Genomic DNA, 57671 nt, shown 5'->3' on the forward strand with positions numbered 1-57671 from the left:
CAAGTTCCACGAGACTCGGGACATGCTCGCGCGCGACACCGATCCCGTTTCGTATTGCCCCGCTACCAATTCGGTCGGCATTGACATGCCCGGGCTGGCCGAGCGCGGAGCGAAAGCCGACGAAGTGTACAACCCAACTGTGACCGGCGATTTCAGTGCGTATGTTCTTGTTGGCTCCCGGTTTGCGCTCGCGGCGCAAAAGCAAAAGGGTGAATCGCTAAGAGGCGCCAACGCTGCACTGCGTAGTGCATGCTACGCCGGCGCCTGGGCGACTGGACTGGCGAGCGGCGCGGCGGGTGATGTGTCGTTGTCCCCAGGCGATCTGGATGAGGCGCTATCGGGACTGCTGACGGACGGAGTGGTCGCCAGCGACGTCGACGGAGTCACCGTTCCCAGCGGATTCGAACGAGTCGACGCGTTCAAATCCGGTGTCCTCGACGGACTCGCTGAGTGCCGTGCACGCTACGCGGAATGACAGAGAAGCGTCAGAAAGGTTGAAACGATGCCGTATCCGAACAGGAAGGCGATCGCGCCCGTTGCGGCCGTGATGCTGGCGATCGGCGGGGCAGCGGCTTACTTCCTACTGCGGCCCGACAACTCGTCGCGTGCCGACAGCGAAATCACGGCGGTGATCGAGAGCCATCACCGCGACGGGCAGAACGGCGACCTGCAGAAGTTCAAGGCGACGCTGTGTACACCATTGTCGGAGTTCGAATTCGCGACCATGACCGATGCGCAGTTCAAGGCCGTCGCGAAGCGGTCCGTCGAGGTCGACGGCAGATTCGTCCTCGATCGGGTTGAGGACATCAAGATTTCCGGCGACCGGGCGACGGCGATCGAGATCGGTCATAACGAGGGCGGACGGCTGGCGGAGATCGGCGAGGAGCGGAGGACAGTCGGACTGAACAAGATCGAAGGAACCTGGAAGATCTGCAATCTCCCCACGGATGACCCGGCTACTACGGAGAAGAAGAAACTCGTCGAGACCAAAGCAGAGGTGCACGACGCGGTTGAAAACTACTTCGAGCTGCAAAGCGAAGGCGATCTGGTCGCAATGATCCGGGCATCATGTGGCGAGTTGCGGGAGTTGTTCGCCGGCATGGAGCCGGAAGCGTTCGCCGATGCCATGGCACGTACACCCGAGAGGATCAAGTCGATCGACGAAGTGACGGTCACAGGTGATGCCGCGAAAGTCACTGCCACAGTTGACTCTGAAGCCGTCCCCGAACCCGTCGTCGCTGTAGTCTCGCTGACCAACGAGGCCTATCAGTGGAAGCCGTGCAAGGTCGAGATCATCGCATCATAACAAGCACACACCCGAAGGAAGGCTCGCTCCGATGACCAAGTTTTTGTTGTCGCTGGTGTGCGCGCCATTGGTTGCCCTGTCACACCCGACCGGCACCGGTGCGGGCGGCGACTGCGATGCGGTTGCGATCTCGCACGCTCTCGGTAACGCAGTCACCGTGACGCATTGCTACGGCGACTGGGCCTATGTAGCGGCCCCGGGGCGGGTGACACAAGTTCGCTGGTGCGGCGGGCCGCCGGCGCCTGGACCCGCTACACGGCTTTCCCGAGCCCAATCTGCCAGGCGCAAGCGCAATCCGACGGTGTTCCCGAACCCGAACTGGTGCGCTTCACCACGTGCTGACAGGCAGGAGGACCTGTGAACTGGTGACGACGGACATTTGGTGTCAACCTCGACCCGGTGGTGTGCGCGAAGTGCGGCAATCAGATGCCGACCATCCGGGTGCCCCTCTCATTGCGGGAGGTGTTTCCGGCGGATGGACCTGTACCAATTGCGGCACCGAGATGAACCGGTGAGGTGAGCGGCGAAACCAGCCGAGTTAATCACTGCGCCTTGCTCTTTCGGCAGCTCGGAGTTTGGCCTCGGCGATACGGTACACGCCGTCCAGGGCATTCTGGTCGACGCCCAGGTACTCTGAAATGACGTCCCGAGCGACACCTGCGTCGCGAAGCCGCAACGCCAGTGAGTACACCAACGGTAGTTTGCGCAATGCCCGTTCGCGTGTGCTGACGTCCTTGCCCACCCGATCAGCATCGATTAATCGCCGGTGGCGGGCTTGAGTAGTTACCACTCGAAATCTGTTCATCTGCGGCGTCGGCGCCTGGGCAGCAGCGCAGCAAGTTCGGCCCGGCTCGCGGTGTTTGTCTTGGCCATGGCCCGGTAGATGTGGCCTTCCACAGTCCGCACGGAAACGTTAAGCCGTTCGGCCGCTGCACGATTTGTCAATCCCTCGCCGATCAGTCTGACGATCTCTTGTTCTCGAGAGGTCAGCGGGGGCGGATCTCGAAGCACCGGGATGCACGCACCCCCAGCCTGTTTCGCCAACGCATCCGCGCGCGTCACGCACGCGTTCGCCGATCCACGCATGCCCCGCCGGCGGAAGACCGTTGCCGCATGCGATGCCGCGGCGGCGGCGGCGATGAGATCTCCCATGCGCTCGAACTCCTCCGACACCGCACGCAGCTCTGCGGCATCATCGCCCTCCAGGGCAGCGGCGAAGCGAGCGGCAGCGCCGGCGCGGGGCCCTTCGACCACCGCGGAGAGCTCACGCAGGCGCGGGACCCACGTGTGGTCACCGAACTGAGTAGCGGTTTGCAAGCAGACGACCTCCGCGGCACATTGCCCTCTGCCTCTGGCGATTTCAGCAGCCGACGCAGCAATCTCGATCGCCTCGCTGACGAATCCTTCGGCAGCGCAGACCCATGCTCTGGCCAACGCGTATTCGTAGTCCAGGCACCGCCAACTGTCGTGGCGCTGAGTTTCGGCGGTAGCGAGTGCATCGGCGGCTTCGTCGACCTCACTGCGCAAGGCGAGTGCGATCGCGAGCGGCAGCTGATATCGATACGTCCATCCGACGGCGTCGCCCATATCGGACAACGCGTCGACCGCCGGCGAAAGCAGTTCGCAGGCGGTGTCGAGCCTGCCGGCGCCAAGGGCAGCTCGGCCTGCCAGCGCCTCCGCGTACGGCTGCACGGCTATCGGCAGCTCGGCGGCGCGTTGCTGATGTTGTTCCGCAACGTCGCACGCCTCTTTGACCCGACCCGATTCCAGCAACGCAGAAATATGCGCGTCGGCGATGACCAATCGAAAGTGGGGGGCGTCGAAGGTGTCTTGCAGGATCGCGTAGCCGGCCTCCGCGGCGGCGACAGCGTCCTCCGTGCGGCCCGCATTGCCGCACGCGATGGCAACCGCCCGGGCCGCTACGTGGTCCACAAACTCAGGAAGCTTCTGGAGAGCAAGGTTTTTCGCGTAGCTTAGCGCCTGGTTCGGCTCACCCAGCGCCGCCCAGTAGACGGTGAGAAAGGCCTCAACAATGTCTTGTCCTTCCGGTGCTATGGTCTGCGCGACATCATCGATGAATTTCTTTGCCCCCGTGGCGTCTTGAAGGGTGAAGAGCCTGATGGTGGCCCGCATGAATGCGTGCGTGGCACGTTCCTTGTCGGTGAGGCTGCCGGCTGGGACCGCTTCGAGCACCGCACAGGCCTCCTCGCCGCGGCTGAGCCTTGACAGTGCGAATGCGCGCACAAAGTTGGCCTGGTGTCCCGCCCCGGCGCGACTAGCTGCCGCGGCCAGTCGCTCGGCGAGAGGCAGGTCCGCCAGGCACAATGCCGCCTGCGCAGCCGTCAAGAGCAATTCCGGGTCTGCCCGGACGTCGGATTCCAGACTCAACGCTGCGCGCCGCACCACCGTCCGCATGTCGCTGGGATCTGAATTGGCCAGTTCGGCGGCGAGGCGACCTCGCAGCCGCCGCAGCGTCGTGGCGGGCGCACGTTTCCGCCGGACCTCTCCGTAGAGTGGGTGCGCAAGCCGTACTTCCGCGCGACCGTCGGCTCGGCCGATGGTGATGAGCCCTCGCTGGTCGGCCTCCTCGATCGCTGCCGGTTCGGTGATGCGGCGCAGCGACTCCAGCTCGATCGGCTCGCCGACGGCAAGAGCGTCGACCACGTCGCGGACTGCCGTCGTCAGCGACGCGGTGCGCGCTTCGATCATGGCGACCAGGTTGGGCGGCACCACCGGATCACCGGTCCATGCCCAGCGGCCGCGCCGCAGCGCAAGTCGACCGTCGGCGACTATCTGGTCGACAATATTGCGCAGGTACAGAACGTTGCCACGGGTGAGCGCCCATAGGCGTTGTGCGGCACGCTGATCCACCGGTCCGCCAAGTGCCGCAGACAGCAATGTTGTGCACTCGTCGCGAGAGAGCGCCTGCAGATCCAGACGCTCGAATTCGCTGTCGGCCCAGATATTCTGTGTCGCAGGGGGAATGGGGTCACCGTCGCGAACGGTGAGCACCATCTTGGCGGCGCGCCGCCGCACGATCTGTTGCAACACCATCGTTGATAGGTCGTCGAGCAGGTGCGCGTCGTCCACACCGAGTACCACTTCGGCACCTGGAGGTGCCGATAGCATCGAATCGATTGTGCTGCGGACGTATTGCGATCTATCGGCGACGGCCGATCCCGCCCACTGGGCGAACGCGCCCATGGGAAGCGTCCGAGCGGCCGAGGTACCCACCGCCCAGCGCGTTTCGAAGCCCTGCGATGCGGCGAGTTGCAACGCTTCACGCGCAAGGCGGCTCTTCCCGACACCTGCCGCGCCATGAATGACAATCCCCGACAGCTCGGGCTCCGAGATCGCGGCCCGGATGACGCCCAGTTCCTCGCGGCGCCCCGTCAACGGCCAGGTCGAGCGCACAATCACAGGGTAGGAGCACCCGTTGCGCGGTGCGCGGCGAATCTGGCTACTACACGGCGGCGCGTCCGGTGATCGGCGGCAGGTCCTTCAGCGTCACGATGCCCGGCGGCGCGGCCACCACGGCGGGCACCGCATTCGTCACCGGCAGGGCGGTGTAGATCATGCCCAGCCCCATGAACCCGGGCTCGGTCCAGTCCTTCGGCGGCAGACAGTGCAGCACGGTGCGCATGTTGGGCAATCCGAACACCTGAATAACGTGCCCGTGCTCCAACGGCTTCGGTGGTGTGACGTGGTCGCCCATAATCCAGTTGAAACCCACGCTGACGACGTTGCGTTCGCCGACCCAGCCGCGGTGATAGCCGTACACCCCGGCCACCGTGCCCTTGGGAATCTGCATGAAACCCAAGTCGGAGTCGCCGGTAGCGGGCGTGAACGTGACGTCGAACGTCATCCGGTCCAGCTTGGCGCCGATGGCGTCGGCCATCATCGCCGCCGACTCGGCGAACACCTCGCTTTCCCGTCGCACGCTTTCGGCCAGGCCTGGCGTGTCGGGGTCCTGCGAAAAGCCCATCGCAGTCTGCGTGCCCGCCGATTCGTAGGTCGAGCAGTCCACCGACTCGGTGATGCGGATCTCGTCGACCCGTTCGCAGGCACCGGACAGCACCATGCCGACCATGTTCGTCATGCCGGGATGCGCGCCGCTGCCGAAGATCGTGGAATTGCCTTTCTCGCAAGCCTTTCGGATGCGGTCAAGATCCTCCGGCGACTGTTTGCCGCCGGTGATCCAGGCTGCGCTGGAGCACACGTTGACGCCCGCTTCCAGTAGCCGGACCAGCTCGTCGATGTTGGGCCACAACGGGTTGTAACAGCAGGCGTCGGGTTTCAGCGCGATCAGCGCGTCGATGTCGTTGGTGGCCGCCACCCCGGTCGGCTCCGGCCACGCGGCCAGTTCGGCGGCGTCCACGCCGACCTTGTCGGCGCCGTGTGCGTAGACGCCTACCAGCTCCATATCGTCGCGCCCGATGATCGCGTGCAGGGACCGTCGTCCGATGTTCCCGGTTGTCCACTGAATTACTCGCAGGGTCATGCCCTAGACACTATTCGGTTCGTGTTCACCGCTGGCATGATCGTTCAATGCTTCGGGCGTTCACCTTCACCCCGGACGACGGCGTGCCGCCGGCGGTGGCGCCGTTCGCCCACGCCACCGCCGCCGGCCCGACGCTGTACGTGACGGGCCAGATGCCCACCGATGTCACCGGCGCACTGGTCGGCGCCGATATCGCCGGCCAGACCGATCAGGCGCTGCGCAACCTGCTGCGGGTCACCGAACTGTGCGGCGGGGGGCTGGCCGATGTCGTCGCGGTCCGGGCCTATTTGGTCGATTGGCAGGACTATGCGGAGTTCAACGACGCCTATGCCGCCTGGTTTCCCGAGCGGCTGCCGTCGCGCACCTGCGTCGGGGTTAGCGGTCTGGCGGTCGGGGCGCTGGTGGAGATCGACTGGGTGTGCTGGCGCGGTGATGGCTGGGGAGTGACAATCGGGTCATGAGGCCTAAACGGGCCGTAAGTCGAGGTGGCGCGATGAGCATCCTCTACACACTCACACTGGCCGGCGTCGCCGGCATCGGAGTCATCTGGCTGGCCGCGCAGAACATCCGCGTCGTCAGGCAGTTCGAACGAGGCGTCGTCTATCGGTTCGGACGGGTGCAAAGCCGGGTCCGGGGGCCGGGTTTGACCATGCTGATTCCCGTCGCGGACCGGCTGCAGAAGGTCAACATGCAGATCATCACGCTACCCGTGCCCGCCCAGGACGGCATCACCCGCGACAACGTCACCGTGCGGGTCGACGCCGTCATCTACTTCAAGGTGGAGGATCCGGTGCGCGCCGCGGTGGACGTGCAGGACTACATGTCCGCGATCGGGCAGGTCGCGCAGACCTCGCTGCGTTCGATCATCGGCAAGAGCAATCTCGACGACCTGCTGTCCAACCGTGAACGGCTCAACCAGGGCCTCGAGTTGATGATCGACAGCCCGGCGTTGGGCTGGGGCATCCACATCGACCGCGTCGAGATCAAGGACGTGGTGCTGCCGGATTCCATGAAGCGATCGATCGCCCGGCAGGCCGAGGCGGAGCGGGAGCGACGGGCCCGGGTCATCACCGCCGACGGTGAACTGCAGGCGTCGGAGAAACTCGCGCAGGCGGCCCGGGTGATGTCCGAACAGCCCGCGGCCCTGCAACTTCGGCTGCTGCAGACCGTCGTCGAGGTCGCGGCGGAGAAGAACTCCACCGTGGTGTTGCCCTTCCCGGTGGAGTTGCTGCGCTTCCTCGAGAAGGCGACAGAAGCCCAGCGGCCGAGCACCGATAGCCCGGCGACGGCCAACGGTGAGACGCCGGAACTGGCTGCGCACGCACAGTAGAATGTCAGCCGTCGGCGGCGGTGACCAGCCCGCGGTCGTAGGCGTAGACGATCGCCGCTGCTCGGTCGCGCAGATTCAGCTTGGCGAAAATCCGGCCGATGTGGCTTTTCACCGTGACGTTCGAAATGCCCAGCCGCTCAGCGATTTCGGCGTTGGTGTGCCCTCGTGCGATCAACTTGAGCACAACGAGCTCACGGGCGGTCAGCTCGTCGGGAATCTCCGGCGCGACGACGGCGGGCGCCTGCCGGTAAATGTCGAGCACCCGCGCTGTGACCGTCGGGTCGAGATACGACTGCCCGCCCGCGACCACCCGAACGGCCCGGATAAGCTCCTCGGCCGGCGCATCCTTGAGCACGAATCCACTTGCGCCGGCCCGCAATGCGCGGGACACGAGTTCGTCGTCGTCGAAGGTGGTCAGCACCAGCACGGGTGGCCCGCCGCCGGCCACCACACATCGGGTGGCCTCGATGCCGTCCACGTGTTTCATCCGCAGGTCCATGACGACCACGTCGGGCCGGTGCGTCGCCACCGCGGCGGGCACGCCGCTGCCGTCGTCACATTCGGCGACGATGACGAATCCGTCCTTGCGGCGCAACACACGACGCAACCCGGACCGCACCAGCTGCTGGTCGTCGACCAGCAGCACCGCGATGTTGTTACCAGTGGATGGCATAGTCCGCCAAGGGAATTCGCGCCCTCACCGTCCACATGGAGTCCGACGGTTCAGCGCTCAGCTGGCCGCCCAGCAGCTCGGCGCGCTCACGCATACCGCGCACGCCCGCTCCGCCGTACCGGTCAACCGAGCCTGAGTGCTGCTCGCGTGACAGTTCGTTGGTGATGGTCAGCTCTGCGTGCGTACGCGAAACATTGAGTGTCATCCGGGCTTTCGCGGTGGGAGCGTGCTTGACGGTATTGGCCAAGGATTCCTGGGTGATCCGATACAGGGCCAGGCCCACGCTCGCCGAGACCGCGTCGTCCCCAGTGGGGGCGGCGTAGTCGATGTGCAGCCCGGCGCGTCGGAAATCGTCGACCAAGTCTGCGATATCGCCGACACCGGGTTCTGGTGCGGTGGTGGCCGGTGCGGTGTCGAGCAACCCGACCGTGCGCCGGATGTCGGCCATGGCTTGGCGTCCCAACCGTTCGGCGTCGCGCAGAGCGTCAACCGCGTCGTCGATATCGCGGTCCTCCTCCAGCCCGCGGCGCGCGCCGGTCAGATGCAGCAGCGTCACGCTAAGCGAATGCGCGATCACGTCATGGATCTCGCGGGCGATGCGGCGGCGTTCCTCACCGGCGGCGTGACTGAGCCGATTCGCTTGTGCGGCACGCTCGGCGAGCATGGCGCGCCGCTGGATCGAGAGCATCCGGCCGACGAGCAGGGCCTGCGCGAGAAAGCTCAGGTACAGGGCCAGCCCGTCGATGCGGCCCAGCGCGGCGGCCGCCACGATCACACCCGTATACAGCACGGCGGCGCCAATCCACAGCGAGGTGGACGCCAGGGCGGCGATGCCACCCATCCCGAACACCAAAATCAGCGGGGCGATGTCGAATTGGACCGGATGCAGCGACAGCAGAAGTGTCGTCGCAAGAAACTGTGTGGCCACCAGTGCGCCGGTGGCCGCCGCGCGATGCGTGGCCAGGAAGTACAACCCGGGCGCGATGGTCAGCAGCGCCGCGGCGGCCGACCACACCGGAGCCTGGCCCGCACGCTGGACAGTGGCGGCGACGGCCATGACGAGCAGGCCGCCGAGGTAGAAGTAGGCGATGGCCCACGGATAGTCGAGCGGGCCCGCCTCGTGGCGCCGACAGAGTAGGTCGCGGAGCACCGCCATGGACAGAGCCTAGAGAGGCCGGCGGTGATACCGCATCATGCCCACGGAGGTGGCCGTCTCCGACCGTGGTAGGAGTGGCGATCACGCCTCTGGCACGACGACGCGGTGGCCGTGCGTCCCTAGCGTCGACGCCATGTTCGTCGGGTTCATCTTCCGGCACCCGCTCGTCGTCATCGGCCTCTGGCTGATCGCGGCGGCCGCCGGCAATGCCTTGGTTCCGCAACTGGAGCAGGTGGTGCACGAGCAGTCCCGCAGCTTCTTCCCCGCCGACGCCCCGTCCGGCGTCGCGGCCGTGCGGATGGGCCAGGTTTTCGGCGACTCCGACACCAACAACATCACCTACGTCGTGCTCGAGAGCGAGCGCCGGCTCGGCCCGGCGGAGAACGACTACTACCGTCAGCTGCTGGACATCCTGCGTGCCGACACGGCGCACGTGCAGTCCGTGATGGACCTGTGGTCGCAACCGCTGGCGGGGCCCGTCGTCGAAAGCCGCGACCATCAGGCGGTGTCGGTGATGCTGCGCCTCGCAGGCCAGATCGGCAGTGCCGAAGCCACCCGGTCGGTCGAGGCGGTCAACCGTGCGATCGCCGGATTGCCGCCGCCGCAAGGGCTTCGGGTGTATGTGACCGGACCGGGCGCCACCATCGTCGACGAGTTCCGGTCGATCGACCAGCAGATGCTGTTGATCACCGCCGTCACGGTGGCGTTGATCGCCGCGCTGCTGTTGGCCGTCTATCGTTCCGTTTTCGCCGCGGCGATTCCGCTGACCGCAGTGGGTTTGGCGCTGGCAGTGGCGCGGCCGGTCGTGGCGCAATTGGGCGTCTCTGGGGCCATCGAGGTGTCGTTGTTCTCCACCGCTCTGATGGCCGCGATGGTCCTCGGCGCTGGTACCGACTACGGAATCTTTCTGCTGGCCCGGTATCACGAGCATCGCCGCAACGGAATCGACGTCGACACGGCGCTGGTCCGCGGGTATCGCAGGATCGCGCCGGTGATTCTGGCGTCGGCGCTGACCATCGCGGGCGCGCTGTGCGCTCTGGTGTTCACCGATGTCGGGATGCTGCGCAGCGCCGGAATCCCTTGTGCGATCGGGGTGTTGGCGGCGATGGCGGCGTCCCTGACGCTGATGCCTGCGCTGATGGCGCTGGCGGGCCGCCGCGGGCTGATCGAACCGCGCCCGTCGCGCATGGTCCGGCGGTGGCGGCGGGTCGGCACGACGGTGGCCCGGTGGCCGGGCCCGGTGCTGGCGGTCGCGAGCGCGGTGCTGTTGCTGTGCATGCTTCCGCTGCTCGGCTTTCGGCTGGGCTACAGCGAGCCCGATGCGCAGCCCGCCGATACCGACTCCAACCGCGGATATCAGGCGATGGACCGGCATTTCGCCGACAACGCGCTGTTGCCGGAGATCGTCCTGGTCGAGGCCGACCACGACCTGCGGAACCCGTCGGGCCTGATCGCCGTCGAACGGCTGTCCCGCGCGATCATGGCTGTCCCGGGGGTGCGGGCGGTGCAGTCGGCGAGCCGCCCGGCAGGCACACGACTGGACGAGTCGACGCTGTCATACCAGGGCGGGCTCATCGGTTCCCAGCTCGAGGACGCCATGGGTTCCATTGGCCCGCAGCTCGATTCGATCGACCAGGTGCAGGGCACGCTGACCCAGCTGTCGGCGGCCATCGATCAACTCGAAAGCGGACTGGCCGGTGGCGTCGCCGGCCTGGGTGAGGTCGGCGACGGCGCGCAGGATATGCAGGCGGGCATGCAGCAGCTGCGCGAGAACGCCAACCATGTCGCGGGGTTTCTGGATCCGTTGCGGGAGTTCGTCAACCGCACACCCGATTGCCCGGCGAATCCCATTTGTGCGCCGGTGTCCAAAGTCGTCGAGCCGATCGACGGAATGCTGCGGGGCGCCAACCAATCAGCCGATGCGACAGCCAAATTCGGCGACGGCGCCGGGCAGGCCACCGCGGCGCTGGCGGGCGCCACCGACGCCGTCGGGGCGATGCGCGCCGCGGTCACCGATTTGCGTCAGCTGGTCGGCACCCTCACCGCGACGGTCGACGGCATCGTTCCGCAGTTCCACCAGCTCACCGACTATCTGCAGGAGCTCGGAACCGATTTCGCCGGGAGCGCCGAAGGCGGCTTCTACCTTCCAAGGCGCACTCTCGATGATCCGCGGTACCAAGCGATAATGCCCTCGCTGTTCTCGCCCGACGGGCACGCGACGCGGCTGCTCGTGTACGGCGAGGGCGAGGTGTGGGGCGCCGACGGCGCAGACCGCGCGTCGGAAATCAAACACGCGGCCCGGGAGGCCATCAAAGAGGGCACGCTGATCGGCGCCACCATCCACGTCAGCGGTATCGGGTCGGCCACGGACAATCTGCGCGACTTCGTCGCCGGCGACTTCCGGTATCTGGTGGCTGTCGCGTTGGTGATGGTGTTCCTCATCGTGCTGCTGATGTTGCATAGTCCGGTCGCGGCCTTCGTGGTGGTGGCGACGGTGATCGTCTCGTACGGATCGGCACTCGGTATGACCACGCTGATCTGGCAGCACCTGCTGGGCCGAGATCTGCATTGGTCGGCCCCCGCGCTGGCCCTTATCGCGCTGGTCGCGGTCGGCGCCGACTACAACCTGCTGTTCACCGCTCGGCTCAAGGAAGAAGCGGGAGCCGGCATGAAGACCGGGATCGTTCGCGCCTTCGGCGGCACCGGCGGTGTGGTGACGACGGCGGGCATCGTCTTCGGGCTCACCATGTTCGCCATGGTCAGCAGCGACGTGCTCAGCATCGCGCAGGTCGGCTCGGCGATCGGCATCGGCCTGATGATCGACACCTTGATCGTCCGCACCTTTGTCGTGCCGTCGATCGCCACCCTGCTCGGCCGGTGGTTCTGGTGGCCGCTGCGGCTATCCACAGTCGCGGATTGATCCACAGGTTGCGCCGACGGCCCGTCGTCACCGCGGGTTGCGTCCGTTGCCGGCCATACCGTCGGGCGCATGCGAACCGAATTGCCGGCCGAGCGGCTGCATCGACGACTCGGCGGGGAAAGCGATGACGACGATGCTGACGACGACCGGCCGGACACGTCGCTGTCGCGATGGCTGCCGGAGTCCGGCGCAAACACGGGTTGGGTCGCGACTGTCCGGGCCGACCCGGGGCGGGCCGGTGTCGTCGCGCTGGCGGTTGTCGGTGTAATCGCCGTTTTGGTGACGGTGTTCACCCTGGTGCGCGACGAACCGCCGCCCGTGACGTCGGCCAAACTGCCGCCGGTGCAGATGGTTTCGTCGGCGAGTCCCACACCGGCCGCGGCTCCGCCGGCCGGGCCCGACGGGCCGGTGGTGGTGAGTGTGGTCGGCCTGGTGCACAAACCCGGTTTGGTCACGCTGACGGCCGGTGCGCGCATCGCCGACGCGCTCACCGCCGCGGGCGGTGCGCTCGACGGCGCCGATCTGATCGGGCTGAACATGGCCCGTCGGGTCGCCGACGGCGAGCAGATCGTTGTCGGCATCGCGGCGCCGCCGGGGGAGCAGACCGCGATGGGCAGCTCCACGACGTCGAGTACGGCCGCCGCGCCGGGCGCGCCATCAGGCACCGGAAGCGCCTCGGCGCCAACGGGTTCGGTGGATCTCAATACGGCAACCGTCGAAGAACTCGACACCCTGCCCGGCGTCGGCCCGGTCACCGCGGCCGCGATCGTCGCGTGGCGCGACGCCAACGGCCGGTTCACGAGTATCGACCAGCTCGGAGAGGTCGACGGCATCGGCCCCGCGCGACTGGAAAAGCTCCGCGGTCTGGTCCATGTGTGACATCGGTGGACGACGCGCAGGCACCGCAGGATCTGCGGCTGGTGCCGGCGGCCTTGACCAGCTGGGCGGTGACCGCCGCCGGAATCCTTTGGCACGTCGGCGGAGTGGTCGGCGCACTGGTTGTCATGGTCGGCGCGACCGCCGCGGCGGGGTGGTGGAGTAGTGGCCGGCACCGGTTCGGCGCGGCCGTCCTCGCGGTGGCGGTGGTCGGTGCGGGCTTTGGGATCGCGGTCGGGCTGCGGGTCAACGAGCTGCGCCACCATCCGATCGCCGACCGCTACGGCTCGCTCGCCACCGTCGTCGTCACCCCGACCGAAAGCCCGCGCTCGCTGGGCGGCGGCCGGTTGATGTTCCGCGGCGCATTGCGCATGCTCGACGACCACGAAATGTCCGGTCGAGTGGTGGTTTTCACGTCTGTCCTCGGCTATGCGGAGCTGACGGCGGGGCGCCCGGCCCGCTTTCGCGCACGCATCGAGCGACCGACCCGCCGCGACCTCACCGTCGCGGTGTTGTCGGCGACCGGTGAGCCGGTGCTGGGCGAGGCGACCGCGATCCAGCGGGCCGCACAGCACGCTCGGTCCGGTTTCGCCGCCGCGGCCCGCACCGCACTGCCGCCGGATCAGGCCGCGATGCTGCCCGCCCTGGTGCTGGGCGACACGTCGGCGCTGACCGGGCAGACCACGGCGGAGTTCCGCGCCGCGGGGCTGACGCACCTGACGGCGGTGTCGGGTGCCAACGTGACGATCGTGTGCGGGGCGGTGTTGTTCACCGCGGCGGTCATCGGTCCGCGGCTGGCGGTCGCGCTGGCCGCGATGGCGCTGCTGATATTCGTGATCGTCGTCCAACCGTCGGCCAGCGTGTTGCGGGCCGCGGTGATGGGTGCCATCACGTTGTTGGCGGTGGCGTCCCATCGTCGCCGCCACGCCGTGCCGGCGCTGTCGGCGAGCGTGATCGTGCTGATGATCGGCGCGCCGGAACTGGCCGTCGATGTCGGTTTTGCGCTGTCGGTGACGGCGACGGCCGCGCTGATCGTCATTGCACCGGCCTGGTCAAGGCGACTGGTTGCGCGCGGCTGGCCCAAACCCCTGGCCGACGCGGTGAGTGTGGCCGTCGCCGCCCAGCTCGTCACCGCCCCACTGGTCGCTGGAATATCGGGCACGTTCAGCGTGGTGTCGGTGGCCGCCAATCTGGCGGTGGCGGCGGTGATCCCACCGATCACGGTGATCGGCACCGCCGCGGCGGCGCTGGGCGCGGGCTGGCCGACGGGTGCGCAGCTGCTGATCCGGTTCACCGGTCCGGAGCTGTGGTGGCTGCTCCGCGTGGCGGAATGGGCGGCGGCGGTGCCGGGTTCGACGCTGCCGGTGCCGTCGGGTCTGCTCGGGGTGGTCACGGTCGCGGCGGGCGGGGTGGCGCTGGTGGTGCTGTGGCGCTGGCGATGGGTGCGGCTCGGCGTGGGGGCCGTCGCGGTGTGCCTGCTCGCGTGGACGGTGGCCGGCCACGGCGTCGGGGCTGTCGGCCCGGCATGAAACGATCGTGGGGTGAGCCAACAAGTCCCGGGCCTACACCTGGTGCTGGGTGACGAAGAGCTGCTGGTCGAGCGTGCCATCGCGGCGGTGCTGCGGCAGGCGCGCAAGCTGGCCGGCACCGATGACGTCCCAGTGGACCGGCTGCGGGCCGGGGAGGTCAGCACCAGCGAGTTGGCCGAGCTGCTGAGCCCGTCACTGTTCGCCGAGGAACGCGTCGTGGTGCTCGAAGCCGCCGGGGACGCCGGCAAGGATGCGGCCACCCTCATCGCCGACGCCGCGGCGGATCTGCCGCCGGGCACCCTGCTTGTCGTCGTGCACTCCGGCGGCGGGCGGGCCAAGGCGCTGGCCGACCAGCTGAAAAAGCTTGGTGCTCAAGTGCATCCCTGCGCGCGCATCGTCAAGGCCGCCGACCGCGCCGACTTCGTCCGCCGCGAGTTCCGCAGCCTCAAAGTCAAGGTGTCCGACGACACCGTCACCGCCGTGCTGGACGCGGTCGGCTCCGACATCCGGGAACTGGCCTCGGTGTGCTCACAACTGGTGGCCGATACCGGCGGCAACGTCGACGCCGCCGCGGTGCGCCGCTACCACAGCGGCAAGGCCGAGGTGAAGGGGTTCGACATCGCCGACAAGGCCGTCGTCGGGGACGTGGCCGGGGCCGCCGAGGCGCTGCGCTGGGCGATGATGAGCGGCGAGCCACAGGTCGTGCTCGCCGATGCGTTGGCCGAAGCGGTGCACACCATCGCCAGGGTCGGGCCAACCTCGGGTGACCCCTACCGGTTGGCGAGCGAGCTGGGCATGCCGCCGTGGCGGGTGCAGAAGGCGCAGAAACAGGCGCGACGGTGGTCGCGGGAATCGGTCGCCGAGGCGATGCGGTTGGTGGCGACGCTGAACGCCGACGTCAAGGGCGCAGCGGCGGACGCGGACTATGCGCTGGAGGCGGCGGTGCGGAAGGTAGCCGAACTCGCCGCGGACGGCTGAGTCAGATCTTGTTGAAGGCGTGCGCCAGGGCCGACTTCTTGTTGGCGGCCTGATTCTTGTGGATCACGCCCTTGCTGGCGGCTTTGTCCAGCTTGCGGGTGGTCGACACCAGCAACTCCGCGGCCTTCTCCTTGTCGCCGGCCTCCACGGCCGCCCGGAACCCGCGGACCGCGGTGTGCAGCGACGACTTCACGGACTTGTTGCGCAGACGTCGGCGCTCGTTGGTCCGATTGCGCTTTTCCTGCGACTTGATGTTGGCCACGCGGTAATTCCTTCGTAAATCTCGGGTTGGAGTTTGCAAAGTCTGTACAAGGCGCCCGACGGGGCGGGCAGCGACTGCTCAGGGTACCAGCGCCGCCCTCAATCTCCCAAAGTGATGCCCACTGGCCTGCCGAAACGCTCGCGGTGGTGCAGCATGTGATGGGTGAGCCTTCGAACCCTGCCGACCGAGACCGCACGGCCGTCGCGCGCAGGAGCGCGGACGCCCAAACGGTACGAGGGAATTTTCGACGGCTACAACAATCTGGGCAGTTATGCCAAGGCGTTCGACGAGATGTTCGACGCGCAGGGCAACGTACGCGGACCCTATAAAGGCATCTACGCCGAGCTTGCTCCCTCGGATGCCTCCGAGCTCGAGGCGCGCGCCGAGGCGCTCGGCCGGGCGTTCATCGACCAGGGCATCACCTTCTCGCTGTCCGGTCAGGAACGCCCGTTTCCGCTGGACCTGGTGCCGCGGGTGATCTCGGCGGCGGAATGGTCGCGCCTCGAGCGCGGCATCACCCAGCGCGTCAAGGCACTCGAGATGTACCTCGAGGACGTCTACAGCGAGCAGCACATCCTGCGCGACGGCGTCATCCCCCGCCGGCTGGTCACCTCCTGCGAACACTTCCACCGCGAGGCCGCGGGCATCATCCCGCCCAACGGGGTGCGCATCCACGTCGCCGGTATCGACCTGATCCGCGACGCCAAGGGTGATTTCCGGGTGCTCGAGGACAACCTGCGCTCCCCATCCGGGGTGTCCTATGTGATGGAGAACCGCCGCACGATGGCGCGGGTGTTCCCGAACCTGTTCGCCACCCATCGGGTGCGTGCGGTCGGCGACTACTCCGCGCATCTGCTGCGGGCGCTGCGCAATGCGGCCGCCCCGAACGTCGCCGATCCGACCGTGGTGGTGCTGACGCCGGGGGTCTACAACTCCGCGTATTTCGAACACTCACTGCTGGCCCGGCAGATGGGCGTCGAATTGGTCGAGGGTCGCGACCTGTTCTGTCGCGACAACACCGTCTACATGCGCACCACCGACGGCGAACGCCAGGTCGACGTCATCTACCGGCGCATCGACGACGCGTTCCTCGACCCCATGCAGTTCCGGCCGGACTCGGTGCTCGGCGTCGCGGGCCTGCTCAACGCGGCGCGCGCCGGCAATGTCGTCATCTCCAGCGCGGTCGGCAACGGCGTCGGCGACGACAAGCTGGTCTACACCTACGTGCCCACGATCATCGAGTACTACCTCGGCGAGAAACCGTTGCTGGCCAACGTCGACACCTACCGGTGCTGGCTCGACGACGAACGCGAAGAAGTGCTCGACCGGATCGGCGAACTGGTCGTCAAGCCCGTCGAGGGCTCCGGCGGCTACGGCATCGTGTTCGGGCCGGAGGCCTCGGAGAAGGAGCTGGCCGCGATCGCCAAGAAGATCGGCAGCGATCCGCGCCGCTGGATCGCCCAGCCGGTGATGCAGCTGTCGACGGTGCCTACCAAGATCGGCGACAAGCTGGCGCCGCGGCACGTCGACCTGCGGCCGTTCGCGGTCAACGACGGCGACGAGGTGTGGGTGCTGCCCGGCGGCCTGACCAGGGTCGCGCTACCGGAGGGGTCGCTGGTGGTCAACTCCAGCCAGGGCGGCGGCTCGAAGGACACCTGGGTGCTGGCGACGCGGACATCGGTGGCCGACCGCGAGCTGGCCGCCGCCGAGCTGGTGCGGTCGCTACCCAGAACGGTCAAGGGCCAAAAGTCCGACAACGGCGCGGAGGTGTCCTCGGCGCAGCAACAGCAGACGCAGGCCTCGCCGTCGCCGGGACTACAGCAGAGCCAACAACAACAGCAGTAGGAGTCGACGATGTTGGCGCGTAACGCTGAATCGCTGTACTGGATCGGCCGCTATGTGGAACGCGCCGACGACACCGCACGCATCCTCGACGTGACGGTGCACCAGCTGCTCGAGGATTCCAGCGTCGATCCGGATCAGGCGTCCCGGACACTGCTGCGGGTGCTGGGCATGGAGGCACCCGACAGCGAGCTCGACGTGTGGTCGCTGACCGACATTGTCGCGTTCAGCCGCGACAGGCAGGGCGGCTGCTCGATCGTCGACGCGATCTCGGCCGCACGGGAAAACGCCCGCGGCGCACGCGAAGTCACCTCAACCGAGATCTGGGAATGCCTGAACACCACCTACAACGCACTGCCCGAGCGTGAGCGGGCCGCGAAACGGCTTGGCCCGCACGAGTTCTTGTCCTTCGTGGAGGGCCGTGCCGCGATGTTCGCCGGGCTGGCCGACTCGACGCTGAGCCGCGACGACGGCTACCGTTTCATGGTGCTGGGCCGCGCCATCGAGCGCGTCGATATGACGGTGCGCCTGCTGTTGTCCCGCGTCGGCGACAGCGCGTCCTCACCGGCCTGGGTCACCCTGTTGCGCTCGGCCGGTGCCCACGACACCTACCTGCGCACCTACCGCGGGGTGCTCGACGCCAACCGGGTCGTCGAATTCATGCTGCTGGACCGGCCTTTCCCGCGGTCGATTTTCTACTCCCTGCGGCTGGCCGAGCACAGCCTCGACGAACTGCAAAAGCGTCCCCACAACCGGCTGGGCGCCACCGCCGAGACGCAGCGGTTGCTCGGCAGGGCGCGCAGCGAGTTGGAGTTCCTCCAGCCCGGGGCGTTGCTGGAGTCACTCGAAGAGCGCCTGGCCGGCTTGCAGAAGACGTGCCGCGACGTGGGAGAAGCGTTGGCGCTGCAGTACTTCCACTCCGCGCCGTGGGTGGCGTGGCACGACGCCGGGCGCAACGGGTCGCTGGTGATCGAAGAAGGCGAGATCTAGATGTGGCGGATGCGGGTCGTGCACTCGACCGGCTACGCGTACAAGTCGCCGGTGACCGCCTCGTTCAATGAAGCCCGGCTGACGCCGCGGTCGGACAACCGGCAGAACGTCATCCTCAACCGCGTCGAAACCGTCCCGGCCACCAGGTCGTATCGCTATGTCGACTACTGGGGCACCGCCGTCACGGCGTTCGACTTGCACGCCCCGCACACCGAGCTCGAGGTGACCTCGTCGTCGGTGGTGGAAACCGACCGCGGGGAGATGCCGACGACCGAGGTCAGCTGGGAGGACCTGCATTCCGAGGCGGTGATCGACCGGTTCGACGAAGTGCTGAGCCCCACCAGGTACACCCCGGAGAGCAAACGATTGCAGCGGGTGGGGGAGCGCATCGCCAAGTACCACGATCCACAGGAGACGGTGATCGCGGCCGCACACTGGGTGCACGGTGAACTCGACTACGTCAAGGGCACCACGGGCGTGCACTCGTCGGGGCTGGATGCGCTGCGGGAAGGAAAGGGGGTCTGCCAGGATTTCGCCCACCTGACGCTGATCCTGTTGCGCAGCATGGGGATTCCTGCCCGCTACGTATCGGGGTACTTGCACCCCAAGCGCAAGGCCGTGATCGGGGACACCATCGACGGGCAGAGCCACGCGTGGATACAGGCCTGGACGGGCGGTTGGTGGCACTACGACCCGACAAACGACGCCGAGATCAACGAGCAGTACATCAGCGTCGGCGTGGGCCGGGACTACAAAGACGTCAGCCCGCTCAAGGGCATCTACACCGGCGAAGGGTCCACCGACCTGGACGTCGTTGTGGAAATCACCCGGCTGGCTTGACGCGCACGCAGCGCCGAAACTGAGCCTGTGATCGAGATTTCGGCCAAACTTCGCACATAAGTCAGTTTCGACGCCCATCACCGTCGGCACACGCCGGGATGGACTTTCCACGCGGTGTAGGTCATCGCCCAGTTCGATCTGTCGCGCGAACGCCGACGCGGCCAGCTCCCGCCACTCGTCTTCTTGGCCCGGCGCGATGCCGGGCACGTAGTGGGTGAGGATGAGGATGCCCACCCCGGCCCGGGTGGCGGTGGCGGCGGCTTCCTCGACCGACGAGTGATAGCGGCAGATGTCGCGGATCCGCTGCTGTGGCAGGGATTCGATGAGGTCTTTGCGAATCACCGTGTGCACCAACGCTCCCGCGCCCGCAGCCAGCGCGTCGAGGCTCTCGCAGGGCACGGTGTCACCGGCGAGCACCACCGACGCGCCGTCGTGCTCGATGCGAAAGCCGACGGTCGGCGCGACCGGCCGGTGATCGGTTGGGGCCGCACGGATCTGCACGCCGTCGCGGTCCCACACCACACCGTCGGCGTACTCCTGGACAGCCACCGACGGCGGCGCGGTGAGGTCGGCGTGGTGGGCGATCCGGTAGCCGATATCGAACGAGAATGCCTTCAGCGTCGCGTCGACCACCTCGGCGGTGCCGGGCGGGCCGATGATCGGCAACGGCGGCGGATCGGGTGCGAACGTGCTGACCCACCGGGTGATCAGCACGTCGCCGAGGTCGGCGATGTGGTCGCTGTGCAGGTGGGTGAGCAGCAGGGCGGTCAGCGCGTTGGCGCCGACGCCGATCGCCGCGGCCCGCTGCAGCACCCCGCGCCCGCAATCGACCAGGAATGTCTGTCCGCCCGCGCGGATTAGCGTCGACGGGCCGGCCCGCCGCGGATCGGGAAGGGGACTGCCGGTGCCGAGCAGCGTCACCTCGATCATGGGCCCAGGTATACCCGCCGCCCCGCGGGAATGTGCCGCTATTCGCGCCCGGCCGACACCCACGTCAGGTCGGCATAGCGCTGACCCGAGACCGCCGCGCCATAGGCCGCGTCGCCGCGCACGCTCGGCCGGCCGGCGGCGCGGTCGGCCGGGTTTGTTGTGATGCCGAATTTGGTTGCCAGCGTCACCTCGTCGCGCCGGTCGGCGAGCAGCTTGGCGATGAGGCGTTCGTTGGCCCCGCCGCCATAGATGTTGGCGGTGTCGATGAACGTCACCCCGAGATCGAGACAACGATGCAACGTGGCCAATGACTCGGCGTCGTCGACCTCACCGTAGACCGGAGTCAACGCCATGGCGCCGAAACCGATTGCACTGACGGTTAATTCGTCGCCGAGGGTGACTGTGGGCACGGAGTTCGCATTGGTCCTGGTCAATCCCAGCGGTCAGCCGGGCGAATCTATTCCGTCGTCGCTCAAAATCGTGCCCTTTCGCAGCGGCCTCTACGGACTTAGCCTGGTGTGAGTTACCTCACGAGCGGAGGCTTCGATGCGTATCGCGGACGTGTTGCGGAACAAAGGCGCAGACGTGGCGACGATAGCTCCCGACAAGTCGGTCAGTGAACTGCTTGCGGGGCTCGCCGAGCGCAACATCGGCGCGATGGTGGTGATGGGGCCCGACGGGTTGGTTGGCATCGTTTCCGAGCGCGACGTGGTGCGCAAACTGCACGAACAGGGCGCCGACCTGTTGTCGCGGCCGGTGTCGGAGATCATGACGACACTGGTGGCGACATGCAGCCCGGGCGACTCCGTCGATTCCCTCAGCGCGCTGATGACGAAGAACCGTGTTCGCCACATTCCCGTCCTCGACGGCGGCCGACTGGCCGGCATCGTCAGCATCGGCGACGTGGTCAAGACCCGGATGGAGGAGCTGGAGTTGGAGCAGGAGGCGCTGCAGGCCTACATCACGCAGGGGCGCTGAGCCGCCGGTGCCGACCGATATCGGCGTCCGCCGACCCGACAAGGCCGACGTGCGCGCGGTGGCCGCCACGCTGGGCCGCGCCTTCTACGACGATCCGGTGATGACCTGGATGCTGCCCAACGCCGCCCGCCGGGCCAAGGGGCTGCCGCGGATGTTCGCGGCCATGACGCGTCATCATTTTCTCGCCGGCGGCGGGGCGGAGGTGGCGCACCGGTCGGAGCAGATCGGCGCCGCGGCGCTGTGGGATCCGCCGGGCGCGTGGAAGCACTCCAGGCGCGAGGAACTGCGGATGCTGCCCGGCATCATGCTCGCGATGGGCGGTCGTGCCCGGCGCAGTATGCAGGTCACCGAGCTGATGAAGCAACACCACCCCGAGGAGCCGCACTGGTACCTCGCCGTGATTGGCAGCGATCCGTCGGTGCGCGGCGGCGGTTTCGGGCAGGCGCTCATGCACTCACGCCTGGACCGGGTCGACGCCGAGCACGCGCCCGCCTACCTCGAATCGAGCAATCCGGACAACATCCCGTACTACAACCGGTTCGGCTTCGAGCTCAGCGGGGAGATCAAGCTGCCCGAGGGCGGGCCCAGCCTGTACCCGATGTGGCGGGCGGCGCGCTAGCTCCAGGAGTATTCGGCACGCAGCCGGGCGGCGACGATCTCGAAGCGGTCCCGGTCCAGAATCGCGCCCTCGCGGCGGATGCTCTCCTCGGGCACATCGAGCACCCGGTCCAGCCGCACCCAGCTGTCGCGGCCGTCGTAATCCCAGGTGCCCGACCCGATACCGACCCAGTTCGGGTCGTCATGGTGGTGGTCCTGGCTGGACAGCATCAGGCCGAGCAGCATCTGGCGGTCGCGGCCGACCACCAGCACCGGGCGGTCCTTGCCGCGCGTCGGGTCGTCTTCGTAGACCACCCACGTCCACACGATCTCTCCGGGATCGGCACGGCCGTCAAGATCGGGGGCGTACACCACCTTGCGGGCCCGCTGCGCGGTGGGAACGCTGTGCTTGGTCACCGGGCGGCCGGCGGTGATCTGTTGGGGCGCCTCGTCGGAGACGCCGGTCAGCGCGTCGATGCCGAGCTTGATGCCCTGCTGAATGGTGCGCGGCAGGGTCTCGGGGGTCTGCAACTGGCGGATGAACTTCGGCGCCTCGTTGAACACCAGGTTCTCGGCAAAACGCTGAAACGTCTTCCACGGCGACGTCATGATTCGAGCATAAGCGAGTCCGCCGTCGCGCGATTGTGTCGACGAGGCCCTGCATAGATACGCTGGAGGCACCCCAGACTGACCCCTACCAGGAGATTCCCATCAGCAGCTTCGCCGACCAGACCTTCACCGCGCCGGCGCAGATTCGGAACTTCTGCATCATCGCCCACATCGACCACGGCAAGTCGACGCTGGCAGACCGGATGCTGCAGCTCACCGGCGTGGTCGACGACCGCACCATGCGCGCGCAGTACCTGGACCGCATGGACATCGAGCGGGAGCGTGGCATCACCATCAAGGCCCAGAACGTGCGGCTGCCGTGGAAGGTGGACGGAACGGATTACGTCCTGCACCTGATCGACACGCCGGGCCACGTCGACTTCACCTACGAGGTGTCCCGGGCGCTGGAGGCCTGCGAGGGGGCCGTGCTGCTGGTGGACGCCGCCCAGGGCATCGAGGCGCAGACATTGGCCAACCTGTATCTGGCGCTGGACCGCGACCTGCACATCATCCCGGTGCTCAACAAGATCGACCTGCCCGCCGCCGACCCGGAGCGCTACGCCGGCGAGATCGCGCACATCATCGGCTGCGAGCCCAGCGATGTGCTGCGCGTGTCTGGAAAGACGGGTGAGGGCGTCGCCGATCTGCTGGACCACGTCGTGCGCGAGGTGCCGCCGCCGACCGGCGACGCCGACGCGCCGACGCGGGCGATGATCTTCGACTCCGTCTACGACATCTACCGCGGCGTGGTGACCTACGTGCGCGTCGTCGACGGCAAGATCACCCCGCGTGAACGCATCGCGATGATGTCCACCGGCGCGACCCACGAGCTGCTCGAGGTCGGCATCGTTTCCCCCGAGCCCAAGCCGTCGGCGGGCCTTGGCGTGGGGGAGGTCGGCTATCTGATCACCGGTGTAAAGGACGTCCGCCAATCCAAGGTCGGGGACACCGTCACCACTGCGCGTCACGGCGCCAAAGAAGCCCTCACCGGATACCGCGAACCCAAGCCGATGGTGTACTCCGGGCTGTATCCCGTCGACGGCTCGGACTATCCGAATCTGCGCGACGCGCTGGACAAGCTGCAACTCAACGACGCCGCGTTGACCTACGAGCCCGAGACGTCGGTGGCGCTCGGATTCGGTTTCCGCTGCGGCTTTTTGGGGCTGCTGCACATGGAGATCACCCGCGAGCGGCTGGAACGCGAATTCGACCTCGACCTCATCTCGACGTCACCCAACGTCGTGTACCGGGTGATCCAGGACGATGGGACGGAGAAGGTCGTCACCAACCCGTCGGACTGGCCGGCCGGCAAGATCCGCACCGTGTACGAACCGGTGGTGAAGACGACGATCATCGCGCCCAGCGAGTTCATCGGCACCATCATGGAGCTCTGCCAGTCCCGCCGCGGCGAGCTCGGCGGCATGGACTATCTGTCGCCTGAGCGCGTCGAGCTGCGCTACACAATGCCGTTGGGCGAGATCATCTTCGACTTCTTCGACTCGCTGAAGTCGCGCACCCGCGGCTACGCCAGCCTGGACTACGAGGAGGCCGGCGAGCAGGAGGCCGATCTGGTCAAGGTGGATATCCTGCTGCAGGGCGAGGCCGTCGACGCGTTTTCCGCGATCGTGCACAAGGATTCGGCGTTCGCCTACGGCAACAAGATGACCACCAAACTCAAGGAACTCATCCCGCGCCAGCAGTTCGAGGTGCCGGTGCAGGCCGCGATCGGCTCGAAAATCATTGCCCGCGAGAACATTCGCGCCATCCGCAAGGACGTGCTGTCCAAGTGCTACGGCGGTGACATCACCCGCAAGCGCAAACTGCTGGAGAAGCAGAAAGAGGGCAAGAAGCGGATGAAAACCATTGGTCGGGTGGACGTTCCGCAGGAAGCCTTCGTCGCGGCGCTGTCCACCGACGCCGGCGGCGACAAGGACAAAGCCAAGAAGTGACCTACATCGGGGCGTTGGCGGGCACGAACACCCCGGAGCTGTCCGCCTCCTCCTCCGCGCGGATGACGTGCACCACCGCGTTGATCAACGCCAGATGGGTGAACGCCTGCGGGAAGTTGCCCAAATGCCGGCCGGTGCGCGGTTCGATCTCCTCGGCGTACAGGTGCAGCGGGCTGGCGAACGACAGCAGCCGTTCGCACAGATGCTTCGCCCGGCTCACCTCGCCGATCTCCACCAGCGCCGACACCAGCCAGAACGAGCAGATGGTGAACGTGCCCTCCTCGCCGGAGAGCCCGTCGTCGGTCTCCTCGACCCGGTAGCGCAGCACCAAGCCGTCCTCGGTCAGCTCGTCGGCGATGGCCAGCACGGTGGCGCGCACCCGGGGATCGTCGGCGGGCAGGAACCGGGTCAGCACCGCCAGCAGCAGTGAGGCGTCCAGCGCGTCGTCGCCGTAGCGCTGGGTCAGCACGCCGCGGGAGTCCACGCCGTTCTTCAGCACGTCGGCCTTGATCTCCTCGGCGATGGCCCGCCACTGCTGCGCATAGCTCTTCTCGCCCTGCAGCTCGGCGAGTTTGGAGCCGCGGTCCAGCGCCACCCAGCACATGATCTTGCTCGACGTGAAGTGCTGCGGCTCGCCGCGCACCTCCCAGATCCCGCGGTCCGGTTCACGCCAATGCTTGATGGCCTCTTCCACCTGACCCTTGAGCACCGGCCACAGCTGATCGGACATCTGCTCGCGTGACTTCGCGTGCAGGTACACCGAATCGAGCATGGTGCCCCAGATGTCGTGCTGGCGTTGGTTGTAGGCGCCGTTGCCGATCCGCACTGGACGCGCGTTGTCATACCCGGACAGGTGAGGGAGTTCCTCTTCGACGAGGCTGCGTTCACCGCCGACGGCGTACATCACCTGAAGCGGGTGGCGCTCACCGTTGTTGACGCCGGACACGTCGGCGATGAACGCGAAGAAGTCGTCGGCCTCGCGGTCCAGACCCAGCGTGTACAGACCCCACAACGCGAACGTCGAGTCGCGCACCCATGCGTAGCGGTAGTCCCAATTTCGTTCGCCCTGAGGCGTTTCCGGCAGCGACGTCGTCGGCGCCGCCAGCAGCGCGCCGGTCGGCGAGTAGGTCAGGCCCTTCAGGGTGAGCGCGCTGCGCTGCAGATATGACCGCCACGGGTGGTCGGGGAAGTTGCCGATGTTGATCCACTGGCGCCAGCACTCACTGGTCGCCCACATCTTGTCGGCGGCCTCGTCGTAGGTCTGCGGCACCGGATGCTTGGACCACGACAGCGCGACGAAGACGTTGTCGCCCTCTTTCATCCGGGTGCGGGCGCGCGCCTCGCGGCCCTCCAACCCGATGCGCAGGTTGGTGGTCAGCCGCAAGGTGGGATGCGAATCAGGGTTCTTGGTCGCCCGGGCGATCGCCTCGCCGTACGCCTGGGCCGAATACTCCCAGCTGGCGCTCACCCGGTGATAGTCGAACGCCGGCTCGCAGTTCATCACCAGCTCGACCGTGCCGCTCACACACCGCACGGTGCGCAGCAGGATGTGCTCGGCGTCCCAGTCCATCGGGGTGCGCCGATGGGTACGCGAGCGGGTTTCGATGTCGTGCCACGGGCCCATCACCAGCGCGTCACGGACGATCAGCCAGCCGGTGTGCGTCTGCCACGTCGTCTCCAGGATCAGGCTGCCCGGCAGGTAGCGGCGGGCGGCCGGCACGGACACCCCGTATGGGCCCAGCCGGAAATGTCCGGCCCCGCGGTCCAGGATCGCGCCGAACACGCTGGGGGAGTCGGGCCGCGGCACGCACAGCCATTCCACCGAACCGGCCGAGGAGATCAGGCAGGTGGTCTCGCAGTCGGACAGGAATGCGTAATCGGCGATCGGGGGAAACGGATTGCGCAACGACGAGCTCGGGGCGTACGGCACGGGCGCCGTCACGGTCAGCGGCGCCTGGGGCGCGCGGTCGGCCGCGGCGGCCTTGCTCGCCGCCTCGGTGGACTCTGTCTGTGGCAGGACCATGCGGACATCATCGACTCCCGACCCGCCCGGCGTCCACTCATCCGCCCGCGTGGCGGCGTTGCTGACTTATCGACGGGCGAACACGGGCGTGTGCTGCGGGAAAGGACCGATCGCCACGGCCGATCCGAGCAGCGTCTGCAGGGCAGCCGATTTGTTGACGGCCCGCACCGCGGCCGGTGCCTCGGCCGGGCGGTCGGTGCTGCCCGGGGACACCGCGACGGCGATGACGCGCGCGTGGACCACTCGCTGAGCGCCCTGTATCAGCGCGGTCGGCAGCCACCGCCGCGCCTGGACCGTGGCGAGGTCGCGGGTCGGCACGCGTCCACCGCGCAATGGGGCCGCCAGCATGCCCGCGGCGGCGACGGCGTCGGCCACGGCGAGATTGATGCCCACCCCGCCGACGGGGGACATCGCGTGGGCGGCGTCGCCGATCAGCAACAGCCCGTCGGTGTACCAGCGGCGCAGCCGGTTGAGCTGGACGTCGAGCAGCTTGACGTCGTCGAACGATTTCAGCTCACTCACCCGGTCGGCCAGCCAGGGCACCAGCTCGACCACGCCTTGGTGCAGCCGCTCGATGCCCTGCGCCCGCAGCTGCGCGTCGCTGCCCTTCGGAATGATGTAGGCAATCTGGAAGTAGTCGCCGCGGTCGATCACGATGCAGGCATGCCCGGCGCCTAGCACGCCGGCCAGCCCGGGCGGATCGCCGTCGTCTCTGGGCAGCCGGAACCACCAGACGTCCATCGGTGCGCCGAAACTCTTCGGCACCAAGCCCATTGCCGAGCGCAACGTCGACCCGCGACCGTCGCACGCGACGGTCAACGAGGCGCGCATCTCGCGGACGGTGCCCGACGAGTCGCGGTAACTCACCCCCGTCACCCGCGACCCGTCGCGCAGCGGCCCGAGCACCTCCGTGCTGCGCATAAGCCGGAACGTCGGCTCTTTTTGGGCGGCCGTCGCCAGCAACTCCAGGAAATCCCACTGCGGCACCAGCGCAATGTGCTTGTGCGGGCCGGGAATTCGGCGTAGATCGATATCCAGCGGAGTGTCCTGAACCTGCAGCCGGAGCGTGTCGATCAGCCGGTGCGGCACCTGGGCGAACTTCTCGGCCAGGCCGAGCTCATCGAGCAGTCGCAGCGTGCTGGCATGCACCGTGTCGCCGCGGAAGTCCCGCAGAAAGTCGGCGTGCTTTTCCATCACGGTGACGTCGATGCCGGCGCGAGCGAGCATCAGCCCCAGCATCATTCCGGCCGGCCCACCGCCGGCAATCACACAGGTGCACCTATCCGCCGACGACACCCACCCATATTGGCATCACATACGCTGGCCGGATGGACGCATTCCTCAACTGGTGGGACGGCGTCGAACTGTGGCTGACCGGGTTGGGATTCCTCGCCCAGACCATCGTGGTGATGCCGGTGGTGCTGGCCTTGGCATATGGCATCGCGGTGATTCTGGACGGGGCGTTGGGCAATGGCATTCGGCTGCTGCGCCGGGCGCGTCATGACGACGAGGATCAATCGTGACCGGCATGCCCCGGTCCAGGGTGACGTTGGTGCTCGTCATCCTCGTGCTGTTGGTCATCGTGACGTGGTTGCTGACCCGCTGATACTCGAATAGCGGTATTCGCCAACTCTGTTAGGCTTCCCGCCATGCTCGCAGCGTCCGGCACCACCGAGGGCCACATCTTGGCCCTCATTGCCGTGGGTGATTGCGCTGTTGCTGACGTCCACTGTTGTCGCTGACTCCAACCCGTCCGCGGTTCGGTGTTGGTCGTGGCTATCAGCGTGCCCGGTACAGATCCATGCCTTGCCGTCATGACGGGGTCAGCCCGCCGTCAACCGCTGCAAGGAAAGGTCTCTCCAAATGCACACAAGGTTCTGGCGCACCGCCGCCCTGGCCACCTCCGTCACCGTGCTCGCCGCCTGCGGTGGGGGCGCGAGTGACGTCGCCGGCGGGGAAGGTCAGTCCGACGCCGAGACGACGCTGACGCTGGTCGCCTACGCGGTGCCCGAACCCGGCTGGAGCAAGGTCATCCCGGCGTTCGCGGAGACCGAAGAGGGCAAGGGAGTGGCCGTGACCACCTCCTACGGCGCGTCCGGCGATCAGTCGCGGGCCGTGGTCGACGGCAAGCCCGCCGACCTCGTCAACTTCTCGGTCGAACCCGATATCACCCGGCTGGTCAAGGCCGGCAAGGTGGCCGAGGACTGGAACGCCGACGCCACCAAGGGCATCCCGTTCGGTTCCGTCGTTTCCCTGGTCGTCCGCGAGGGCAACCCGAAGAACATCAGGGACTGGGACGATCTGCTGCAGCCCGGGCTCGAGGTCGTCACGCCGAGCCCGCTGAGTTCCGGCTCGGCGAAGTGGAACCTGTTGGCGCCCTACGCCGCCACGAGCAACGGCGGCCAGAACCAGCAGGCCGGGCTCGACTTCGTCAACAAGCTGGTGACCGAGCACGTCCGGACGCGGCCCAGCTCGGGGCGGGAGGCCACCGACCTGTTCCTGCAGGGCACCGGGGACGTGCTGATCAGCTACGAGAACGAGGCGATCAACGTCGAACGGCAAGGTAAGCCCGTCGAACACGTGAACCCGCCGCAGACGTTCAAGATCGAGAACCCGGTGGCCGTAGTCACCTCGACCACGCACTTGGACCAGGCCACCGCGCTGAAGAACTTCCTCTACACCCCGGACGCGCAGAAGCTGTGGGCCGAGGCGGGATTCCGGCCCGTCGACCCCGCCGTCGCCAAGGACTTCGCCGACGAATTCCCGGCGCCACAGAAGCTGTGGACCATCGCCGACCTCGGGGGCTGGAATGTCGTGGATCCTGCATTGTTCGATAAGGACAACGGAAGCATCACCAAGATCTACAAACAGGCGACCGGATGACAGCTGCTGTCGAGACCGAGGAACCCCGACCGTCGTCGGGGTTTTTCACCCGTCGCTACGGCAGCACATCGCTGCGGGTGGGGGTGGCAACCACGTGGCTGTCCGTCATCGTGCTGCTGCCGCTGGCCGCGATCGTGTGGCAGTCCGCAGGCGGGGGATGGGACGCATTCTGGACGGCGGTCACTTCGAACGCCGCGCTGGAGTCTTTCCGCGTCACCCTGACCATCTCCTTCGGGGTCGCGGTGGTCAACCTGTTCTTCGGCCTGCTGGTCGCCTGGGTGCTGACGCGCGACGAATTCCCGGGTAAGCGGCTGGTGGACGCGATCATCGACCTGCCGTTCGCGCTGCCCACCATCGTGGCCAGCCTGGTCATGCTGGCGCTGTACGGCCCCAACAGCCCGATCGATGTGCACCTGCAGCACACCAAATGGGGCGTCGGGATCGCGTTGCTGTTCGTCACCCTGCCGTTCGTGGTGCGCTCGGTGCAGCCGGTGCTGCTCGAACTCGACCGCGAGGTCGAGGAGGCGGCGGCGTCCCTGGGCGCCAACAATCAGACGATTTTCCGGCTGGTGATCCTGCCCGCGCTGCTGCCGTCGCTGCTCTCCGGCGCGGGCTTGGCGTTCTCGCGGGCGATCGGCGAGTACGGCTCGGTGGTGTTGATCGGCGGTGCGGTGCCCGGCGAGACGGAGGTCTCGTCGCAGTACATCCGCACGCTGATCGAGTTCGACGACCGTACCGGTGCGGCTGCGATTTCCATAGTGCTGCTGGCGATTTCGTTTATCGTGCTGTTCGTCTTGCGCAGCGTGGGATCGCGGGCGGCCAAGCGGGAAGAGCTGGCGCCGTGAATGTGTCGCGCCCAGTCCGTTACCTCCTGCGCTATGTGGCGCTCGGGTATCTGCTGTTGTTGCTGATCGTGCCCGTCGGACTGATCCTGTGGCGGACCTTCTCGCCGGGCATCGGCGCGTTCGTCGAGTCCATCACCACCCCGGCGGCGATTTCGGCGTTGCAGCTGTCGCTGCTGGTGGTGGCGATCGTGGTACCGCTGAACGTGATCTTCGGCGTGCCCACCGCACTGGTGTTGGCGCGCAACAGGTTCCGCGGCAAGGGCGTGTTGCAGGCGATCATCGACCTGCCGTTCGCGGTGTCGCCGGTGGTGGTCGGTGTGGCGCTGATCCTGCTGTGGGGCACGGCGGGGGTGTTCGGCTTCGTGGAGAACAACCTCGGCTTCAAGATCATCTTCGGCCTGCCCGGCATCGTGCTGGCCAGCATCTTCGTCACCGTGCCGTTCGTCATCCGCGAGGTCGAACCGGTGCTGCATGAGTTGGGCACCGATCAGGAGGAGGCCGCCGCCACCCTGGGTTCCAGCTGGTGGCAGACGTTCTGGAAAGTCACCTTGCCGTCCATCCGGTGGGGGCTGACCTACGGAATCGTGCTGACCGTCGCGCGGACGCTGGGCGAGTTCGGCGCCGTGATCATGGTGTCGTCCAACCTGCCGGGCACGTCGCAGACGCTCACCCTGTTGGTGTCGGACCGCCACGCCCGCGGTGCCGAGTACGGGGCGTATGCCATTTCGACGCTGCTGATGAGCGTCGCGGTGCTGGTACTGGTGGTGCAGGTGATCCTCGACGCCCGGCGCTCGAATACGAGCAACTAGGAGACTGTGGCCATGATCAATGCGATCGAGGTGCGCGGAGCGAACAAGCATTACGGCGATTTCGCTGCGCTGGACAACGTCGATTTCGATGTGCCCGCCGGGTCGCTGACCGCGCTGCTGGGCCCCAGCGGTTCGGGTAAATCGACGCTGCTGCGCGCCATCGCCGGGCTGGACCAGCCCGATACCGGCACCATCACCATCAACGGGCGCGACGTCACCGGGGTGCCGCCGCAGCGGCGCGGGATCGGCTTCGTGTTCCAGCACTACGCCGCGTTCAAGCACTTGACGGTGCGCGACAACGTCGCGTTCGGGTTGAAGATCCGCAAGCGGCCTAAGACCGAGATCAAGGAGAAGGTCGACAACCTGCTGGAAGTGGTGGGGCTCAGCGGTTTTCAGAGTCGCTATCCGAACCAGCTCTCGGGTGGCCAGCGCCAGCGCATGGCGTTGGCCCGTGCGCTGGCGGTCGATCCGCAGGTGCTGCTGCTCGACGAACCGTTCGGCGCGCTGGACGCCAAGGTGCGCGAGGATCTGCGGGCGTGGTTGCGCCGCCTGCACGACGAGGTGCATGTGACGACGGTGCTGGTCACCCACGACCAGTCGGAGGCCCTCGACGTCGCCGACCGGATCGCGGTGCTCAACAAGGGCCGCATCGAGCAGGTCGGCTCGCCCACCGAGGTGTACGACAAGCCGGCCAACGCGTTTGTGATGTCCTTCCTCGGCGCGGTGTCGTCCTTGAACGGAACACTGGTGCGGCCCCATGACATTCGCGTGGGGCGTAATCCGGAGATGGCGATCGCGGCCGGCGACGACTCCGTGCAGGCCACCGGTGTGGTGCGGGCGACCATCGACCGAATTGTGATGCTGGGCTTCGAGGTTCGAGTCGAGCTGACCAGCGCGGCCACCAACACGCCGTTCACCGCGCAGATCACCCGCGGGGACGCGGAGGCGCTCGGGCTGAAGGAGGGCGACACGGTGTACGTGCGTGCCACGCGGGTACCGGCGATCCCCGGCGACACCGCGATCGACGGCGAGGCGCTGACCAACGCCTGAGTTTCGGGCGGACGTCAGGCAGCGCTGCGGGTCGCCGCCGCAGCCGACTTGACAGCGCGTATTCGAGGCCGACTCGGTGAAGCAGTTGATCACGGCGTTCGACACGCTGCGCGCGCGGCACGCCGGCGTATTTGAGCGCCAACTCGACATTGCCGCCGACTATCAGCTGGCCGACGGCTGGTGCCGATCTAGGTGGCTACGCCGCGACGCGAGCGCGGCGGAGGGCGTCGTAGCGGTCCAGCACTGTCGCGGCGACGAGGTTGTGCGAACCCAATGGCTCTGCCATCGGAATGCCTTGCGCGGCAGCAAAAGCTGCCACCCGGTCGGTGATGAGGCCGTGGGCAAGGAACCACGGCGCGATCACCAGGCGCTCGGCGCCGCCGGCCCGAAGGCTCTCCGCAGCTTCGGTGATGCTCGGATGCGGTCCGGTGGCGAAGGCGACTTCGGTACCAGCCCAACGGGTTCCGGCAATCAGCTCACGCGCCACAGTCGCGGTCCGCGCGTTGGCGATATCGCTCGACGATCCGACCGCGACGACGATCACGCCGAGCGCGTCGTCTTCAGGCGACGCGCCCGCCTCGGCCAATCGCTGCCGCAACACCCACAGCAAGGCAGGGTCCTCGCCGAGGACCCTCGCCTGCTCTACAGCCGCGCCCGAGTCCTCGATCATCGAGGGGATGTCGATGCGGGCGTGAAAAGCGTCCGCCAGCAGGAACGGAACGACAACGCCGCCGTCGACACCGGCTAACACGTCGCGCAGATTCGGCTCCGAGCGCTCAAGGAACGCGGCACGTACATCGAGCCACGGCCGCAGCCGCCGGATCCGGCCTGCCACGGCGTGCGTGACCGCGGCCGAGCGCGGGTCCGCGCTGCCGTGTGCGGTCAGGACCAGCGTGCTCAAGAGGCGTGCAACCCGCATTCGATCTTCGACGAACCCGCCCAGCGGCCGCTGCGGGGATCGGCACCGTCGACCGGCTTAGCCGTGCACGGCGCGCAGCCGATCGACGGATAGCCTTCGTACACAAGGGGATTGACCAGCACGTCGTTGGCCTCGATGTAGGTCTGCATGTCCTCGTCTGTCCACGCGGCCAGCGGATTGATCTTGACCAACCCAAACGCCTTGTCCCAGCTGATCAATGGCGCATTGGCCCGCGTCGGCGCCTCGACGCGGCGGATCCCGGTCACCCATGCCGAATAGCCGCGCAGCGCTTTGGAGAGCGGCTCGACCTTGCGCATGCGGCAGCACTCGTTGGGTTCACGGGCGAACAGGTCCTTGCCGAACAGCTCGTCCTGTTTGGCCACGCTGTTCTCCGGCGTGACATTCACCACGTTGATGTCGTATACGGCCTCGACCGCATCGCGGGTGCCGATGGTTTCGACGAAGTGATAGCCGGTGTCGAGGAACAGCACGTCGACCCCCGGCCGAACCTTGACGGCCAGGTCGACGAGCACCGCGTCCTGCATGTTGGACGCCACGACGTACTTGCCGCCGAAGTTCTCGTCGGTCCAGCGCAGCAGATCCTCGGCACTCGCATTCTCGCCGAGTTCGGCCGCGCCGCGTTCCGCCAATGCCTGCAGTTCACTCACGTCAACGCTCATCGCAAATCCGCCTCGTCTGCTCGTAGGGCCCACGTTGCGAAACGCTCTCCGTCCTCGCGTTGTTTCACGAAGTTACGAACAACCCGCTCGATGTAGTCGCCGAGCTCCGTCGACAGCACCTTGTGCTGGCGCAACTTGCGGCCGAAACCGCTGTCCAGGCCTAGGCTGCCGCCCAGGTGGACCTGGAAACCCTCGACCGAGCCACCGTGTCCGTCGTCGACCATCTGGCCCTTGAAGCCGATGTCGGCGACCTGGATGCGTGCGCACGAGTTCGGGCAGCCGTTGATGTTGACGGTGATGGGCACGTCGAGTTCGGCGTTGATGTCCTCGAGACGCTTCTCCAACTCGGGCACCAGCCCCTGAGCGCGGCCGCGGGTCTCGGCGAACGACAGCTTGCAGTACTCGATGCCGGTGCAGGCCATCAGGTTCTTGCGCCACGCCGACGGCCGCGACGGCAGGCCCAGCGCGTCAAGACCGGCGACCAGTTCGTCGAGCTTGTCGTCGGGCACATCGAGGATGATCAGCTTCTGATACGGGGTGAAGCGCACCCGATCGGAGCCGGCCGCGGCCGCGAGGTCGGCCACCTTGGTCAGAATCGTGCCGGACACCCGCCCGGCGATGGGGGCGACGCCGACGGCGTTGCGCCCGTTCTTCAACCGCTGGATGCCCACGTGGTCGATGGGGTGCTTCACCGGTTCGGGTGCCGGGCCGTCGATCAGCTTGCGGCCCAGGTACTCCTGTTCGAGCACTTCCCGGAATTTCTCGATGCCCCAGTCCTTGATCAAGAACTTCAACCGGGCCTTCGAGCGCAACCGCCGGTAGCCGTAGTCGCGGAACACCGAGGTGATGCCCTCCCATACGTCGGGCACCTCCTCCAGCGGCACCCACGCGCCCAGCCGCTGGGCCAGCATCGGGTTGGTCGACAGGCCGCCGCCCACCCACACGTCAAGGCCCGGGCCGTGTTCGGGATGGTTGACACCGATGAACGCGACGTCGTTGACCTCGTGCGCGACATCCTGCAGACCCGAGATCGCGGTCTTGTACTTACGCGGCAGATTCGAAAACGACGGGTTGCCGATGTAGCGGCGCACGATCTCGTCGACGGCCCAGGTCGGGTCGAGCACCTCGTCGAGGGCTTCACCGGCCAGCGGTGAGCCCAGCACGACGCGCGGGCAGTCGCCACACGCCTCGGTGGTCTGCAGCCCGACCTCGTCGAGCCGCCGCCAGATCTCGGGGACATCCTCGATGCGGATCCAGTGGTACTGCACGTTCTCCCGGTCGGAGATGTCGGCGGTGTCACGCGCGAACTCGGTCGAGATCTCGCCCAGCGTGCGCAGGGCGGCGGTGGACAACGAGCCGCCGTCGCAGCGCACCCGCATCATGAAGTACTTCGCTTCGAGGATGTCGATGTTCTCATCGCCGGTCCAGTTGCCGTCGTAGCCCTGCTCACGCTGGGTGTAGAGGCCCATCCAGCGCATCCGGCCGCGCAGGTCGGTCTTGTCGATGCTGTCGAACCCCTGCTTGGAGTAGACGTTCTCGAGGCGGGCCCGCACGTTGAGCGGGTCGTCGTCCTTCTTGAACTGTTCGTTGGCGTTGAGCGGCTCGCGATAGCCGAGCGCCCATTGGCCTTCACCGCGGGGACGCTTGGGGGCCCGGGGCTTGGTCGGGGTCTCCGTCATGGGTGTGGCTCCTTGTCGGAGCCGGCGTTCGGACCGCGCTTAATCACCGGTGGGGCTGTCCGGCGGCGCAGATCCGGCGGCCAGCTGAAAGTCGTGGGTGGGCTGGGTCCTAGATCAGGCGCATCAAGGCAGACAACAACAGCTACAAACGCGCTTGAAGTCGACATGCCGCCGCGACACCAGCGAGACGCGGGTGTGGAGAATCCGGGCGGCAATCACGTCGCCAATTGTGCCACGGACACCGACATATGCCCTAACCGGGCCAGATTTGTATTCAGGGTGAGCATAAGTGCGCGATCGCGTGGCGTCGCGGCCTGGGAGACTGGGGGCATGACCCGCGCCGCGCCCGCTGGCCTGCCCGAACTGGCGGCCGACCCGACGCGGCCGTTCGGCATCTACATCCACGTCCCGTTCTGCGCGACGCGCTGCGGATACTGCGACTTCAACACCTACACACCCGCCGAACTGGGCGGCGCGAACCCCGATGCCTGGCTGGCGGCGCTGCGCATTGAGCTGGGCCTGGCCGCGGCGCGACTGGGGTCGATATCCACCCAGACGGTGTTCGTCGGCGGCGGAACACCGTCGCTGCTGGGCGGGGCGCGGCTGGGCGCAGTGCTCGACGCGGTGCGGGAGCACTTCGGGCTCGCACCCGACGCCGAGGTCACCACCGAGGCCAACCCGGAATCGACGTCGCCGCAGCTGTTCGACGAACTGCGCGCAGCCGGCTACACGCGGGTGTCGCTGGGCATGCAGTCGGTCGCGCCGCACGTGCTGGCGGTGCTGGACCGGGTGCACTCGCCGGGCCGGGCGCTGGCGGCGGCCGGCGAGGCCCGGGCCGCGGGCTTCGAGCACGTCAACATCGATCTGATCTACGGCACGCCAGGGGAGTCCGACGACGACCTGCGCCGCTCGGTCGACGCAGCCGTCGACGCCGGTGTGGACCATGTGTCGGGATACGCGTTGATCGTCGAGGACGGCACCGCGCTGGCGCGGCGGGTGCGCCGGGGTGAGATCACGCCCCTTGACGACGACGTGCTGGCCAGCCGCTACGAGTTGCTCGACGCAGGACTATCCGCCGCCGGCTTCGACTGGTACGAGGTGTCGAATTGGAGTCGCCCTGGCGGTGAGTGCCGGCATAACCTCGGCTACTGGGACGGCGGCGAATGGTGGGGCGCCGGGCCGGGAGCGCATGGCTACGTCGGCGCGACGCGGTGGTGGAATGTCAAGCACCCCAATGCTTATGCGCAATCCTTGACCGACGGGATATTGCCGGTGGCCGACTTCGAGGAGCTCGACGACGCCGCCGCCCACACCGAGGATGTGATGCTGCGGCTGCGGCTGCGCCACGGGTTGGCGGTGGCCGACCTGACCCAGGAGGAGCGCGCCCGCGCCGACGTCGCGATAGGCGACGGACTGGTGGCGCGCCGCGACGACCACCTGGTGCTGACCGACCGCGGCCGGTTGCTGGCCGACACGGTGGTGCGGGACCTGCTCAGCGACTGAGGTCACACCAGGTAAGCCGCCATCATTGGATAGGTTAGGCTAAATTCACTTCCCGTGCCGAAGGTGAGTCTCGAGACAAGCTCCGAAGACACCGCGTCGTTGAGTGTGGCGTTGCCCGACGGAGTCGCCCCGTTCGATCTGGTCGCCGAACTGGCACGGGCAGTTCCCGAGCCCGCCGGCGAGGAATACCTGATCTACGAGCGCGACGGCGAGTGGACGCTGGCCAGCGGCGTACGCGCCCTGGTCGAACTCGACTCCGACGAACTGCGCGTCATCCAGGACGGGGTCGTCCAGCGCCAGGCCTGGTCGGGTCGGCCCGGCGCGGCGCTCGGCGAGGCCATCGACCGGCTCCTGCTCGAGACCAGCGCCGTCTTCGGTTGGGTGGCCTTCGAATTCGGCACCTATCGGTTCGGCCTGGAGCAACGGCTGGCGCCCGGCACGCCGCTCGCGCGGTTCTTCTCGCCGCAAACGAAAGTGATCGTCAACGCCGACGAGATCCGCGTGGTGGGCGCAGACAGCCGCCACACCGAGGAACTGCAACGCCTGCTGAGCCACGGTGTGCACGACACGCCGCGGCCCACCGCGCTGGACGTGTTCGAGGACACCGCCGATTACCGGCGCCGGGTCGCCACCGCGATCGAGGAGATCGTTGCCGGCCGCTACCAGAAGGTGATCCTGTCGCGGCGCCTCGATGTTCCGTTCCCGGTGGACTTCCCGTCGACGTACCGGCTGGGCCGCGAGAACAACACGCCTGCCCGGTCATTCCTGTTGCGGCTGGGCGGGATTCGGGCACTGGGCTACAGCCCCGAGTTGGTCGCCGCGGTGCACCGCGACGGGACCGTGCTCACCGAACCACTGGCGGGCACCAGGGCGCTGGGTCGCGGCGTCGACCATGACCGGGCCGCCCGCGTCGACCTGGAATCCAACTCCAAAGAAATTGTCGAACATGCGATTTCGGTGCGCAGCTCGCTGCAGGAGATTGCCGAGGTCGCCGAGCCCGGCACCCCGGTCGTCAAGGACTTCATGACCGTGCGCGAACGGGGCAGTGTCCAGCATCTCGGGTCGACGGTGGGCGGGCGGCTGGCACCGTCGATGGATCGGATCGACGCGCTGGAGGCGTTGTTCCCGGCGGTCACCGCGTCGGGTATCCCCAAAGCGGGCAGTGTCGATGCCATCCTGCGCCTCGACGAGTCGCCTCGCGGCCTGTATTCCGGTGCGGTCGTGACGTTTTCGGCGGATGGAGCGATGGACGCCGCGCTCATTCTGCGGGCGGCCTACGAGTCGGACGGCCGGACGTGGCTGCGGGCCGGCGCCGGCATCATCGCCGATTCCACTCCGTGCCGGGAGTTCGAAGAGACCTGCGAGAAGCTGACGACGCTGGCGCCGTACCTGGTGCCGCGGGCCTAGCCCGCCAGCTGCCGCACGATCGCCTTCTTGTCGATCTTGCCGACCGCGGTTGTCGGCAACGCCGTCATCGGCACCAGCATGTCCGGGCGCGCGTGCGCGGCCACCCCTCGGCTGTCCAGATAGTCGTTCAGCTCCGCCAGGGTGACCGGTGTACCCGTGAACACCACTGCGGCGCAGATCTTTTCGCCCAGGTAGTCGTCGGGCAGCGGCACCGCCGCGACCGACCAGATCGCCGGGTGCGTGAGCAGGTGCTCTTCTAGGTCGAGGGCCGACACGTTCTCCCCGCCGCGCACGATCACGTCTTTGACCCGCCCCGTCACCTCCAGGTAGCCGGTGGCGAACCGGCGCACCCGATCGCCGGTGCGGTAGAACCCGTCGGGGCTGAAGGAGCGTTCGTTGGCGCTGTCGGCGTTGAAATAGCCGTTGATCGTGTACGGGCCGCGCACCAGCAGCTCGCCCTCTTCGCCCGTGCCCACCTCGTCACCGGCCTCGTCGACGACCCGAAGCTCGTCGTGCTCCGACAGCGGGCGGCCCTGGGTGTGCTCCAGCAGCTCGACGGGGTCGTCGAGGCGGGTGTAATTCAACAGGCCCTCGGCCATGCCGAACACCTGTTGCAGGCCCGGCGTCAACGCGGTGCGCACCAGTGCGGCGTCCTCTGCGCTCAGCTTGGCCCCACCCACCTGCAGCAGCCGTAAGCTTTTCGGCCGCAACGGTTCCCACTCGCAAGCCTGCGCCCAGAGTTTGGCCAGGGCGGGCACCAGCGCGGTGACGGTGACGCCGTGGCGGTCGATCGTCGCGAAGGCCGACTCCGGGCTGGGATCCGTCTCGAAAACGACGGTGGCGCCGACGTGCATCGCGCCGAGGATGCCGGGGCAGGCCAGCGGAAAGTTGTGCGCCGCGGGGAGTGCCACCAAATACACGTCGTCGCCGGTAAGCTGGCACAGCTCGGCGCTGGCGGTGAAGTTGTAGGTGTAGTCGTCGTGCGTGCGCGGGATGAGTTTGGGCGCGCCGGTCGTGCCGCCCGACACCAGCAGCAACGCGGGAGTTGCGGTGTCGACCTCAAGGTTCGGCGCCGCGGTGGTGCCGTCGGTGTCCAGCTCGCGGTCGGTGATGACGAGTAGCGGATGCGTCTGCACCAACTGTTCGGCCATGGCGCGGTAGTCGAATCCGTCGTTGTCGGCCGCGATGACCGCCGCGACGGCCCCGCTGACCTCCGCGAAGTGGCTCAGCTCGGCCAGCCGGTGGCCGGGCAGACACATCACCGGGATCGCCCCGGCGCGCAGCAGCCCGAACAGTGCCACCGCGAACTCCCGCGAGTTGGGCAGCTGCAGCAGCACGCGACTGCCCGGCCGGATACCGCGGGCCGCGAACCCCGCGGCGGCACCGTCGGCCAGCGCGTCGAGTTCGCCGTAGCTGTAGGCGCCGCCTCGGTCGACGACCGCGGCGCGCTCGGGCCAGTTCGCCGCGGCCGTCCTCAGCACCGAATCGACGGGCTGACCGGTCCAGTAGCCGGCAGCCCGGTAGGCGTCGGCGCGCTGCGCCGGAAACGGGACGAAACCGTCCAGCGAGGCCGATTGTGCTGCGGATTCGGATGGTTGCGGTGTGGTGATGGTCACCGGTGTGCCCCCTCGGGGTAGGCGTGTTCTGGGCACCGAATATAGGGTAGCCTTCACAAAATTAGGACAGCCTTTGCTAATCCCTGGAGGCAATGTGGGTGATGTTACTGCGAATTCGCAGACCGTCCGCGAGGAGGTCGCCGAACTTCTCGGTATCAGCACCGCCGACGTCGATCCCGCCGCGGACCTGATCGGCCAGGGGCTCGATTCCATTCGGATGATGTCGCTGGCCGGCCGGTGGCGACGCCGTGGGGTCGACGTGTCATTCGCCGACCTGGCGGCGAACCCGTCGGTGGCCGCCTGGGCGCAGATGTTGTCCACGGCTTCCTCGGCCACGGAGTCCTCTGGGGAACCGGAACCGAACGCTTCGGACGAACCCGATTGGCTTGCCTCGGCGCCGTTTCCGCTCGCCCCAATGCAGCACGCGCTGTGGGTGGGCCGGGAGAGCGATCAGCAACTTGGCGGCGTGTCCGCACATCTGTACGTCGAATTCGACGGTAAAGCAATCGATCCCGACCGCCTGAGGGCCGCGGCCACCGAACTGGCGAACCGCCACCCGATGCTGCGGGTGGAGTTTCTGCCCGACGGCACCCAGCGCATCGGGCCGCCGCGGCAGCCGTACCCGGTCGAGGTGCGAGACCTGCGCGCGCTGAGCGACGAAGAGGCCCAACAACATCTGGCCGCGATCCGGGACGCCAAATCCCACCAGCAGTTGGTCGGCGAGGTCTTCGAGCTGACGCTGTCGCTGCTGCCCGGCGGTCGCAGCCGGCTGCACGTGGATCTCGACATGCAGGCCGCCGACGCGATGAGCTACCGCACCTTGATGGCGGATCTGGCCGCGCTGTATGACGGCCGGCAACTGCCCGCCCTTGGTTACACCTATCGCGAGTACCGCCAGGCGAGCGCCGTGCGCAACGAGGCCGCCGAAGCCGATCGCGAATGGTGGTCACAGCGCATCGCAGACCTGCCTGACCCGCCGCGGCTGCCGCTGGTGCCCCCGGCCGAACAGGCCGACCCGCACCGAACCACCCGGCGGTGGCACTGGCTGGACCCGCAGACCCGCGACGCGCTCTACGCCGCCGCCCGCCGTCGCGGGCTCACGCCGGCCATGGCGGTCGCCGCGTCGTTCTCCGGCGCGCTGGCCGGCTGGTCCGCGGAGCCGCGATTTCTGCTCAACGTCCCGCTGTTCGGGCGGGAACAACGCCACGCCGACGTCGACCGGCTGGTCGGGGACTTCACCTCCTCACTGCTGCTCGACGTCGATCTCGGCGATGCCGACACCGCGACCGCTCGCGCGCAGGCGCTGCAGAGCACGTTCCACACCGCGGCCGCGCACGCCGCGTATCCGGGGCTTTCGGTGCTGCGCGATCTGGGCCGCCACCGCGGCACCCAGACGCTGGCCCCGGTGGTGTTCACCAGCGCGCTCGGGCTCGGTGAGCTGTTCTCGGCCGACGTCACCGCGGCGTTCGGCGTGCCCGTGTGGATCAATTCCCAAGGGCCGCAGGTGCTGCTGGACGCTCAGGTCACCGAGTTCGACGGCGGTGTCATGGTCAACTGGGACGTCCGCGAGGACGCGTTCCGGCCGGGCGTCATCGACGCGATGTTCGAACGGCACATCGACGAACTGCGTCGCCTCGCCGCCGACGACGAGGCGTGGGAGGCGCCGGCCGCCCCGTTGCTCACCGCGTCGCAGCGGGCGGCGCGCGACGCGGTCAACTCGAACATCGCTGTCCCCAGCGGAAACTCGTTGCACGAGGGGTTCTTCGCAGCGGCGGACGCGAACCCCGACGCCACCGCCGTGATCAGTGAGTCCGGTGAGCTGAGCTACGCGCAATTACGGGAGCAGGTGCTCATGGTCGCGGGCGCCTTGAAGGTGGCCGGCGTCAAACCCGGTGACACCGTCGCGGTGATGGGACCGAAGAACGCCGAGCAGGTGACGGCGCTGCTGGGCATCCTGGCGGCGGGTGCCGTCTACGTGCCGGTAGGCGTGGATCAGCCGGCCGAACGCGCCGAGCGGATCCTGAAATCCGGCGGCGTGCGGATGGCGTTGGTCTGCGGCGATCAGCCCCCGACCTGGCTGCCTGCGTTGAGCGTGACCGAGGCGCTGCGGGTCGGGGCCCGCGAAACCGGGATCACCCCGGCGGCAACCGATCCCGCCGAGCTGGCCTACGTGCTGTTCACCTCCGGGTCCACCGGTGAGCCCAAAGGCGTCGAGGTCACCCACGACGCCGCGATGAACTCGATCGAGTTCCTCAACGGACACTTCGAGATCGGGCCGCACGACCGATGCCTGGCGCTGTCCACCCTCGAATGCGATATGTCGGTGCTCGACGTGTTCGGCACGTTGACCGCAGGCGGGGCGATCGTCGTCGTCGACGAGGAGCACCGCCGCAATCCGGACCACTGGGCCCGGCTCATCGACGCACACCGCGTCACCGTGCTGAACTTCCTGCCCGGCTGGCTGGAGATGCTGCTGGAAGTCGGCGCGGACCGGCTGGAATCGCTGCGCGTGGTGCCCACCGGCGGCGACTGGGTGAGCCCGGACATGGCGCGGCGGCTGCGGGCCGCGGCGCCGCGGGTGCGGTTCGCCGGGCTCGGCGGTGCGACGGAAACGGCAGTGCATGCGACCATTTGCGAGGTCGATGAGCCGCCCGCGCACTGGACGGCAGTGCCCTACGGCACGCCGTTCACCAACAACGCTTGCCGCGTGGTGAATTCGTCGGGACAGGACTGCCCGGACTGGGTGCCCGGCGAGCTGTGGGTCGCCGGTCGAGGAATCGCCCGGGGCTACCGCGGCCGACCCGACCTGACCGCCGAACGGTTTGTCGAGTATGACGGCCGGACCTGGTATCGCACCGGTGATCTGGCTCGCTATTGGCCCGACGGCACGTTGGAGTTCGTCGGTCGGGCCGACCATCGCATCAAGATCAGCGGCTATCGCATCGAACTCGGCGACGTCGAGGCCGCGCTGCAGCGGGTGCCGGGGGTGTTCGCTGCGGTTGCGGCCGTGATTCCGGCGGCGGGACACCGCACGACGGAGTCGCTGGCCGCCGCTGTACGCACCGACCGGCCCGGTATGACCGAATCCGGCATTCGAGAAGCGGTCGCGGAATACGTTCCGCCGCATATGGTTCCGCAGCACATCGAGTTCGTCGACCGGATTCCGTTCACGGTCGGTGGCAAGATCGACAGACGCGCCGTGTCGAGTCTGCTCGCGTCGGCCGTCACCGCCGACGACGCGCCGGGGGAGCGTCGCGAACCGTCGACGCCCTTGGAATCGGCACTGGCGCGGATCTTCGGCGAGCTGCTGAGCATCGAGCAGATCGGCGTCGCCGACGACTTCTTCAAGCTCGGTGGTGACTCGGTGCTCGCCACCACCGCGGTGGCGCGCATTCGGGACTGGCTGGACACCCCGACGGTGATGGTCGCCGACATCTTCGCCACCCGAACGGTTTCCGCGCTGGCCCGCACGCTTACCGAGCGTGAGGCCGACGGCCGGCGTCTCGAGCAGGTCGCCGAGGTGTATCTGGAAGTCGCGGACATGGAGAGCGCAGATGTTCTGTCCGCCCTCGACTCGGCGTCGGCCCGGTAGCGATGACATTTCAGCCGTGGATCAAACGGTTCCCGGGTGGCGGCGCCGAGGCATCCGTCGTGGTGTTCCCGCATGCTGGCGGCGCCGCCGCGGCCTATCGATCCTTCGCTACTGCACTGTCCGCCAATGGTGTTGACGCGTACATCGTCCAATACCCGCAGCGCGCGGATCGCCTGACCCATCCCGCTCCCGCCACCATCGAGGAGTTGGCTGCCGAACTGTACGAGGCCGGCCAGTGGGACCGGGTGGGCCCGCTGCGACTGTTCGGCCATTGCATGGGTGCGGTGGTGGCTTTCGAATTCGCCCGCATCGCCGAACGCCACGGCGTCGAGGTGGGCGAGCTGTGGGCCTCCGCCGGCCAGGCACCGTCGACCATCGCGGGCTCGTCGCCGCTGCCGACCACCGACCGTGAACTGGTCGCCGACATGATGGATCTCGGCGGCACCGATCCGCGGCTGCTCGACGACGAGGATTTCGTGGAGTTGTTGTTGATGGCGGTACGCGCGGACTACGAGGCCTTCAACCGCTATTCGTGTGAGCCCGGTGTCCGGATCCGGGCCGACATCCACGCCGTCGGCGGCCGCGACGATCACCGCATCGAGCGAGAGTGGCTGCAGCGGTGGGATTCCCACACCGACGGCACCTTCACGCTGTCGCTGTTCGACGGCGGCCACTTCTACCTCAACGACCACACCGACTCGGTGGCCAAGATGGTGAGCGGGCAATGACCGGAAACGACCCCGTCGACCCCGTTGTCATCGTCGGCATGGCGTTGGAGGCCCCCGGCGATGTCGACACCGCGGACGGCTACTGGTCGCTGTTGTCCGAGCAGCGCGAAGCGCTGGGCCCCTTTCCCGCCGACCGCGGATGGTCGTTGCGTGAGCTGTTCGACGGGTCTCGGCGCGACGGGTTCAAACCCATCCACGACCTGGGTGGATTCCTTTGCAACGCAGCGAGATTCGATCCCGAGTTCTTCGGCATCTCACCGCGGGAAGCGGTCGCCATGGATCCGCAACAGCGCGTGGCCCTGCGCATCGCGTGGCGGACCCTGGAGAACAGCGGAATCAACCCCGATGACCTCGCCGGCCACGACGTGGGTACCTACATCGGCGCCTCGGTGCTGGAGTACGGGCCCACGCTGGCCCAATTCTCCCAGCACAGCGGGCATCTCATCACCGGCACCTCGCTGGGCGTGATTTCGGGTCGCATCGCCTACACCCTGGATCTGGCCGGCCCGGCGCTGACCGTCGACACCTCGTGCTCCTCGGCGTTGGCCGCCTTCCACACCGCCGTGCAGGCGGTGCGGGCGGGGGATTGCGACCTCGCGCTCGCGGGCGGCGTCGCGGTCATGGGCTCGCCCGGCTACTTCGTCGAATTCTCAAAGCAGCACGCGCTTTCCGACGACGGGCACTGCCGTCCGTACAGCGCGCATGCCACCGGCACGGTGTGGGCCGAGGGCGCCGCCATGTTCTTGCTGCAGCGCCGATCGGCGGCACTGCGCGACCGGCGGCGCATCCTCGCCGAGGTCCGGGCCAGTTGCCTCAACCAGGACGGCCGCACCACCGGACTCACTGCCCCGAGCGGTGCGGCGCAGGCCCGTCTCTTTCGCCGCGCCCTGGAGCTGGCCGGGCTGCGTCCCGGCGACGTCGACGTGATCGAAGGACACGGCACTGGAACACAACTCGGCGACCGCACCGAGTTGCAGTCGCTTGCCGAGACCTACGGGGCTGCCCCCGCGGGACGGGGACCGCTGCTGGGGTCCGTCAAGTCGAACGTAGGCCACTCTCAGGCCGCCGCAGGCGCACTGGGACTGGCCAAGGTCCTCGTCGCCGCCGACCGTGAAAGCATCCCGCCCACCCTGCACGCCGACGAACGCAGCCGCGAAATCGATTGGGAAAGCCAGGGTTTGCGATTGGCCGACAAGCTCACGCCGTGGCCGGCGCGCAACGGAGCGCGAATCGCCGCGGTGTCGGCATTCGGGATGAGTGGCACCAACACCCACATCATCGTGTCGATGCCGGAGGACGCGTCCGGGGCAAGGGCTGCCTGATGCCCACGCACAGCTGGCCCGACGGGCGTATCCCGGTGCTGCTCAGCGCGCACGCCGAGGAACTCATCGCCGAAGACGCGCAGGCGATCCTGCGTTACCTGGACCGCGAACCGCCCGTCACCCAGGTGGCCGGGCAGCTGCTGCGGACTCGACGCGTGCGCAGGCACCGCTGCGTGATTCGGGCCGGTGACCTCGGCGAGCTGGCCGCGGGCCTGCGCGCGTTGGCAGCGGGTGACGACCACCCGCTGGTGGCCCGCTCGACAGAACCTTCGGCCCCGCGTACCACGTTCGTGTTTCCGGGCCAGGGCACCCAGTGGCCGTCAATGGGTGCCGACGCCTACCGCGTGCTGCCGGTGTATCGCGCCGCGGCCGACAGGTGCGCCGAGGCGTTCGACGCGGCAGGACTGCCCTCCCCAGTGACGTATCTGACCACCGACCGCGACCCGGATACGTTCTGCGAAACCGAGATTCAGGGTGCGCAGTTCACCCACGCCGTCGCGCTGGCCGCGGTCTGGCGATCCTGTGGCGTCGTCCCGGACCTCACCGTCGGTCACAGCCTGGGCGAGATCGCCGCCGCCTACATCGCGGAATCCATCACCCTGTCGGATGCGGTCGCGGTGCTCGCCGCCCGCGCCGGCGTGGTGGACCGACTGCCCGGACGCTACGCCGTGGCGGCATTGGGCATCACCGCCGAGGCCGCTCAGGAGCTCATCGCGAACACCCCGGGCTGGCTGGAACTCTCGGTCGTCAACGCGGCATCGGCGGTCGCGGTATCCGGTGACCGCGAGGCGGTGACCGCCGCCGTCAACACCGTGCAGGGCCGGGGCCAATTCGCCCGGGAGATCACCGTCAACTTCCCGGTTCACACCAGCGTGCTCGACCCGCTGCAGGACTGGGTGCAGGGCCAGCTGCCATGCTCCGAGTTCGCCGACACCCCAGTACAATTCATTGGATCGGTGACCGGCGACGTGGTGGCACCCGGCACCGATTTCACCGACTACTGGTACAAGAATCTGCGGAGCATGGTGCGGTTCGACCACGCCGTGCGGTCTGCTCTTCGTTGTGGCGCAAAGGTATTCGTCGAACTGTCGACGCACCCGTCACTGCTGCACGCCATTGGTGAGGTGCTGGACGAATCCGGTGACTCCGCCGTGCTCCTGGGATCGGGTCGGCGCGGTGAGCCGTTGGTGGAGCAGCTGTCCGCGAACGTCGCCGCCGCAGCGGTCGCGGACCCCAGCTACCGCTGGGCCGATTTCATGGATGCTGCGCAGGAGCCGCTTCGCGACTTTCCGAACGCGCCGATGCGCAAGCTGCACATGTGGGCCACACCCGAACCCCTTTCGCCGGCGCCGGGCTTGACCGTCGCCATCGAAAAATGGCAGCGGACAGCACCACCCACACCGCGCAACGAGTCGGTCCGGCGCATCGCGCTGCTGGAACTCGGCTCTCAGACCCCGCTCGCCCAACGGCTGCACGCCGCGATTGACCGCCACCCCGGCACGGTGGCGGCGTCATCGAAAGACGCAGACGTCGTCGTCGCGATCGCGCCCGCGCTCGAGGACTCCGATGCGGCGCAGGCCGCCGCAGAGCTCACCGACCTCGTCGGTGACGGCCTCCTCGGCTACGTGAGCGAGATCGGACCGCAGTGCCGCGACGTGTGGCTACTGACCGTCGGCGGCGAACAGGCTGCCGCAGGAGATCCGGCGCCGCTGCCGGGTCAGGCGGCGCTGGCGGCAATGCACCGCAGCATCGGTTTCGAGCATCCCGATCAGTCGTTCGGCCATCTGGACCTAGCGTCACGCGATCTCGGCGAGACCGCCGCGGCAACGGTCCTCGATGTCCTGATCGCGGGCGGAGGCGAGGTGGCGCTGCGCGAAACATCCGACGGCCCGGTCCTATACGGGCGCGAGGTGGGCGGCACCGCGCCGGCGGCACCGGCCTGGCCGGCCGATTCCGGTGTTCTCGATGATGTGGTGATCACTGGCGGCGCCGGAGCGATAGGACTGCACTATGCGCGCTACTTCGCCGAGCGCGGTGCCAGGCGCATCGTGTTGCTCAGCCGCCGGGGCGCCGACGCCGCCATGTTGGCGAAGCTGGCCGAACGGCACGGTACCCAGGTCCTATCGCCGCCGTGCGACATCACCGACCGCGGCACGCTGGCGGCCACCGCAGCGGAATTCGCCGGTGATGGCGCATCATTGCTCATCCACGCGGCCGGCACGGCGACCTTCGCCGAGAGTGATCGTCTGACCGAGGCGGTATTCGCCGACACGTTCGGCGCAAAGGTCACCGGGCTGGCGCATATGACCGACCTGTGGCCGCTGCGGCCTGATTCCCGAATCCTATTGTGTTCCTCCGTGATCGGAGTGTGGGGCGGAAAGGGAACCGCGGCGTACGCGGCGGCGAATCGGATGCTCGACGCGATGGCGCATCAGTTGCGGGCAAGGGGGCTGCGGTGCGTGGCGGTGCGCTGGGGGCTGTGGCAGGGCTCGGCGGAGAGCACGGGAATCGTCGACGCGGATGAGACGGCGCGCGTGCAGCGCACCGGATTGCGGCCGATGCCACCGACGTTGGCTATCGAGGCCAGCCTGTACGACCATGTGGTCGACCCGTTGATACTCGCCGCCGACGCCGACCGGATCCGGCTGTTCTTCGGCAGCCAAGGGCCCGCCGCGGTTTCGGAAGCCCCGGTCACGATCGCCGCCACCACCGCCGAGGCGGTTCGCATCGAACTGGCGGCCGTGCTGAACATCGCCGAAATCGAGGCGCTGAACCTCGACGCGTCACTGTTCGACCTCGGCGTGGATTCGCTGCTCGCACTCGACCTGCGCAAGCGGCTCAAGAAGGCCACCGGCCGGACCGTACCTCTCGCAAAGCTGTTGGGCGGGATCACCGGGGCTGAGCTGATCACCAACCTCGAAGACCACAGAGAGAGTGAAAATTTCGCGTGACTGACACCGACCTCGGTACCCGCATCGACGACGCATCGCGACTGGAGCTGCTGCGCCGCAGGCTTGCCGAACGGGGATTGCGAACCCAAGCGCAGGATACCGACCCCGATAACCTCGACGACCTCACCGACGGTCAGCGCCGCATGTGGTTCGTCCACCAAGCCGACCCCAGCGGCGCGCTGCTGAATGTCTGCGTGTCCTACCGCATCACCGGCGACATCGACTCGTCGCGGCTGCGCGAGGCCGTCGACGCCGTCGCGCGCAAACACACGGTGTTGCGCACCACCTATGAGGTCGACGACAATGGCGCGCCGCGGCGCACGGTCCACGAAGACCTGCGTCCGGGCTGGGCCGAACACGACCTGTCCGAACTGTCCGAGCAGGCCCGTCAACTGCGGCTGGAGGTGCTCGCCCAGCGGGAATTCGCCGCCGCGTTCGACCTCACCAGCGATGCGCCGCTACGCATCACCCTGGTGCGCACCGGTTCCGACGAGCACGTAATGCTGCTGGTGGCCCACCACATCGCGTGGGACGACGGCTCGTGGCGGGTGTTCTTCACCGACCTCACCCGCGCGTACACGGGTGCCGAGCTCGGGCCCGAGCGGAGCCCGACCGTCCTGGCCGGCCCGGACACCACCGAAGCCGATCTGGACTACTGGCGGGCCGTGTTGGCCGATCCGCCTGAGCCACTGGAACTTCCGGGACCCACCGGCTCTGCGGTGCCGACCAGCTGGCGGTCACAACGCAGCACCTTGCGGCTGGAGTCCGACGTGGCCGAGCGGGTGTCCGCGCTGGCGCGGGAGACCGGCTCGACACCGTACATGGTGCTGCTGGCCGCATACGGCGCATTGATCCGCCGCTACACCCACACCGACGATTTCCTGGTCGCCACGCCGGTGCTGAATCGGGGTGCGGGCAGCGACGACGAGATCGGCTATTACGGCAACACGGTCGCGATGCGGCTGCGTCCACGCTCCTCGATGACGTTCCGTGAGTTGCTGTCGCAGACCCGAGACATCGCACTCGGCGCGTTCGCGCATCAACGGATCAACCTCGACAGGGTGGTCCGCGAGCTCAACCCCGACCGCCGGCACGGCGCCGAACGCATGACGCGCGTCAGCTTCGGCTTCCGTGAGCCGGACGGCGGCGGCTTCGCCCCACCCGGCGTACGGTGTGAACGCGCCGAATTGCGTTCCCACATCACGCAGTTGCCGCTCGGGTTCATGGTTGAATTCGACACCACCGGTGCGCTTGTCGAGGCTGAGCATCTCGTCGAGGTCATCGACTCGGCGCTGGCCACCCAATTGCTCCGGCACTACGCCGTGCTGCTGGACGACGCGCTGAGCGAGCCGGACAAACCGCTCTGGCGCCTGGCTCTGATGGACGACGCCGACTCGACGTGGCTGAGCGAGGTGTCGCGCGGCGAGCAGTTCGACACTCCCGCAACCACACTGCCCGCATTGGTGTCGCAGCAGGTTGCTCGCACACCCGACGCGGTGGCCGTCGTGTACGAAGGTACCCACTACACCTACCGCGACATCAACGAAGCGGCGAACCGGGTGGCGCACTGGCTGATCGCGCAGGGCATCGGCACCGAGGACCGCGTCGCCGTGCTGCTCGACAAGTCGCCTGAACTGGTGATCACCGCGTTGGGTGTGGTCAAGGCCGGGGCGGTTTATCTGCCGATCGATCCCACCTATCCCGAAGACCGGCTGTCGTTCATCCTCGGCGACTGCGACGCCAAACTCGTGCTGCGAAAACCGGTCACGGGACTGGACAACTACCGCACCGACGACCCCACCGACGGCGACCGGGTCCGCCCATTGCGGCCCGACAACACCGCATACCTGATCTACACCTCGGGCACCACCGGTCTGCCCAAGGGCGTTCCCGTTCCGCACCGACCGGTCGCGGAGTACTTCGTCTGGTTCAAGGGCGACTATCGGGTCGACGAGAACGATCGGCTGCTGCAGGTCGCCTCGCCGAGCTTTGACGTCTCGATCGCGGAGGTCTTCGGCACGTTGGCGTGCGGTGCGCGGCTGGTGATCCACCGGCCGGGTGGCCTCAACGACATCGGCTATCTCACCGACCTGCTGCGCGACGAAGGCATCACCGCAATGCATTTCGTGCCGTCGCTGTTGGGGTTGTTCCTGTCGCTGCCGGGCGTCAACCACTGGCGGACGTTGCAGCGGGTACCGATCGGCGGTGAACCGCTGCCCGGTGAAGTGGCCGACAAGTTCCATGCGACCTTCGACGCGCTGCTGCACAACTTCTACGGACCCACCGAAACGGTCATCAACGCCAGCCGCTACAAGGTCGAGGGCAAACAAGGCACCCGCATCGTGCCGATCGGGCGGCCCAAGATCAACACCCAACTGCATCTGCTCGATGAAGCGCTGCAACCGGTGCCCGTCGGTGTGATCGGCGAAATCTACATCGGCGGAAACCATGTGGCGCACGGCTATCACCGCAGGCCCGGGTTGACCGCTGAGCGGTTCGTCGCCGACCCGTTCAGCGAAGGTGGCCGGTTGTACCGCTCGGGGGACCTCGCCCGCCGCAATGCCGATGGCGACATCGAATTCGTCGGGCGCGCCGACGAACAAGTCAAGATCCGCGGCTTTCGCATCGAACTCGGCGACGTCGCGGCCGCGATCTCGGTCGATCCCAGTGTCGGGCAGGCGGTTGTGGTGGTCAGCGATCTACCGCAGCTCGGCAAGAGTTTGGTGGCCTATCTGACCCCGGCGGCCGACGCCGACGGAGTCGAGGTCGACCGGATCCGCGCGCGGGTCGCGGCCGCCCTGCCGGAGTACATGGTTCCGGCCGGCTACGTCGTGCTCGACGAGATTCCGATCACCGCACACGGCAAGATCGATCGCGCCGCGCTGCCGACTCCACAGATCCTGTCTGCCACGGAATTCCGTGAGCCGAGCACCGCGACCGAACGTCAACTCGCGGAACTTTTCGCCGAACTCCTCGGCCGCGAGCGCATCGGCGCCGACGACTCGTTTTTCGACCTCGGCGGGCATTCGTTGTTGGCCACCAAACTGGTCGCAGCCGTGCGCACCCGATGCGGCGTCGACATCGGGGTCCGGGAGATCTTCGAGCAGGGTACGCTGGCACGGCTGGCCGCCCACATCGACGCGCTGGCCTCCGGTGAGGCGGCACCTGCGCGGCCGCGGCTGATCGCCGTGCCGCACGACGGACCGGCACCGCTGTCGGCTTCCCAGCTGCGGAGCTGGTTCGCATACCGGGTCGAGGGACCGAGCGCGGTCAACAACATTCCGTTCGCCGCCCGGCTACACGGCCCGTGCGATGTCGACGCGCTGGTCGCAGCCATCGGTGATGTCGTCGACCGTCACGAGATCCTGCGCACCACCTACCGCGAAATCGACGGCGTGCCATACCAGATCGTCAACACCCCGCACCCGGTGACGGTCCGACGCGCTCGTGGAGACGGCGAAGACTGGCTACAGGCCGAACTGGACCGCGAGCGCCGGCACGTCTTTGACCTGGAGCGTGACTGGCCGATTCGGGCGGCCGTATTCAGCACCACTCCGCAAGATCCCGGGTCGCTTCGCTCCAGCCCTCCGGAAGAGCACGTGTTGTCCCTCGTCATGCACCACATCGCCGGCGACCACTGGTCGGCCAACGTGCTGTTCATCGATCTGCTCACCGCCTACCGGGCCCGCCGCGGCGGCCAACCGCCTGCGTGGGCGCCGCTGCCCGTGCAGTACGCCGACTACGGTGTCTGGCAGGCAGCATTGTTGGACGAAAGCACCGGTATCGTTGGCCCGCAACGGGATTACTGGCTGCGACAGCTCGACGGGCTGCCGGAAGAAAACGGCTTACGACCCGACTTCGCGCGCCCGCCGGTGCCCAGCGGTGACGGCGACTCCGTCGAGTTCAGCATCGCCGCCGCCACCCGCGACAAGCTGGCTGCGTTGAGCCGTGAGCTCGGCATCACCGAGTTCATGCTGCTGCAGGCCGCCGTCGCCGTCGTCCTGCACAAGGCGGGAAGCGGGCCGGACATCCCGCTCGGCACCCCGGTTGCCGGCCGCACCGAGGCCGAATTGGACCAGCTCGTCGGGTTTTTCGTCAACTTCGTGGTGCTTCGCAACGACCTGCAGGGCAATCCGACGGTCCGGGAGGTGCTGCGTCGTGCCCGGGAGACAGCGCTGTCGGCGTTCGCGCACCAGGATCTGCCGTTCGACCAGGTGGTGGATGCGGTGAGCCCGGTCCGGACGCTGGCGCGCAACCCGTTGTTCAGTGTGGTGGTGCACGTCCGCGAACAATTGCCGGAAGGCCGCGTCATCGACTCCGGACCCGACGGCGACACGACGTTCACCGCGTTGGAGCCGACGTTCGACGTAGCGCACGCCGATCTGTCGCTGAACTTCTTCGCCACCGATGACGCCTATCGCGGCCACGTCATCTATCGTCCGGAACTCTACGAACGCGCCACTGCGCAACGGTTTGTCCGCTGGGTCGGTCGCGTCCTCGACGCGTTCGCCGACGATCCGGACCAGACGCTGCGGGACATCGAGATAGCCGACGCCGACGAGAAGCGCCGCATCCTCGACGAGTGGGGCGCCGGGCGGGTGTACATCCTCGACGACGCGCTGAAGACGGTTCCGGTCGGTGTGGTCGGCGACATCTACCTTTCAGACGGCCCGCTTGTCGACGGCCGGTGGCGTACCCCGGGCCTCACCGCAACCCGACTGGTGCCCAATCCCTATGCCGGCGAGCCCGGTTCGCGGCTGTACCGCAGCGGCGGGAAGGGACGCTGGATCGACGACGGTCAACTGGAGTTCGTCGAACACACGCCACTGCACACCAAAACCGAGGTGCTGCCGTCAGGTTCAGCACCGCACGAGCCGCCGAGCACCGACACCGAACGCGCGTTGGCCGCGATGCTCGCCGAGATCCTCAGCGTGGACGAGATCGGGCGCTACGACGACTTCTTCGAGCTCGGCGGCGACAGCATCCTGGCCGTGCAGCTGGCCGCGCGGGCCAAGGACGCCGGGATCGGGCTGAAGGCACGCATGGTGTTCGAACATCCCGCGCTGCACGCGCTCGCTGCCGCCGTCGAAGAGGCGGACAGGAGCCCCGAACCCGACGCGGGCGATACGCACCACGAGCCGATGTCGGCTTCCGGGTTGTCGGCCGACGAACTTGCGGCGCTGAGCGCGTCGTGGACCGCGTCGCGGGACGGTGCCCAATGACGTCAACCGACACAAAACCCGCCATCGAAGATGTGATGGCGCTGAGCCCGCTGCAGCAGGGCCTGTTTTCGATGGCCGCCCTCACCGACCGCGAGGACGGCGCTGACCCGTACACCATCGCGATGGCCGCCGATGTCACCGGCCGACTCGACGTCGAGCTGCTGCGCGACTGCGCGGCAACGATGTTGGTGCGTCACCCCAACCTTCGGGCAAGCTTTTTCCGCGGTGAGCTGAGCCGGCCGGTGCAGGTGATCCCGAGCCACGTCGAGGTGCCCTGGCGCCATGTCAGCGCCCGGCCGGAGGACGTCGAGGCCCTGGAAGCCGAGGAGCGCCGCCGCCCGTTCGATCTCGAACGCGGGCCGGCGATCCGGTTCCTGCTCATCGAATTGCCCGACGAGCGTTGGCATCTGGTGGTCGTCGCCCATCACATCGTGATCGACGGGTGGTCGTTGCCGCTGTTCGTCGGCGAGCTCATCACGCTGTACCGCTGTAGCGGTGACACCGCGGCGCTGCCGCCGTCGCCCCGGCCGTACCGCGACTACATCGGTTGGTTGGCCACCCGTGACCCCGAGGCGAGCCGCAGCCTGTGGCGGCAGCACCTGGCAGGCCTGGACGGTCCGACGCTGCTGACACCCGCGCTGACCGGAGCCGAGGCACCGGCCGGCATCCCGCGTCGCACCGAACTGCGGCTCGATCGCCACGCCACCGGCCGCCTGGCCGAAGCCGCCCGCTCCCGTGGTGTCACGGTGAACACCTTGTTCCAAATAGCCTGGGCGACACTGTTGTCGGCGTTCACCGACCGCGGCGACGTGGTCTTCGGCGTGACGGTGTCGGGCCGGCCCAGTGAACTGACCGGCGTCGAGACCATGATCGGCCTGTTCATCAACACCGTGCCACTGCGGGTGAGGCTGAACCCCGCGCAGCCGGTCGGCGCGCAATGCGTCGCGCTGCAACGTGAAGCGGCCGCGCTGCGGGACCACAGCTATCTCGGGCATGCCGAACTCCGGGCACTCGGCGGCGTCGGGGAAATGTTCGACACGCTGCTGGTGTACGAGAACTTCCCGCCCGGCGGGGTGGTCGGCGGTACGGAGTTCACCGCCAACGGCGCGACGTTCTACCCGGCCGCGCTGGAAAGCCTTTCACACTTTCCGGTAACCATCGCCGCGCATCTCACCGACGGTGAACTCATCGTGCTGGTGGAGGTGATTGACGGTGCGCTCGGCCCGATGAGTCCGGAAAGCCTGGGCACGCGCGTGCTTTCGATCGTGCAACGTCTGATCGACCGCTGGGACAGTCCACTTCGCGATGTCGGCGTTCTCCTCGACGATGAGCGCGAGCGCATCCAGGCCCGCGGTGCCACGCGGTCACCGGCGGTGGCCGGCTGCGGCGTGCACACGAAGTTCACCGAAATCGCCGGCGGCCGACTGGGTTCGGTCGCCGTGACGTGGCACAGCGGCCAGATGACCTACCGCGAGCTTGACGAGGCAGCTGACCGTGTCGCCGCGGCACTTGTCGCGCGCGGGGTGCGTAGCGAGACACCGGTCGCGATAAAGCTCTCGCGCGGACCGGATTACGTGGTCTCGATGCTGGGCGTGCTCAAGGCCGGCGGCATGATCGTGCCGCTCGACCCGGCCATGCCCGCCGTGCGCATCGACGACATCCTGGCGCAGGCCGCCGTCCATGTCGTCGTCGACGACGCCCTGATCGCCGCCGCGACCGACGAGCCGCCACCGGACTATCGGCCCGCAACCGTGTGCCCCCAGCAGGCGGCCTACGTCGTGTTCACCTCGGGCACCACCGGCCGGCCGAAAGGCGTTGTCGGCACGCATGAAGCGCTGCTGGCCTACGCCGATGACCACGCGCAGCACATCCTGCGTCCGGCCGCCACCCGCATCGGCCGACCGTTGCGCATCGCACACGCCTGGTCGTTCACCTTCGACGCGGCGTGGCAACCGCTCGCGGCGCTGCTCGACGGACATTCGGTGCACGTCATCGGCGATGAGGTGCAGCGCGACGCCGAGGCACTCGTCGAGACCATCGGGCGGTTCGGCCTCGACATGATCGACACCACGCCGTCGATGTTCGCCCAACTGCACAACGTCGGCCTGCTGTCCACGGTGCCGCTGACGGTGCTGGCCCTCGGCGGGGAAGCCGTCGGGGTCGCAGCCTGGCGACTGATCCAAGATGAATGCGCCCGCACCGGAATGTCGGCCTACAACTGCTACGGGCCCACCGAGACCACCGTCGAGGCGGTCGTCGCCACCATCGCCGAGCACGCACAGCCGTCGATCGGACATCCCACCCGGCCCACCGTTGCGCACGTGCTGGATTCCTGGCTGCGGCCGGTACCGGACGGCGTGGCCGGTGAGCTGTACCTGGCGGGCGATCAGTTGACCCGCGGCTACCTCGGTCGCCCGGCCGAGACTGCGGGCCGCTTCGTCGCGGATCCGTTCGTGCCCGGCCGCCGGATGTATCGCACCGGTGATGTCGTTCGCCGCGGGCCGGACGGGGCTCTGCAGTTCCTGGGCCGCACCGACGATCAGGTGAAGATCCGCGGTTTTCGTGTTGAGCCCAGCGAGATTTCGGCGGTGCTACACAGCCATCCCGCGGTGCGCCATGCCCACGTCGCGGTGCGCCGCCACGCCAGCGGCCCGAGGCTGATCGCGTATGTGGCGGCGGGGGAGAACCCGCCGTCGGTGTCTGAACTGCGCGGCATGCTCACCAAGCGACTGCCGCGCTACCTGGTTCCGCACCACATCGTCGTCGTCGGCGAGCTGCCGCTCACCACGCATGGCAAGGTGGACGAGAGCGCCCTGACCGCAATCGATTTCGGCGAAATTGCCGCGACCGCACCGGAAACCGCCACCGAAGCCGCGCTGGCCGAACTGCTGTGCGACGTCCTGGACGCCCCGCAGGTCGACGTGACCGCCGAGTTCCTGGAGATGGGCCTGGACAGCATCGCCGCGCTATCGCTGGTGCAGGCGGCGCGTCGACGGGGCATCGAGATGCGGGCCCGGTTGATGCTGGAATGCAACACCATCCGGGAACTGGCCGCGGCCATCGACAACGGCGTCGGTCCGCACGGACCCGCGGGCGTCGACGCCGATCGATACGGCGAAGTGCTGCCCGCACCCATCGTCTCCTGGATGTACGAGTGCGGAAATTTCCGCCGGTTCACCCAGGACGTGATCATCGCGCTGCCGCCCGATATGTCCGGCGAGCGACTGGAGGAGGTGCTGCAGGCGCTGCTGGATCGCCACGACATGCTGCGTTCGGTACTGGAAGTCCGCGACGGGCGGTACCGGCTGACCACTCGGCCGCCGGGATCGGTTCGGGCGGCCGATGTTTTGCATCGGGTGGACGCCCCGGCCGAGGCCGCCCTGGCGGCCGAATCGCGCGCCGCGCAGAACCGCATCGACCCGACGACCGGCTCCATGATCCAGGCGGTGTCGTTCGCCGGTCGGCCCGCGTGCCTGCTGATGTGCGTGCACCACCTGGCCACCGATGTGGTGTCGTGGTACGTGATGCTGGCCGGTATGGCGCAGATCGCCGCCGATCTCAATGCCGGCGAAACACCCAAGGTGGCAACGGAATACACCACCTACCGCGAGTTCTGCCAATTGTTGGACGAACGCAGTCGCACCGACGAGGTGACGGCGCAACGTGAGTACTGGACCCGCCAGCTCGGCGCGCCGGACCCGGCGTTGGGCAGGCGCCTGCCGGATCCGACCACTGACACGTGGGGGTCGTTGCGGCGCACCGACGTCGCGACCGACAGCGCGACCACCCGCCGCATTCTCGACAAGGTCGACGGGTCCGGGATCGAGATGCGGGATTTCCTGCTGGCCGCATTGACGATGACCATCACGTCGTGGCAGGTTTCCCGCGGTCAGTCCGCCGAGCATGGCGCGTTGATCGCGCTGGAGGGACACGGCCGCGAAGACAGTCAGTTGGCCAGTTCGGTCGACACCTCGGCGACGGTAGGGTGGTTCACCTCGGTGTACCCGGTGCGATTGGGCGCCGGCGACAAGCCCGTCGATGTGCAGACGGCCCAGCGCGATCCGGACGCCGCGCGGGCATTGGTGGACAACGTGGCCAAAGACGTTGCCGCCGTGCCCAACCGCGGCCTGGACTACGGGCTGCTGCGCTACCACCGCGCCGATCCCGCTCTCGTCG

42 protein-coding genes and 3 pseudogenes (1 of these 45 running past the window's edge) are annotated in these 57671 nt (G+C 67.8%); 28 read left to right on the top strand and 17 right to left on the bottom strand.

What is annotated here, in order from left to right; all coding sequences use genetic code 11:
- Nucleotides 1-22 precede the first annotated feature (22 nt).
- Nucleotides 23-475, top strand: coding sequence for a neutral zinc metallopeptidase (locus CWS39_RS15610; protein WP_142386850.1), 453 nt, complete (start codon nt 23-25; stop codon nt 473-475).
- A gap of 27 nt (nt 476-502) precedes the next feature.
- Entirely contained in the window at nt 503-1306 is an 804-nt protein-coding gene (locus CWS39_RS15615; protein WP_102143848.1) for an Rv0361 family membrane protein, read from the top strand.
- Between the two features lie 538 nt (nt 1307-1844).
- Here the strand turns inward: CWS39_RS15615 and CWS39_RS15620 are convergent.
- From CWS39_RS15620 to CWS39_RS15630, 3 genes are read right to left on the bottom strand one after another with little or no spacing between them, the layout of a single operon-like run.
- Nucleotides 1845-2048 (bottom strand): hypothetical protein, encoded by a 204-nt coding sequence (locus CWS39_RS15620; protein ID WP_102143849.1) that lies wholly within the window; start codon nt 2046-2048, stop codon nt 1845-1847.
- Nucleotides 2049-2107: 59 nt separating this feature from the next.
- The gene (locus CWS39_RS15625; protein ID WP_102143921.1) at nt 2108-4720 is read right to left on the bottom strand and encodes a helix-turn-helix transcriptional regulator; all 2613 of its coding nucleotides are present in this window, start codon (nt 4718-4720) and stop codon (nt 2108-2110) included.
- A 49-nt stretch (nt 4721-4769) separates the two neighbouring features.
- Entirely contained in the window at nt 4770-5807 is a 1038-nt protein-coding gene (locus CWS39_RS15630; RefSeq protein WP_102143850.1) for an NAD(P)H-dependent amine dehydrogenase family protein, read from the bottom strand.
- 47 nt (nt 5808-5854) lie between these two features.
- On the opposite strand from CWS39_RS15630, the gene CWS39_RS15635 reads away from it, so the two are divergent.
- Both CWS39_RS15635 and CWS39_RS15640 read left to right on the top strand, forming a co-directional pair.
- Complete coding sequence (locus tag CWS39_RS15635) at nt 5855-6268, top strand: RidA family protein (protein WP_102143851.1); 414 nt, start codon at nt 5855-5857, stop codon at nt 6266-6268.
- Nucleotides 6269-6300: 32 nt separating this feature from the next.
- A complete protein-coding gene (locus CWS39_RS15640) occupies nt 6301-7137 on the top strand; it encodes an SPFH domain-containing protein (protein WP_102143852.1) in 837 nt (278 codons plus the stop codon).
- Between the two features lie 4 nt (nt 7138-7141).
- On the opposite strand, the gene CWS39_RS15645 is transcribed toward CWS39_RS15640, so the two are convergent.
- Nucleotides 7142-7810 carry a response regulator transcription factor gene (locus tag CWS39_RS15645; protein ID WP_102143853.1) on the bottom strand — a complete coding sequence of 223 codons (669 nt, stop codon included), beginning with the start codon at nt 7808-7810 and terminating at the stop codon, nt 7142-7144.
- Nucleotides 7794-8966 carry a sensor histidine kinase gene (locus tag CWS39_RS15650; RefSeq protein WP_102143854.1) on the bottom strand — a complete coding sequence of 391 codons (1173 nt, stop codon included), beginning with the start codon at nt 8964-8966 and terminating at the stop codon, nt 7794-7796. Before CWS39_RS15650 ends, CWS39_RS15645 begins: the two co-directional genes overlap by 17 nt.
- Nucleotides 8967-9099: 133 nt before the next feature.
- On the opposite strand from CWS39_RS15650, the gene CWS39_RS15655 reads away from it, so the two are divergent.
- From CWS39_RS15655 to holA, 4 genes are all read left to right on the top strand, one after another.
- Entirely contained in the window at nt 9100-11886 is a 2787-nt protein-coding gene (locus CWS39_RS15655) for an MMPL/RND family transporter (protein ID WP_102143855.1), read from the top strand.
- A gap of 69 nt (nt 11887-11955) precedes the next feature.
- Nucleotides 11956-12765 (top strand): ComEA family DNA-binding protein, encoded by an 810-nt coding sequence (locus CWS39_RS15660; RefSeq protein ID WP_102143856.1) that lies wholly within the window; start codon nt 11956-11958, stop codon nt 12763-12765.
- A 5-nt stretch (nt 12766-12770) separates the two neighbouring features.
- Nucleotides 12771-14291, top strand: a complete 1521-nt coding sequence (locus CWS39_RS15665; protein WP_102143922.1) for a ComEC/Rec2 family competence protein — start codon at nt 12771-12773, stop codon at nt 14289-14291.
- A gap of 12 nt (nt 14292-14303) precedes the next feature.
- Nucleotides 14304-15269 (top strand): DNA polymerase III subunit delta, encoded by a 966-nt coding sequence (holA, locus tag CWS39_RS15670; RefSeq protein WP_102143857.1) that lies wholly within the window; start codon nt 14304-14306, stop codon nt 15267-15269.
- A 1-nt stretch (nt 15270) separates the two neighbouring features.
- Here the strand turns inward: holA and rpsT are convergent, their stop codons facing one another.
- Complete coding sequence (gene rpsT, locus CWS39_RS15675) at nt 15271-15531, bottom strand: 30S ribosomal protein S20 (protein ID WP_102143858.1); 261 nt, start codon at nt 15529-15531, stop codon at nt 15271-15273.
- A 240-nt stretch (nt 15532-15771) separates the two neighbouring features.
- Between rpsT and CWS39_RS15680 the strand changes: the two genes are divergently transcribed.
- Genes CWS39_RS15680 through CWS39_RS15690 form a run of 3 tightly spaced genes read left to right on the top strand, consistent with a single transcriptional unit; the run spans nt 15772 to nt 19203 of the window.
- Nucleotides 15772-17376 (top strand): circularly permuted type 2 ATP-grasp protein, encoded by a 1605-nt coding sequence (locus CWS39_RS15680; RefSeq protein WP_233213532.1) that lies wholly within the window; start codon nt 15772-15774, stop codon nt 17374-17376.
- A gap of 9 nt (nt 17377-17385) precedes the next feature.
- Nucleotides 17386-18363 (top strand): alpha-E domain-containing protein, encoded by a 978-nt coding sequence (locus tag CWS39_RS15685; RefSeq protein WP_102143859.1) that lies wholly within the window; start codon nt 17386-17388, stop codon nt 18361-18363.
- Nucleotides 18364-19203: a transglutaminase family protein gene (locus CWS39_RS15690; protein ID WP_102143860.1), complete on the top strand. Its 840-nt coding sequence runs from the start codon at nt 18364-18366 to the stop codon at nt 19201-19203.
- Nucleotides 19204-19293: 90 nt separating this feature from the next.
- Here the strand turns inward: CWS39_RS15690 and CWS39_RS15695 are convergent.
- Together CWS39_RS15695 and CWS39_RS15700 are read right to left on the bottom strand one after the other, a co-directional pair.
- Nucleotides 19294-20133, bottom strand: a pseudogene (locus tag CWS39_RS15695) (ribonuclease Z); the annotation flags it as partial.
- A gap of 101 nt (nt 20134-20234) precedes the next feature.
- Nucleotides 20235-20543, bottom strand: a pseudogene (locus CWS39_RS15700) (aldo/keto reductase); the annotation flags it as partial.
- 136 nt (nt 20544-20679) lie between these two features.
- Between CWS39_RS15700 and CWS39_RS15705 the strand changes: the two are divergent.
- Nucleotides 20680-21111: a CBS domain-containing protein gene (locus tag CWS39_RS15705; protein WP_102143861.1), complete on the top strand. Its 432-nt coding sequence runs from the start codon at nt 20680-20682 to the stop codon at nt 21109-21111.
- A gap of 7 nt (nt 21112-21118) precedes the next feature.
- Entirely contained in the window at nt 21119-21730 is a 612-nt protein-coding gene (locus CWS39_RS15710; RefSeq protein ID WP_233213529.1) for a GNAT family N-acetyltransferase, read from the top strand.
- On the opposite strand, the gene CWS39_RS15715 is transcribed toward CWS39_RS15710, so the two are convergent.
- Nucleotides 21727-22317, bottom strand: coding sequence for a type II toxin-antitoxin system PemK/MazF family toxin (locus CWS39_RS15715; RefSeq protein ID WP_102143862.1), 591 nt, complete (start codon nt 22315-22317; stop codon nt 21727-21729). The two genes, CWS39_RS15710 and CWS39_RS15715, sit on opposite strands and share 4 nt — an antisense overlap.
- A gap of 32 nt (nt 22318-22349) precedes the next feature.
- Between CWS39_RS15715 and lepA the strand changes: the two genes are divergently transcribed.
- Nucleotides 22350-24266 (top strand): translation elongation factor 4, encoded by a 1917-nt coding sequence (gene lepA, locus CWS39_RS15720; protein ID WP_102143863.1) that lies wholly within the window; start codon nt 22350-22352, stop codon nt 24264-24266.
- A 1-nt stretch (nt 24267) separates the two neighbouring features.
- Here the strand turns inward: lepA and CWS39_RS15725 are convergent, their stop codons facing one another.
- Complete coding sequence (locus CWS39_RS15725) at nt 24268-26289, bottom strand: glycoside hydrolase family 15 protein (protein WP_102143864.1); 2022 nt, start codon at nt 26287-26289, stop codon at nt 24268-24270.
- Between the two features lie 66 nt (nt 26290-26355).
- Nucleotides 26356-27531 (bottom strand): FAD-dependent oxidoreductase, encoded by a 1176-nt coding sequence (locus CWS39_RS15730; protein WP_102143865.1) that lies wholly within the window; start codon nt 27529-27531, stop codon nt 26356-26358.
- Between the two features lie 86 nt (nt 27532-27617).
- On the opposite strand from CWS39_RS15730, the gene CWS39_RS15735 reads away from it, so the two are divergent.
- The 6 genes from CWS39_RS15735 (at nt 27618) to CWS39_RS15755 (ending at nt 31876) form a co-directional block, all read left to right on the top strand.
- The gene (locus CWS39_RS15735; RefSeq protein ID WP_102143866.1) at nt 27618-27812 is read left to right on the top strand and encodes a hypothetical protein; all 195 of its coding nucleotides are present in this window, start codon (nt 27618-27620) and stop codon (nt 27810-27812) included.
- A 126-nt stretch (nt 27813-27938) separates the two neighbouring features.
- Nucleotides 27939-28031: an Ms4533A family Cys-rich leader peptide gene (locus CWS39_RS30300; protein WP_431306136.1), complete on the top strand. Its 93-nt coding sequence runs from the start codon at nt 27939-27941 to the stop codon at nt 28029-28031.
- Between the two features lie 121 nt (nt 28032-28152).
- Nucleotides 28153-29172, top strand: coding sequence for a sulfate ABC transporter substrate-binding protein (locus tag CWS39_RS15740; protein ID WP_102143867.1), 1020 nt, complete (start codon nt 28153-28155; stop codon nt 29170-29172).
- Nucleotides 29169-30017 (top strand): sulfate ABC transporter permease subunit CysT, encoded by an 849-nt coding sequence (cysT, locus tag CWS39_RS15745; RefSeq protein WP_102143868.1) that lies wholly within the window; start codon nt 29169-29171, stop codon nt 30015-30017. The genes CWS39_RS15740 and cysT overlap by 4 nt, the downstream gene beginning before the upstream one ends.
- On the top strand, nt 30014-30826 hold the full coding sequence (cysW, locus tag CWS39_RS15750; protein WP_102143869.1) for a sulfate ABC transporter permease subunit CysW: 813 nt from the start codon (nt 30014-30016) through the stop codon (nt 30824-30826). Before cysT ends, cysW begins: the two co-directional genes overlap by 4 nt.
- Before the next feature lie 12 nt (nt 30827-30838).
- Nucleotides 30839-31876: a TOBE-like domain-containing protein gene (locus tag CWS39_RS15755; RefSeq protein ID WP_102143925.1), complete on the top strand. Its 1038-nt coding sequence runs from the start codon at nt 30839-30841 to the stop codon at nt 31874-31876.
- Nucleotides 31877-31916: 40 nt separating this feature from the next.
- Here the strand turns inward: CWS39_RS15755 and CWS39_RS15760 are convergent.
- The 5 genes and pseudogenes from CWS39_RS15760 to CWS39_RS30305 all read right to left on the bottom strand — a co-directional run.
- Nucleotides 31917-32036 (bottom strand): annotated as a pseudogene (locus CWS39_RS15760) (ABC transporter ATP-binding protein); the annotation flags it as partial.
- Nucleotides 32037-32072: 36 nt separating this feature from the next.
- A complete protein-coding gene (locus CWS39_RS15765) occupies nt 32073-32795 on the bottom strand; it encodes a sirohydrochlorin chelatase (protein WP_102143870.1) in 723 nt (240 codons plus the stop codon).
- A complete protein-coding gene (locus tag CWS39_RS15770; RefSeq protein WP_102143871.1) occupies nt 32774-33475 on the bottom strand; it encodes a phosphoadenylyl-sulfate reductase in 702 nt (233 codons plus the stop codon). The genes CWS39_RS15765 and CWS39_RS15770 overlap by 22 nt, the downstream gene beginning before the upstream one ends.
- Nucleotides 33472-35154 (bottom strand): nitrite/sulfite reductase, encoded by a 1683-nt coding sequence (locus CWS39_RS15775; RefSeq protein ID WP_102143872.1) that lies wholly within the window; start codon nt 35152-35154, stop codon nt 33472-33474. Before CWS39_RS15775 ends, CWS39_RS15770 begins: the two co-directional genes overlap by 4 nt.
- A gap of 123 nt (nt 35155-35277) precedes the next feature.
- Nucleotides 35278-35559, bottom strand: a complete 282-nt coding sequence (locus CWS39_RS30305; RefSeq protein ID WP_431306137.1) for an Ms4527A family Cys-rich leader peptide — start codon at nt 35557-35559, stop codon at nt 35278-35280.
- Between CWS39_RS30305 and hemW the strand changes: the two genes are divergently transcribed.
- Together hemW and CWS39_RS15785 are read left to right on the top strand one after the other, a co-directional pair.
- The gene (gene hemW / locus CWS39_RS15780) at nt 35485-36657 is read left to right on the top strand and encodes a radical SAM family heme chaperone HemW (protein WP_102143873.1); all 1173 of its coding nucleotides are present in this window, start codon (nt 35485-35487) and stop codon (nt 36655-36657) included. The genes CWS39_RS30305 and hemW overlap by 75 nt on opposite strands.
- Nucleotides 36658-36711: 54 nt before the next feature.
- Nucleotides 36712-38064 (top strand): salicylate synthase, encoded by a 1353-nt coding sequence (locus CWS39_RS15785; protein ID WP_102143874.1) that lies wholly within the window; start codon nt 36712-36714, stop codon nt 38062-38064.
- Here CWS39_RS15785 and CWS39_RS15790 read toward each other — a convergent pair.
- Nucleotides 38061-39680, bottom strand: coding sequence for a (2,3-dihydroxybenzoyl)adenylate synthase (locus CWS39_RS15790; RefSeq protein WP_102143926.1), 1620 nt, complete (start codon nt 39678-39680; stop codon nt 38061-38063). The genes CWS39_RS15785 and CWS39_RS15790 overlap by 4 nt on opposite strands.
- Nucleotides 39681-39774: 94 nt before the next feature.
- Between CWS39_RS15790 and CWS39_RS15795 the strand changes: the two genes are divergently transcribed.
- The 6 genes in view from CWS39_RS15795 to CWS39_RS15820 are tightly spaced (at most 2 nt apart) and all read left to right on the top strand, a layout consistent with a single transcriptional unit that may run on beyond the window.
- Entirely contained in the window at nt 39775-43272 is a 3498-nt protein-coding gene (locus tag CWS39_RS15795; protein ID WP_233213530.1) for a non-ribosomal peptide synthetase, read from the top strand.
- 2 nt (nt 43273-43274) lie between these two features.
- Nucleotides 43275-44000: a thioesterase II family protein gene (locus tag CWS39_RS15800; RefSeq protein WP_102143875.1), complete on the top strand. Its 726-nt coding sequence runs from the start codon at nt 43275-43277 to the stop codon at nt 43998-44000.
- Nucleotides 43997-45322 carry a beta-ketoacyl [acyl carrier protein] synthase domain-containing protein gene (locus tag CWS39_RS15805; RefSeq protein WP_102143876.1) on the top strand — a complete coding sequence of 442 codons (1326 nt, stop codon included), beginning with the start codon at nt 43997-43999 and terminating at the stop codon, nt 45320-45322. Before CWS39_RS15800 ends, CWS39_RS15805 begins: the two co-directional genes overlap by 4 nt.
- Nucleotides 45322-48273, top strand: coding sequence for a mycobactin polyketide synthase MbtD (gene mbtD, locus CWS39_RS15810; protein WP_102143877.1), 2952 nt, complete (start codon nt 45322-45324; stop codon nt 48271-48273). Before CWS39_RS15805 ends, mbtD begins: the two co-directional genes overlap by 1 nt.
- Nucleotides 48270-53495: a non-ribosomal peptide synthetase gene (locus CWS39_RS15815; RefSeq protein ID WP_102143878.1), complete on the top strand. Its 5226-nt coding sequence runs from the start codon at nt 48270-48272 to the stop codon at nt 53493-53495. Before mbtD ends, CWS39_RS15815 begins: the two co-directional genes overlap by 4 nt.
- Nucleotides 53492-57671: the 5' portion of a non-ribosomal peptide synthetase gene (locus tag CWS39_RS15820; RefSeq protein WP_102143879.1), read on the top strand. Its footprint extends 323 nt past the window's final position; only the first 4180 of its 4503 coding nucleotides appear in the window; its start codon is at nt 53492-53494; its stop codon lies beyond the right edge, outside the window. The genes CWS39_RS15815 and CWS39_RS15820 overlap by 4 nt, the downstream gene beginning before the upstream one ends.

Source organism: Mycobacterium hubeiense (assembly GCF_002838065.1).
Classification (GTDB): Bacteria; Actinomycetota; Actinomycetes; order Mycobacteriales; family Mycobacteriaceae; genus Mycobacterium; species Mycobacterium hubeiense.

Excerpts from the sequence above, each read along its gene's own strand:
- CWS39_RS15610 (WP_142386850.1), top strand. The coding sequence starts at position 23 with ATGCTCGCGCGCGACACCGATCCCGTTTCGTATTGCCCCGCTACCAAT.
- CWS39_RS15615 (WP_102143848.1), top strand. The coding sequence starts at position 503 with ATGCCGTATCCGAACAGGAAGGCGATCGCGCCCGTTGCGGCCGTGATG.
- CWS39_RS15630 (WP_102143850.1), bottom strand. The coding sequence starts at position 5,807 with ATGACCCTGCGAGTAATTCAGTGGACAACCGGGAACATCGGACGACGG.
- CWS39_RS15635 (WP_102143851.1), top strand. The coding sequence starts at position 5,855 with ATGCTTCGGGCGTTCACCTTCACCCCGGACGACGGCGTGCCGCCGGCG.
- CWS39_RS15640 (WP_102143852.1), top strand. The coding sequence starts at position 6,301 with ATGAGCATCCTCTACACACTCACACTGGCCGGCGTCGCCGGCATCGGA.
- CWS39_RS15645 (WP_102143853.1), bottom strand. The coding sequence starts at position 7,810 with ATGCCATCCACTGGTAACAACATCGCGGTGCTGCTGGTCGACGACCAG.
- CWS39_RS15650 (WP_102143854.1), bottom strand. The coding sequence starts at position 8,966 with ATGGCGGTGCTCCGCGACCTACTCTGTCGGCGCCACGAGGCGGGCCCG.
- CWS39_RS15655 (WP_102143855.1), top strand. The coding sequence starts at position 9,100 with ATGTTCGTCGGGTTCATCTTCCGGCACCCGCTCGTCGTCATCGGCCTC.
- CWS39_RS15660 (WP_102143856.1), top strand. The coding sequence starts at position 11,956 with ATGCGAACCGAATTGCCGGCCGAGCGGCTGCATCGACGACTCGGCGGG.
- CWS39_RS15685 (WP_102143859.1), top strand. The coding sequence starts at position 17,386 with ATGTTGGCGCGTAACGCTGAATCGCTGTACTGGATCGGCCGCTATGTG.
- CWS39_RS15690 (WP_102143860.1), top strand. The coding sequence starts at position 18,364 with ATGTGGCGGATGCGGGTCGTGCACTCGACCGGCTACGCGTACAAGTCG.
- CWS39_RS15705 (WP_102143861.1), top strand. The coding sequence starts at position 20,680 with ATGCGTATCGCGGACGTGTTGCGGAACAAAGGCGCAGACGTGGCGACG.
- CWS39_RS15715 (WP_102143862.1), bottom strand. The coding sequence starts at position 22,317 with ATGACGTCGCCGTGGAAGACGTTTCAGCGTTTTGCCGAGAACCTGGTG.
- CWS39_RS15725 (WP_102143864.1), bottom strand. The coding sequence starts at position 26,289 with ATGGTCCTGCCACAGACAGAGTCCACCGAGGCGGCGAGCAAGGCCGCC.
- CWS39_RS15730 (WP_102143865.1), bottom strand. The coding sequence starts at position 27,531 with ATGATGCTGGGGCTGATGCTCGCTCGCGCCGGCATCGACGTCACCGTG.
- CWS39_RS15735 (WP_102143866.1), top strand. The coding sequence starts at position 27,618 with ATGGACGCATTCCTCAACTGGTGGGACGGCGTCGAACTGTGGCTGACC.
- CWS39_RS30300 (WP_431306136.1), top strand. The coding sequence starts at position 27,939 with ATGCTCGCAGCGTCCGGCACCACCGAGGGCCACATCTTGGCCCTCATT.
- CWS39_RS15740 (WP_102143867.1), top strand. The coding sequence starts at position 28,153 with ATGCACACAAGGTTCTGGCGCACCGCCGCCCTGGCCACCTCCGTCACC.
- cysT (WP_102143868.1), top strand. The coding sequence starts at position 29,169 with ATGACAGCTGCTGTCGAGACCGAGGAACCCCGACCGTCGTCGGGGTTT.
- CWS39_RS15755 (WP_102143925.1), top strand. The coding sequence starts at position 30,839 with ATGATCAATGCGATCGAGGTGCGCGGAGCGAACAAGCATTACGGCGAT.
- CWS39_RS15765 (WP_102143870.1), bottom strand. The coding sequence starts at position 32,795 with ATGCGGGTTGCACGCCTCTTGAGCACGCTGGTCCTGACCGCACACGGC.
- CWS39_RS15770 (WP_102143871.1), bottom strand. The coding sequence starts at position 33,475 with ATGAGCGTTGACGTGAGTGAACTGCAGGCATTGGCGGAACGCGGCGCG.
- CWS39_RS15775 (WP_102143872.1), bottom strand. The coding sequence starts at position 35,154 with ATGACGGAGACCCCGACCAAGCCCCGGGCCCCCAAGCGTCCCCGCGGT.
- hemW (WP_102143873.1), top strand. The coding sequence starts at position 35,485 with ATGACCCGCGCCGCGCCCGCTGGCCTGCCCGAACTGGCGGCCGACCCG.
- CWS39_RS15800 (WP_102143875.1), top strand. The coding sequence starts at position 43,275 with ATGACATTTCAGCCGTGGATCAAACGGTTCCCGGGTGGCGGCGCCGAG.
- CWS39_RS15805 (WP_102143876.1), top strand. The coding sequence starts at position 43,997 with ATGACCGGAAACGACCCCGTCGACCCCGTTGTCATCGTCGGCATGGCG.
- mbtD (WP_102143877.1), top strand. The coding sequence starts at position 45,322 with ATGCCCACGCACAGCTGGCCCGACGGGCGTATCCCGGTGCTGCTCAGC.